The 56,964-nt window shown below is 65.0% G+C and carries 51 protein-coding genes, 1 pseudogene and 1 riboswitch (2 of these 53 cut by a window edge); of the genes and pseudogenes, 25 read left to right on the forward strand and 27 right to left on the reverse strand.

The window, feature by feature from the left end; translation table 11 throughout:
- The 4 genes from BRA1417_RS0112420 to BRA1417_RS0112435 all read left to right on the forward strand — a co-directional run.
- A protein-coding gene (locus tag BRA1417_RS0112420) for a chemotaxis protein CheW (protein WP_007606277.1) crosses the window boundary here: on the forward strand, positions 1–310 show its 3' portion. Its footprint begins 161 nt before the window's first position; 310 of the gene's 471 nt are visible here — the last part of the coding sequence; its start codon lies off the left edge, out of view; its stop codon occupies positions 308–310.
- Positions 311–383: 73 nt separating this feature from the next.
- The gene (locus BRA1417_RS0112425; protein ID WP_007600538.1) at positions 384–749 is read left to right on the forward strand and encodes a PleD family two-component system response regulator; all 366 of its coding nucleotides are present in this window, start codon (positions 384–386) and stop codon (positions 747–749) included.
- A gap of 75 nt (positions 750–824) precedes the next feature.
- Positions 825–2,027, forward strand: a complete 1,203-nt coding sequence (locus BRA1417_RS0112430; protein ID WP_027516042.1) for a chemotaxis response regulator protein-glutamate methylesterase — start codon at positions 825–827, stop codon at positions 2,025–2,027.
- Complete coding sequence (locus BRA1417_RS0112435; protein ID WP_027516043.1) at positions 2,024–2,896, forward strand: protein-glutamate O-methyltransferase CheR; 873 nt, start codon at positions 2,024–2,026, stop codon at positions 2,894–2,896. The genes BRA1417_RS0112430 and BRA1417_RS0112435 overlap by 4 nt, the downstream gene beginning before the upstream one ends.
- 418 nt (positions 2,897–3,314) lie before the next feature.
- Here the strand turns inward: BRA1417_RS0112435 and BRA1417_RS0112440 are convergent, their stop codons facing one another.
- The 6 genes and pseudogenes from BRA1417_RS0112440 to ctrA all read right to left on the reverse strand — a co-directional run bounded on the left by BRA1417_RS0112440 (position 3,315) and on the right by ctrA (position 7,877).
- Positions 3,315–4,025, reverse strand: coding sequence for a potassium channel family protein (locus BRA1417_RS0112440; protein WP_027516044.1), 711 nt, complete (start codon positions 4,023–4,025; stop codon positions 3,315–3,317).
- Positions 4,026–4,152: 127 nt separating this feature from the next.
- Complete coding sequence (locus BRA1417_RS0112445) at positions 4,153–4,791, reverse strand: response regulator transcription factor (protein WP_027516045.1); 639 nt, start codon at positions 4,789–4,791, stop codon at positions 4,153–4,155.
- A 247-nt stretch (positions 4,792–5,038) separates the two neighbouring features.
- Positions 5,039–6,200: pseudogene (locus tag BRA1417_RS40255) on the reverse strand (glutathionylspermidine synthase family protein).
- Between the two features lie 3 nt (positions 6,201–6,203).
- On the reverse strand, positions 6,204–6,587 hold the full coding sequence (locus BRA1417_RS0112455; protein ID WP_027516046.1) for a hypothetical protein: 384 nt from the start codon (positions 6,585–6,587) through the stop codon (positions 6,204–6,206).
- Between the two features lie 14 nt (positions 6,588–6,601).
- On the reverse strand, positions 6,602–7,006 hold the full coding sequence (locus BRA1417_RS0112460) for a DUF350 domain-containing protein (protein WP_027516047.1): 405 nt from the start codon (positions 7,004–7,006) through the stop codon (positions 6,602–6,604).
- Positions 7,007–7,175: 169 nt separating this feature from the next.
- Entirely contained in the window at positions 7,176–7,877 is a 702-nt protein-coding gene (ctrA, locus tag BRA1417_RS0112465) for a response regulator transcription factor CtrA (protein ID WP_007600544.1), read from the reverse strand.
- A gap of 415 nt (positions 7,878–8,292) precedes the next feature.
- Here ctrA and fliI point away from each other — a divergent pair, with 415 nt between their 5' ends.
- From fliI to BRA1417_RS0112495, 6 genes are all read left to right on the forward strand, one after another.
- A complete protein-coding gene (gene fliI, locus BRA1417_RS0112470; RefSeq protein ID WP_027516048.1) occupies positions 8,293–9,618 on the forward strand; it encodes a flagellar protein export ATPase FliI in 1,326 nt (441 codons plus the stop codon).
- A gap of 121 nt (positions 9,619–9,739) precedes the next feature.
- A complete protein-coding gene (gene fliJ / locus BRA1417_RS0112475) occupies positions 9,740–10,159 on the forward strand; it encodes a flagellar export protein FliJ (RefSeq protein ID WP_007600546.1) in 420 nt (139 codons plus the stop codon).
- 179 nt (positions 10,160–10,338) lie between these two features.
- Positions 10,339–10,884 (forward strand): sigma-70 family RNA polymerase sigma factor, encoded by a 546-nt coding sequence (locus tag BRA1417_RS0112480; protein ID WP_027516049.1) that lies wholly within the window; start codon positions 10,339–10,341, stop codon positions 10,882–10,884.
- A gap of 51 nt (positions 10,885–10,935) precedes the next feature.
- Entirely contained in the window at positions 10,936–11,994 is a 1,059-nt protein-coding gene (locus BRA1417_RS0112485) for an anti-sigma factor domain-containing protein (protein WP_027516050.1), read from the forward strand.
- A gap of 238 nt (positions 11,995–12,232) precedes the next feature.
- On the forward strand, positions 12,233–13,192 hold the full coding sequence (locus BRA1417_RS0112490) for an AraC family transcriptional regulator (protein ID WP_027516051.1): 960 nt from the start codon (positions 12,233–12,235) through the stop codon (positions 13,190–13,192).
- A 142-nt stretch (positions 13,193–13,334) separates the two neighbouring features.
- Positions 13,335–14,552: an NAD(P)/FAD-dependent oxidoreductase gene (locus BRA1417_RS0112495; protein ID WP_027516052.1), complete on the forward strand. Its 1,218-nt coding sequence runs from the start codon at positions 13,335–13,337 to the stop codon at positions 14,550–14,552.
- 13 nt (positions 14,553–14,565) lie between these two features.
- Positions 14,566–14,675: riboswitch (S-adenosyl-L-homocysteine riboswitch) on the reverse strand.
- A gap of 173 nt (positions 14,676–14,848) precedes the next feature.
- Here the strand turns inward: BRA1417_RS0112495 and BRA1417_RS0112500 are convergent.
- The 8 genes from BRA1417_RS0112500 to BRA1417_RS0112535 form a co-directional block, all read right to left on the reverse strand.
- Complete coding sequence (locus BRA1417_RS0112500) at positions 14,849–15,049, reverse strand: hypothetical protein (protein WP_027516053.1); 201 nt, start codon at positions 15,047–15,049, stop codon at positions 14,849–14,851.
- A gap of 294 nt (positions 15,050–15,343) precedes the next feature.
- Positions 15,344–17,485: a flagellar biosynthesis protein FlhA gene (flhA, locus tag BRA1417_RS0112505; RefSeq protein WP_027516054.1), complete on the reverse strand. Its 2,142-nt coding sequence runs from the start codon at positions 17,483–17,485 to the stop codon at positions 15,344–15,346.
- Between the two features lie 280 nt (positions 17,486–17,765).
- Complete coding sequence (locus BRA1417_RS0112510; RefSeq protein WP_027516055.1) at positions 17,766–18,068, reverse strand: copper-binding protein; 303 nt, start codon at positions 18,066–18,068, stop codon at positions 17,766–17,768.
- A 15-nt stretch (positions 18,069–18,083) separates the two neighbouring features.
- Positions 18,084–18,539 (reverse strand): plastocyanin/azurin family copper-binding protein, encoded by a 456-nt coding sequence (locus BRA1417_RS0112515; RefSeq protein WP_035968480.1) that lies wholly within the window; start codon positions 18,537–18,539, stop codon positions 18,084–18,086.
- A 35-nt stretch (positions 18,540–18,574) separates the two neighbouring features.
- Positions 18,575–19,912, reverse strand: a complete 1,338-nt coding sequence (locus BRA1417_RS0112520) for a copper oxidase (protein WP_027516057.1) — start codon at positions 19,910–19,912, stop codon at positions 18,575–18,577.
- 13 nt (positions 19,913–19,925) lie between these two features.
- Positions 19,926–21,362 (reverse strand): TolC family protein, encoded by a 1,437-nt coding sequence (locus BRA1417_RS0112525; RefSeq protein ID WP_027516058.1) that lies wholly within the window; start codon positions 21,360–21,362, stop codon positions 19,926–19,928.
- A gap of 9 nt (positions 21,363–21,371) precedes the next feature.
- Positions 21,372–21,656 (reverse strand): hypothetical protein, encoded by a 285-nt coding sequence (locus BRA1417_RS0112530; protein ID WP_027516059.1) that lies wholly within the window; start codon positions 21,654–21,656, stop codon positions 21,372–21,374.
- A gap of 79 nt (positions 21,657–21,735) precedes the next feature.
- The gene (locus tag BRA1417_RS0112535) at positions 21,736–22,182 is read right to left on the reverse strand and encodes a hypothetical protein (protein WP_027516060.1); all 447 of its coding nucleotides are present in this window, start codon (positions 22,180–22,182) and stop codon (positions 21,736–21,738) included.
- A gap of 152 nt (positions 22,183–22,334) precedes the next feature.
- Here BRA1417_RS0112535 and BRA1417_RS0112540 point away from each other — a divergent pair, with 152 nt between their 5' ends.
- Entirely contained in the window at positions 22,335–23,600 is a 1,266-nt protein-coding gene (locus tag BRA1417_RS0112540; protein WP_027516061.1) for an MFS transporter, read from the forward strand.
- Here the strand turns inward: BRA1417_RS0112540 and BRA1417_RS0112545 are convergent.
- Together BRA1417_RS0112545 and BRA1417_RS41740 are read right to left on the reverse strand one after the other, a co-directional pair.
- On the reverse strand, positions 23,597–23,998 hold the full coding sequence (locus BRA1417_RS0112545) for a DUF4864 domain-containing protein (RefSeq protein ID WP_027516062.1): 402 nt from the start codon (positions 23,996–23,998) through the stop codon (positions 23,597–23,599). The two genes, BRA1417_RS0112540 and BRA1417_RS0112545, sit on opposite strands and share 4 nt — an antisense overlap.
- Positions 23,999–24,064: 66 nt before the next feature.
- A complete protein-coding gene (locus BRA1417_RS41740; RefSeq protein ID WP_051448324.1) occupies positions 24,065–24,481 on the reverse strand; it encodes a cupin domain-containing protein in 417 nt (138 codons plus the stop codon).
- Between the two features lie 93 nt (positions 24,482–24,574).
- On the opposite strand from BRA1417_RS41740, the gene BRA1417_RS40265 reads away from it, so the two are divergent.
- Positions 24,575–25,480, forward strand: a complete 906-nt coding sequence (locus BRA1417_RS40265) for a LysR family transcriptional regulator (protein WP_156948702.1) — start codon at positions 24,575–24,577, stop codon at positions 25,478–25,480.
- A 2-nt stretch (positions 25,481–25,482) separates the two neighbouring features.
- On the opposite strand, the gene BRA1417_RS0112560 is transcribed toward BRA1417_RS40265, so the two are convergent.
- On the reverse strand, positions 25,483–26,121 hold the full coding sequence (locus tag BRA1417_RS0112560; protein ID WP_027516063.1) for a TetR/AcrR family transcriptional regulator: 639 nt from the start codon (positions 26,119–26,121) through the stop codon (positions 25,483–25,485).
- A gap of 238 nt (positions 26,122–26,359) precedes the next feature.
- Here BRA1417_RS0112560 and BRA1417_RS0112565 point away from each other — a divergent pair, with 238 nt between their 5' ends.
- Genes BRA1417_RS0112565 through BRA1417_RS0112575 form a run of 3 tightly spaced genes read left to right on the forward strand, consistent with a single transcriptional unit; the run spans position 26,360 to position 30,157 of the window.
- Positions 26,360–26,857 carry a (2Fe-2S)-binding protein gene (locus BRA1417_RS0112565; protein ID WP_027516064.1) on the forward strand — a complete coding sequence of 166 codons (498 nt, stop codon included), beginning with the start codon at positions 26,360–26,362 and terminating at the stop codon, positions 26,855–26,857.
- Positions 26,854–27,915 (forward strand): xanthine dehydrogenase family protein subunit M, encoded by a 1,062-nt coding sequence (locus BRA1417_RS0112570; RefSeq protein WP_027516065.1) that lies wholly within the window; start codon positions 26,854–26,856, stop codon positions 27,913–27,915. Before BRA1417_RS0112565 ends, BRA1417_RS0112570 begins: the two co-directional genes overlap by 4 nt.
- Entirely contained in the window at positions 27,902–30,157 is a 2,256-nt protein-coding gene (locus BRA1417_RS0112575) for a xanthine dehydrogenase family protein molybdopterin-binding subunit (protein WP_027516066.1), read from the forward strand. Before BRA1417_RS0112570 ends, BRA1417_RS0112575 begins: the two co-directional genes overlap by 14 nt.
- Positions 30,158–30,200: 43 nt before the next feature.
- On the opposite strand, the gene BRA1417_RS44750 is transcribed toward BRA1417_RS0112575, so the two are convergent.
- The gene (locus BRA1417_RS44750) at positions 30,201–30,353 is read right to left on the reverse strand and encodes a hypothetical protein (RefSeq protein WP_198034821.1); all 153 of its coding nucleotides are present in this window, start codon (positions 30,351–30,353) and stop codon (positions 30,201–30,203) included.
- Between the two features lie 140 nt (positions 30,354–30,493).
- Positions 30,494–31,042, reverse strand: a complete 549-nt coding sequence (locus BRA1417_RS0112585) for a cupin domain-containing protein (protein ID WP_027516067.1) — start codon at positions 31,040–31,042, stop codon at positions 30,494–30,496.
- A 149-nt stretch (positions 31,043–31,191) separates the two neighbouring features.
- Between BRA1417_RS0112585 and BRA1417_RS0112590 the strand changes: the two genes are divergently transcribed.
- Together BRA1417_RS0112590 and BRA1417_RS0112595 are read left to right on the forward strand one after the other, a co-directional pair.
- Positions 31,192–32,520: an aspartate aminotransferase family protein gene (locus BRA1417_RS0112590; protein ID WP_035968482.1), complete on the forward strand. Its 1,329-nt coding sequence runs from the start codon at positions 31,192–31,194 to the stop codon at positions 32,518–32,520.
- 68 nt (positions 32,521–32,588) lie between these two features.
- Positions 32,589–33,854 carry a D-amino acid dehydrogenase gene (locus BRA1417_RS0112595; protein WP_027516069.1) on the forward strand — a complete coding sequence of 422 codons (1,266 nt, stop codon included), beginning with the start codon at positions 32,589–32,591 and terminating at the stop codon, positions 33,852–33,854.
- Positions 33,855–33,970: 116 nt separating this feature from the next.
- On the opposite strand, the gene BRA1417_RS0112600 is transcribed toward BRA1417_RS0112595, so the two are convergent.
- A complete protein-coding gene (locus BRA1417_RS0112600; protein WP_027516070.1) occupies positions 33,971–34,645 on the reverse strand; it encodes a helix-turn-helix domain-containing protein in 675 nt (224 codons plus the stop codon).
- A 180-nt stretch (positions 34,646–34,825) separates the two neighbouring features.
- Here BRA1417_RS0112600 and BRA1417_RS0112610 point away from each other — a divergent pair, with 180 nt between their 5' ends.
- From BRA1417_RS0112610 to BRA1417_RS0112625, 4 genes are read left to right on the forward strand one after another with little or no spacing between them, the layout of a single operon-like run.
- Positions 34,826–35,584, forward strand: coding sequence for an ABC transporter substrate-binding protein (locus BRA1417_RS0112610; RefSeq protein ID WP_027516071.1), 759 nt, complete (start codon positions 34,826–34,828; stop codon positions 35,582–35,584).
- Positions 35,585–35,616: 32 nt separating this feature from the next.
- Positions 35,617–36,270: an amino acid ABC transporter permease gene (locus BRA1417_RS0112615; protein ID WP_007600584.1), complete on the forward strand. Its 654-nt coding sequence runs from the start codon at positions 35,617–35,619 to the stop codon at positions 36,268–36,270.
- On the forward strand, positions 36,267–36,998 hold the full coding sequence (locus tag BRA1417_RS0112620; RefSeq protein WP_027516072.1) for an amino acid ABC transporter ATP-binding protein: 732 nt from the start codon (positions 36,267–36,269) through the stop codon (positions 36,996–36,998). Before BRA1417_RS0112615 ends, BRA1417_RS0112620 begins: the two co-directional genes overlap by 4 nt.
- Positions 36,999–37,010: 12 nt before the next feature.
- On the forward strand, positions 37,011–38,297 hold the full coding sequence (locus BRA1417_RS0112625) for an FAD-binding oxidoreductase (RefSeq protein ID WP_027516073.1): 1,287 nt from the start codon (positions 37,011–37,013) through the stop codon (positions 38,295–38,297).
- Between the two features lie 2 nt (positions 38,298–38,299).
- On the opposite strand, the gene BRA1417_RS0112630 is transcribed toward BRA1417_RS0112625, so the two are convergent.
- The 3 genes from BRA1417_RS0112630 to BRA1417_RS0112640 all read right to left on the reverse strand — a co-directional run bounded on the left by BRA1417_RS0112630 (position 38,300) and on the right by BRA1417_RS0112640 (position 40,533).
- Positions 38,300–39,889: a gamma-glutamyltransferase family protein gene (locus BRA1417_RS0112630; protein ID WP_027516074.1), complete on the reverse strand. Its 1,590-nt coding sequence runs from the start codon at positions 39,887–39,889 to the stop codon at positions 38,300–38,302.
- A gap of 224 nt (positions 39,890–40,113) precedes the next feature.
- Complete coding sequence (locus BRA1417_RS44755; RefSeq protein WP_198034822.1) at positions 40,114–40,290, reverse strand: hypothetical protein; 177 nt, start codon at positions 40,288–40,290, stop codon at positions 40,114–40,116.
- Between the two features lie 9 nt (positions 40,291–40,299).
- Positions 40,300–40,533 (reverse strand): hypothetical protein, encoded by a 234-nt coding sequence (locus BRA1417_RS0112640; RefSeq protein ID WP_007606355.1) that lies wholly within the window; start codon positions 40,531–40,533, stop codon positions 40,300–40,302.
- Between the two features lie 206 nt (positions 40,534–40,739).
- On the opposite strand from BRA1417_RS0112640, the gene BRA1417_RS0112645 reads away from it, so the two are divergent.
- The 3 genes from BRA1417_RS0112645 (at position 40,740) to BRA1417_RS0112655 (ending at position 44,922) form a co-directional block, all read left to right on the forward strand.
- The gene (locus BRA1417_RS0112645; protein WP_027516075.1) at positions 40,740–42,812 is read left to right on the forward strand and encodes a sorbosone dehydrogenase family protein; all 2,073 of its coding nucleotides are present in this window, start codon (positions 40,740–40,742) and stop codon (positions 42,810–42,812) included.
- Positions 42,769–43,710: an SMP-30/gluconolactonase/LRE family protein gene (locus tag BRA1417_RS0112650; RefSeq protein WP_027516076.1), complete on the forward strand. Its 942-nt coding sequence runs from the start codon at positions 42,769–42,771 to the stop codon at positions 43,708–43,710. Before BRA1417_RS0112645 ends, BRA1417_RS0112650 begins: the two co-directional genes overlap by 44 nt.
- Before the next feature lie 186 nt (positions 43,711–43,896).
- Positions 43,897–44,922 carry a histone deacetylase family protein gene (locus BRA1417_RS0112655; protein ID WP_027516077.1) on the forward strand — a complete coding sequence of 342 codons (1,026 nt, stop codon included), beginning with the start codon at positions 43,897–43,899 and terminating at the stop codon, positions 44,920–44,922.
- A 170-nt stretch (positions 44,923–45,092) separates the two neighbouring features.
- On the opposite strand, the gene BRA1417_RS0112660 is transcribed toward BRA1417_RS0112655, so the two are convergent.
- From BRA1417_RS0112660 to BRA1417_RS0112675, 4 genes are all read right to left on the reverse strand, one after another.
- Positions 45,093–46,073, reverse strand: a complete 981-nt coding sequence (locus BRA1417_RS0112660; protein ID WP_027516078.1) for an LLM class flavin-dependent oxidoreductase — start codon at positions 46,071–46,073, stop codon at positions 45,093–45,095.
- On the reverse strand, positions 46,070–46,801 hold the full coding sequence (locus BRA1417_RS0112665) for a 4'-phosphopantetheinyl transferase superfamily protein (protein WP_027516079.1): 732 nt from the start codon (positions 46,799–46,801) through the stop codon (positions 46,070–46,072). Before BRA1417_RS0112665 ends, BRA1417_RS0112660 begins: the two co-directional genes overlap by 4 nt.
- A 252-nt stretch (positions 46,802–47,053) precedes the next feature.
- Entirely contained in the window at positions 47,054–47,224 is a 171-nt protein-coding gene (locus BRA1417_RS44760) for a hypothetical protein (protein ID WP_162847227.1), read from the reverse strand.
- A gap of 141 nt (positions 47,225–47,365) precedes the next feature.
- The gene (locus BRA1417_RS0112675; RefSeq protein WP_027516080.1) at positions 47,366–53,818 is read right to left on the reverse strand and encodes a non-ribosomal peptide synthetase; all 6,453 of its coding nucleotides are present in this window, start codon (positions 53,816–53,818) and stop codon (positions 47,366–47,368) included.
- Between the two features lie 142 nt (positions 53,819–53,960).
- Here BRA1417_RS0112675 and BRA1417_RS0112680 point away from each other — a divergent pair, with 142 nt between their 5' ends.
- A protein-coding gene (locus tag BRA1417_RS0112680; protein WP_027516081.1) for an AAA family ATPase crosses the window boundary here: on the forward strand, positions 53,961–56,964 show its 5' portion. Its footprint extends 467 nt past the window's final position; 3,004 of the gene's 3,471 nt are visible here — the first part of the coding sequence; the start codon lies at positions 53,961–53,963; its stop codon lies off the right edge, out of view.

Below are 56,964 nucleotides of genomic sequence, written 5' to 3' on the forward strand. Positions count from 1 at the left end.
GCTGAACCTGCGCGGCCGCATCGTCACCGTGGTCGACATGCGCGCCCGGCTCGGCCTGCCCAAGCCCGAGGACGGCAAGATCCCGATGGCGGTCGGCGTCGACCTGCGCGGTGAATCCTATGGCCTCCTGATCGACCAGATCGGCGAAGTGCTGCGGCTTGCCGAGGACGGCATGGAAGAAAACCCCGTCAATCTCGACCCCCGCATGGCCAAGCTCGCCGGCGGTGTCCACCGTCTCGACGGCCAGCTCATGGTCGTCCTCGACGTCGACCGCGTCCTCGAGCTCGCGCCCGAGATGATGGCGGCCTGATACGCCGGCACATCCGCCGACGTACCTGCAATTGGAAGTGCCCCCGCAAAAGGGGGTGGAAGCAGAGGTTCACATGCGAACTTGTCTCGTCGTTGATGATTCCAGCGTCATCCGCAAGGTTGCGCGCCGGATCCTGGAGGGCCTCGACTTCCAAATCCTCGAAGCCGAGGACGGTGAGAAGGCGCTGGAGGCCTGCAAGCGCGGCCTGCCCGATGCGGTCCTGCTCGACTGGAACATGCCGGTGATGGATGGCTACGAGTTCCTCGGCCATCTCCGGCGCATGCCTGGCGGCGACCAGCCCAAGGTGGTGTTCTGCACCACCGAGAACGACGTCGCGCATATCGCGCGCGCGCTGCACGCGGGCGCCAACGAGTACATCATGAAGCCTTTCGACAAGGACATCGTGACGGCGAAATTCCAGGAAGTCGGCCTTATCTGAGCGACCGCTCCGGAGGCTGAACGGCTCCTTCGGCGTTTGTTTTCAACTGACCGTTTCAGTCTGAGTTGGTGAGTAATGAGTGTTGCGTTCGCAGGTAACTCGACCCCGGGCTCGTCGCGGGAAGCCGGACCGTTGCGGGTGATGATCGTCGACGACTCCGTCGTCATTCGCGGTCTGATCTCGCGCTGGGTCGGTGCCGAGCATGACATGGAGGTCGCGGCCTCGCTGCGCACCGGGCTCGAGGCGGTCAACCAGATCGAACGTATCAACCCCGACGTTGCCGTGCTCGATATCGAAATGCCCGAGCTCGACGGTATCTCGGCGCTGCCGCAACTCCTGGCGAAGAAGCGCGATCTCGTCATCATCATGGCTTCGACGCTGACCCGCCGCAACGCGGAGATCAGTTTCAAGGCGCTGTCGCTCGGCGCGGCCGACTATATCCCGAAGCCGGAATCGACGCGTGAGGCGTCGGCTGCGGACATCTTCCATCACGACCTGATCCAGAAAATCCGCCACCTCGGCGCACGGCTGCGCCGCAAGCCCGCGGTTGCGAGCCCGCCGCTCGCGCCCGCAAGCCCGGCTCCGGCTGCACGTGGACCGCTTGTCGCGCGGCCTGCCGCGTCCGCGGCGGCTCCGGCCCTGCATGCGCCGTCGTCGTCCTCGCTGCTGTCCACGCGTCCGTTCTCGACCCAGGCCCCGAAGGTGCTGCTGATCGGCTCATCGACCGGCGGTCCTCAGGCGCTGATGGCGCTCGTCGCCGAGCTCGGCCCCGTGATCGACCGCGTGCCGGTGCTGATCACCCAGCACATGCCACCGACCTTCACCACCATTCTCGCGGAGCATCTGGCACGCACGAGCCGCAAGCCGGCAGCCGAAGCCGTCGACGGCGAGCCGGTGAAGCCGGGTCGCATCTATCTTGCGCCGGGCGGCAAGCACATGCGCGTCGTGCGTAGCGGCGCCGACGTGGCGATCGCGCTCGACGACGGCCCCGCGGTCAATTTCTGCAAGCCCGCGGTCGATCCGCTGTTCACCTCCGCCATCGACATCTGGCATGGCGCCATCCTCTCGGTGATCCTGACGGGCATGGGCTCGGACGGCATGCGCGGCGGCAAGGACATCGTCGCCGCCGGCGGCAGCGTGATCGCGCAGGACGAAGCCTCCAGCGTGGTCTGGGGCATGCCGGGCGCGGCGGCCAATGCCGGCATCTGCGCGGCGATCCTGCCACTCAACCAGATCGGCAGCCGGGTCAATCGCCTGTTCGCGGGAGACCGCTCGTGACACCGGGTGACTACGACTATCTGCGCAAATTCCTGAAAGAGCGCTCCGGCCTCGATCTCTCGCCGGACAAGCAGTATCTGGTCGAGAGTCGGCTGCTGCCGCTCGCCCGCAGGGGGAGCCTTAGCGGAATTCCCGATCTCGTGCTGAAGATCAGGAACGGCGACGGGCGGCTTGCAAGCGACGTGGTCGAAGCGATGACCACCAACGAGACCTTCTTCTACCGCGACAAGATCCCGTTCGATCATCTGCGCGAAACGATCCTGCCGGGGCTGCTTCGGGCGCGTGCGGCGCGCAAGTCGCTGCGCATCTGGTCGGCGGCGTCGTCGACCGGACAGGAGCCCTATTCGATCGCGATGTGCGTGAAGGAGATGGGCGCGGCCTTCGCCGGCTGGCGCATCGAGATCGTGGCCACCGATCTGTCGCAGGAGGTGCTGGAGAAATCCAAGGCCGGCGTCTACAGCCAGTTCGAGGTGCAGCGCGGCCTGCCGATCCAGCACCTGATGAAATACTTCACGCAAGCGGGCGAGGTCTGGCAGCTCAATGCCGACATCCGCGCCATGGTGCAGTTCCGGCAGCTCAATCTGTTGCAGGACTTCTCCCATCTCGGCACGTTCGACGTGATCTTCTGCCGCAATGTGCTGATCTATTTCGACCAGGACACCAAGGCTGTGATCTTCGAGCGCATGGCGAAGATTTTGGAAGCCGACGGCACGCTGCTGCTCGGCGCCGCCGAATCCGTCGTCGGCATCACTGACGCGTTCCGCCCGATCGTCGAACGTCGTGGTCTCTATCAGCTCAACCCGACGCGCTCCGGCCGCCCGATGGGCGGATTGATGCCGCCGTCGTTGAAGGTGGCAGCGGCGCGGTGAGACGCGTGGCCCGCGCCTATCGGCGCCGTGATGTTGCCGCGCGTTCGAAGCTGCTTTGCTTTAACGGAACGATGCTAGGCCGATAGACGTCGGCCTGCGCGGTGCCTGTCGCCGCCTGGTGGACGACGCGACGTCGTCTGCTGTCGGAGTGGGAACGAAAAAGGCCGCCACGGGGAGGAAGCCGTGACGGCCTTTTGCGTCGTGAGACAGGCCCTTACCGCCCCGCCCAACGCGGTTGACACCGCCATTTGCATTGCCCCCTGCATTATGGCGGACGACCTAACAAGGCGCTCGCAGCAATCCCGGCAACAGTCGCTGACTTGATCGAAAGACGCTTTGTCGGATGCGTCGCAGACCTCCCTTTTTCGTGCCTGCGAAACAGATACACGGACGCCGTGTCGGTGCAGCTCCAGCGGGCTCAGATCGCAGATGTCGGCTTGCGCGCGGAGTCAGTGCTGCTTAGTTCGAGGGTCACAAGCCTCGCTAAGAGGGTCGCCGGATAAAGCTGGCCGATGACGCTTTCAATATTGCAGAGACTTCGTGCTAACGGATGCACCGGAACGATGTCGCCGTAGCCGGTCGATGTCAGCGTGACAAAGCTCATGTAAAAGAGCGACGCTGCGACTGATTGGTCGTCCTCAAAGGTTATTCCCTTGATCGCGTCTGGGGCCGCCAGCCCTATAAAGAGGAACAGCGTGGCAAAGGCCACGGCAATCAACAGGTACAGAAGGATCGCTCCAATAATCCGGTGATACGTAATGAGGCCTCGCCTGAACACGGCCTGAAGCACGACAACGCCTAACGTGCAGGCGATGACCAACCATGCACCGGCCAAAATGTGAAGGTGGTACGGTACAGGATAATAGATGCGAAGGAAGAATACGGCGACGTTCGAGACAAGCGCGAGCGACATCAGAACGAGGGCGGTTGGGCTGTTCGAAATGATCACCATGCTGACGATGATCGTCAGCAATAGACCATCAGCAAATAGATGAAAGGCGGTTATGCCCATTGCCTGTAGTGGCGCGAAGACAAAAATCAATAATGCGAGCACTCCGGTCAGCACCGAGAGCAGCCAGTCGATGCGTTCTCCGCGCAACCGGCGTAGCTCGCTTATGGGCGTTCCCATCGATGGTCCTAACACTCCTGGCACTGATCGCGCCGATCACACCCTCGCCTTTACAGTTCGAGACGAAAGCTCAACGTTGTTGACGTAGATCAACGGAGCGGCAGGTATCTGGAAACTGCTGGAGTTGTCAGGCCGTCCCTTCCTCGCCGGATGCGCCGTCCAAGACGCCGATCCGCTCGGCAAGAGAGACCAGTTCGGCTAATGATCGAACCTGCATTTTCTCCATCAAGCCGTGGCGGTGAGCTTTGATCGTGCGCTCGGTCGTTCCGAGCGTGTGTGCGATCTGCTTGTTGATTTTGCCCCGAACGACAAGGTCGAAAACCTGTCGCTCGCGCGGCGTCAATTTAGCGAGACGAGCACGAGCCATGTTCAGCCTGGTCTGTAGGTCTCGTGATGACCGATGGTGTGCCAAGGCTCCGGCGATTGCGCGAAGAAGCTCTTCTGAGCTTACCGGCTTGCTAAGAAAATCCTGCGCACCCGCTTTTATGGTCCGCACCGTGATTGGAATGTCGCGATAGCCGGAGAGAAATATGATCGGCAAGGTCGATCCGAGTTCGCCCAATTGTTTTTGGAGGGCAGGGCCGTCCAAGTCGGGGATTTGCACATCGAGAAGGATGCAACTCGGAATGTTGTCGCTCGGCAGTCGGTCCAGCAACGCCTGCGCGGACGCATAGACGGCGACCTCGTAACCGGCGTGCCTTAAATGACGCTCCATGGCCGTCAGGAAAGACAGGTCGTCGTCAACAATATGCACGAGCCCCGGCACCGGTCCCCTCTTCATCGCAGAGAGGCTACCGCGCTATTCAGGGTGCCCAAGTGTCTTTGTGCACCCTTTTAAGACATAGCTGATCTGTCGGCGCGAAAAGTCTCTATGCACTTTGTGCCATGCCGCCGCCGTGCGGCCTTTGTCGATGCGCGAGCCGCGAAACCAACTGACGCTTTGAACTCGCGAATAGAACCCGTCATCCGGCGCTACGCGGCGACCTTCTCCCAGAAGGAAAGAAGGGTATCCCTCACAAAATCGCATGCGGCAGAAACCGCGAACCGTTGCCGGTGATCGGGCTCTCGTCCTCGCGGATCGAGAGACCGCAGGGTTCGTGATCCACCAGCCAGCTTCCCACCACCGGATAGAAGTCTGAGAAGTTCGGCAGCGGCGCGAGCGCCTGCCGCACGAATCCTTCGGCGCCATAGGGTCCTGGCTGCTCGTCGAGCGGCATTCCGCCGGATACCAGCGTCACATTGGCGCCTTCGCGCGACAGCAGCGGCTTGCGCACATAGGAGCTGCCGAGCTCGGCTGCTCGCGGATCGTCCTCGAAGAAAGCCGGCAACAGATTGGGATGGTTCGGAAACATCTCCCAGAGCAGCGGCAGGATGCCCTTGTTGGAGAGCACCGCCTTCCACGGCGGTTCGATCCAGCGTGTCGGTGCGTCCTTGAGCTTTGCGCCGAAGCTGTCGTGGAACATCCATTCCCAGGGATAGAGCTTGAAGGCGAGCGCGATGTCGCGGTCGTCGAGATCGACGAAGCCACCGGCATCATCGCGCCAGCCGATTGTCTCGATGTCGAGCAGCGTGGTCGCCAGTCCCGCCTGGCGCGCGGTGTCTTCGAGATAGGCGAGCGTGCCGGCGTCCTCCTCATTGCCCGTGGTGCCGGTGAGATGGACGTGGCGCCCCGCGGCAATCTGCTTCCACGCTTCGATCAGTCGTTCGTGGATGGAGTTGAACTGGTCGGCGCGCGACGGGATGATGCGCCGTTCGATCGCCTGTTCGAGCCAGGTCCACTGAAACACCGCGGCTTCGAAAATCGAGGTCGGCGTGTCCGCGTTGTATTCGAGCAGCTTTGCCGGTCCCTTGCCGTCGAATTTCAGATCGAGCCGGCCATAAAGGCTGCGGTGGTCTCGTGCCCAGCTTTCGGCGATCAAGCTCCAGAACGCGTCCGGTATCTTCAAGCGCCGCAGATGGCGCTCGTCGCCGATCACGCGGCCGACAAGCTCCAGGCACATCGCGTTGATCTCGCCGGTCGGCGTCTCGATGCCGCGCTCGATCTCGTCGAGCGTGAAGGCGTAGTAGGCGCGCTCGTCCCAAATAGCGCTCGCCGTCGATGGTGTGGAAGGCGAAGCCGCATTGTTCGGCGGTCTGCCGCCAGTCGTCGCGCTCGGGGCAGACGATGCGTCGCATGGGTCAGCCGCCGCCGGAGAAGCCATGGCCAAACGAGCCGAAGCCGCCGCGGCTCACGCCGCCGGAGCCTGAATCGGACGACGTTCCGGACGAGGAATGGCTCGAGGAGTCGCTGCTGAAGAAGCTCGATCGCGATGAGCCGCCGCCGCCCCCGGAGGAGCTGCGGCTGCTGCTGCACGAGGTGCTCGCTTGCACCGCTGGGTCCGTGCCGACAGGAGAGGGCTCGCAATTCTGCCGCGGCATCAGCGTGTAGGCGGTGGTGCCGACCGCGATCGTGCCCATCACCAGCAGCGCGACATGGCGGGAGCGCTTCACCGGCGGCCGCGGAGGCGGCTCGGCCGGCGGCCGGCGCTTGCCGAACTGCTGTTTGGAGGGTTTGTCGGCCATTTCAGTGGATCATGTCAGTAGATCATGCAGGCGGCATTGAGCAGTCCCGCGGCGAGCGAGGACAGCCCGAGCCAGATCGCGGGCGCAAGCTCGCCGGCCGCGATCCGCGCCGGCAGACTCGGCACCGGCACCCTCACCAGAAAGAGCACGATGATCTGCACGATCAGCGCGATGAGCGCCCAGATCAGGCAATCAAGCACATTGGCCGAATGCGCGATGGCGCTGACCAGCGGCGCCACGAAGCCGAGCAGGCTGAGGCCGAGTGCGACCGCCGCGGCCGGCTCGTTGTCGCGGATGAGCTGGAATTCGTTGTAGGGAGTGATGCGGGTGTAGACGAACAGATACGCCACGATCGCGATCAGCCCGGTGCAGAAATAGACCAGGAAGGCGGGCAGGCCGGCGAGTGATTGCAGGATCATCGTTCCCCCATCGTGCAGCGACCATTCGTCGGCGGGGGAAGGATAGCGGTTCAACGGCGGCAGGACGATGAGGCCGCGTTCGTGTCCCCAAAAAACAAAACCCCGCCATTCGCGGCGGGGTCCAGGCTGGGAGGAGCAAGCCCCGAAGGGCTCGCGGGTAAACCCAGGATCAGGCGGGAATGCGCTCTTCGACCTCGTGCGGCTCGCGCAGCACGTAGCCGCGGCCCCACACGGTCTCGATGAAGTTGCGGCCTTCCGAGGCATTCGCGAGCTTCTTGCGGAGCTTGCAGATGAAGACGTCGATGATCTTCAGCTCGGGCTCGTCCATGCCGCCATAGAGGTGGTTGAGGAACATTTCCTTGGTGAGGGTCGTGCCCTTGCGGAGCGAGAGCAGCTCCAGCATCTGGTATTCCTTGCCGGTCAGATGCACGCGCTGGCCGCCGACTTCCACCGTCTTGGTGTCGAGGTTGACGACGAGGTCACCGGTCTGGATCACCGACTGGGCATGGCCCTTGGAGCGGCGCACGATCGCGTGGATCCGGGCAACCAGCTCGTCCTTGTGGAAGGGCTTGGTCATGTAGTCGTCGGCGCCGACGCCGAGACCCTTGACCTTGTCCTCGATGCCGGCGAGGCCGGAGAGGATCAGAATGGGTGTCTTGATCTTGGAGACCCGGAGCTGCTTGAGCACGTCGTAGCCGGACATGTCGGGCAGGTTGAGGTCGAGAAGGATAATGTCGTAATCGTATAATTTACCGAGATCGACGCCTTCTTCCCCCAAATCGGTCGTGTAGACGTTGAAGCTCTCAGACTTCAACATCAGCTCGATCGACTGCGCGACGGCGCTGTCATCTTCAATCAGCAAAACGCGCATGCCAGTTCCCCATAGTCGCCGCTCCTGGGCGTCAGGTCGGCCGCATTCGCGGCACACAACAAAACGCCTTTGAACAACTGATTCGGATCCTGACAACAGATGGTTAACAAATTCTGATTCTGGAACGCAAGCCCTGTAGATGCAATTTTCGTCGAATCGCCCTAAGGTCTTGTGTACGAAGCAGCTTTCGTTATCCGGTTGCGTTCAAGTTCCACTTTAAGAGACGGGCCTAACCGACTCCCGCGACTCAGCCTTCTTCTGAAGGGGAGCCACGCTCAGTCACAAAGACAGTGACGCAATGATTAACGATGCGGGTAAACACGAAGTTAAGCGCCGTTCAGAAATATGGCGAAACTTAAGGTTCTCGCCACGAAACCCCGGATTATGAAGGCGATCACCTCATGAAGGCCCTCTTGTGAAGGCTCTTGCCGAACAGATCGGCGACATCGACGGCATCAATATTTACGGCCGTGTGGTCGGCGTGCGCGGCCTGATGGTCGAGGTGGCCGGCCCGATCCATGCGATGTCGGTGGGCGCGCGGCTCGTGATCGAGACCGGCGGTAACCGTTCCATCCCCTGCGAGGTGATCGGCTTCTCCGGCAACAACGCCGTCGTGATGCCGTTCGCCGGCCTCGACGGCGTGCGGCGCGGCTGCAAGGCCGTCATCGCCAATGCCGCAAATCAGGTGCGGCCTTGCGCGGCCTGGCTCGGCCGTGTCGTCAATGCGCTGGGTGAGCCGATCGACGGCAAGGGGCCGCTGCCGCAGGGCCCGGCGCCGATGCCGTACCGCAATTCGCCGCCGCCGGCGCACTCGCGCAAGCGCGTCGGCGCGCCGCTCGATCTCGGCGTGCGCGCGATGAACACCTTCCTGACCTGCTGCCGCGGCCAGCGCATGGGCATCTTCGCAGGCTCCGGCGTCGGCAAGTCGGTGCTGCTGTCGATGCTGGCGCGCAACGTCGATGCCGCCGTCAGCGTCATCGGGCTGATCGGCGAACGCGGCCGTGAGGTGCAGGAGTTCTTGCAGGACGACCTCGGCGAGGAGGGCCTGGCGCGTTCCGTCGTCGTGGTCGCGACCTCCGACGAGCCGGCGCTGATGCGCCGTCAGGCCGCGTATCTGACTCTCGCGATCGCCGAATATTTTCGCGACGAGGAGCAGGACGTCCTTTGCCTGATGGATTCGGTGACGCGCTTTGCCATGGCCCAGCGCGAGATCGGCCTGTCCGCTGGCGAGCCGCCGACCGCCAAGGGCTACACGCCGACCGTGTTCACCGAGCTGCCGAAGCTTCTGGAGCGCGCCGGCCCGGGCCTGGGCGAGGGCGCCATCACCGCGATCTTCACGGTGCTGGTCGATGGCGACGACCACAACGAGCCGATCGCAGATGCCGTCCGCGGCATCCTCGACGGCCACATCGTGATGCAGCGCTCGATCGCCGAGCGCGGCCGCTACCCCGCCATCAACATCCTCAAATCCGTCTCCCGCACCATGCCGAAATCGGCCGACCCGGAGTTTTGGCCGATCATCCAGAAGGCGCGGGCGGTGATGGCGACCTATGCCGACATGGAGGAATTGATCCGTCTGGGCGCCTACCGCGCCGGCTCCAGCCCCGAAGTCGACGAGGCGATCCGCCTGCACGAGCCGCTGGAGGCCTTCCTGCGCCAGCGCAAGGATGAAAATGCATCGCTGGCGGACGGCTACCGCCAGTTGGCGCAAATCCTCGGCAATTTGGAAACGGAACGCTAACTTTGTCCCGTCATCATCCCATCCCACAGAGTAGCAGAGCCGGTCTTGGCCCCCGTCGGGCCCGTGGGGAGACCGGTGTTGTCCCACGTGCAGCCAAGGGACTTCTGGGGAGTACGAGTCGATGAAGTCACGTGATACCCTCATCCGCCTGAAGAAATTTCAGGTCGACGAGAAGCGCCGCCGGGTCAGCCAGATCGAGACCATGATCGCCGACTTCCAGCGGATGTCGACCGATCTTGAACGCGAGATCTCGACCGAGCAGGAGCGCGCCGGGATCAACGATCCCTCGCACTTCGCCTATCCGACCTATGCCAAGGCTGCCATCCAGCGTCGCGAGAACCTGACCCGTTCGGCCGACGAGCTGAAGGGCCAGCTCGACGAAGCCAAGGCTGCGCTGGCCGAAGCCTTCGAGGAGCTGAAGAAGGTCGAGCTCCTCGACGAGCGCGATCAGGCCCGCGAACGCGCCGAGGAAAACGCCCGCGAGCAGGCCGATCTCGACAGCATCGGCCTGATGCGTGCCCGCATGGGCGCCGTCGCCTGAGACGCTAGCCGCCAGACCTGCGAGAATTTGCAGAACCCGGACCCCATGGGTCCGGGTTTTTGCATGTGCTGTCCACAGTGTGCCGCCGCGCCCCCTTGGTGGTCGGCTTTGTCGCGCGCTATGGTGGCGAAGTGCCAGGGCCTGCGCGGAACGCGACGGGCTGCGCATTGGGGGGCTGAATGCTGACGCCAGCAGAGCTGGTCGGGCTGATTGGGGCGGTGGCGCAGGGCGATCAGTCCGCGTTCGAGCGCCTCTACGTCGCCACGCGCGCGAAACTCTATGGCGTCGTGCTCCGTATCTTGCGCCGACAGGATCTCGCAGAGGAGGTCATTCAGGAGACCTACGTCAAGATCTGGAACAGCGCCGGCCAGTTCAATCCCGCTCTCGCGTCGCCGATCACTTGGATGGCGTCGATCGCGCGCAACCGCGCCATCGACATCGTGCGCAAGAAGACGGAAGTCTCCATCGAGGAAGAGCCGCAGGCGATGGAAGTCGCAAGCGACAGCCCCGATCCGCTGGCGCGGCGGGAGATGACCGAGGAATTGAGGCGGCTGCTCGAATGTATCGGCCGGCTCGAGCCGGACCGTCAGAGGCTCGTGCTTCTCGCCTATTACAACGGCTGGAGCCGCGAGCAACTGGCGGAGAAATTCGCGGCGCCCATCAACACGGTGAAGACGTGGCTTCGGCGCAGCATGTTGGATATTCGCGAATGTCTCGGGCTATGAGATTCGAGCCATGAGAGCTCCTACTGTGAGGGTGGGTCTGGACCGCAAGTGATGGCCTATACGGAGGACCATATCGCGCTCGCCGCGGAATATGCGCTCGGTACGCTCGACGCCGGCGAGCGCGCGCAGGTCGAGACCATGATGGCGGTGGACCAGGCGTTCGCCGATGTCGTGCAGGCGTGGGCATTCCGGCTCGGCGTCCTCAACCAGATGGTCGGCTCGATCGAGCCGCGTCCGATCGTGTGGGAGAACATCAGATCCGAGCTCGCGCGGACGGGCTTTGCGCAGGATCCGCCAGCACTGCCGGACGCAGCACCGCCGCCACCTGTGCCGGAGTTTTCCTCGCCCGACACCGTGCCTCCGCAGTTGCCGTCGGAGACTATGCAGCAACCGGGGCCGCAGCCTCCCGAAGCGGAGCAGCCTGACCCGGCGCGTCCTGCGTCCGATGCGATCCCCGACGTCGTGCCGATCTTCATGCCGCAGGTCCACGCGCCGAACCCGGATGTCGTGCGTGCGGCACCGCCGCCGGTTGCCGACAACAGCAACGTGATCCGGCTCGAGGGCCGCGTGAAGCGCTGGCGCATCATCGCATCCGCCGTCGGCGCGCTCGCGGCCGCGCTGCTCGTGACGCTGTCGCTTCAGATCTTCCTGCCCGACGCGCTGCCGGGCGGCTTGCGACCGCCAGTGCGCATCCAGACGGTCGAGGTGAAGACGCCGGCGCCGCTCCCGGTGTCGTCGCAATATGTCGCGCTGTTGCAGGGCCAGGGCGGAGGTCCCGCCTTCATCCTCACCATCGACGGTGCGACCAAGAACTTTACGGTGCGTAAAGTCGGCGCGACACCGGAGCCCGGCAAGAGTTTCGAGCTCTGGCTGATCTCCGACAAGCTGCCGCGTCCGCGCTCGCTCGGCGTGATCGGCGCCGGCGATTTCACCGCACGACCGGTGCTCGGTTCGTACGATGCCGACGTCGTCAACGGCGCGACCTACGCCGTCACGCTCGAGCAGGCGGGCGGTTCGCCCAACGGCCAGCCGACCTCGGCGCCGGTGTTTTCCGGCAAGCTGATCGAAACCGTGCCCCCGTCCCCGCCGCAGGCGCCCGCGAAGAAGTAGGCGTCGTAGCCCGGAAGGAGCGCAGCGCAATCCGGGGCCGCCGTCCCGCATTCCGCTTTGTTCCATGCGGGCTGCAAGCGCAGAAACCCGTCGCCACGGTCCGCCCCGCCGTCGCATCCCGACAAGTCTCGCCGAATCCGCCTCCGATTTGAACCTCTCCGCGTTTCGCGGCGTCAAATGCCCGGAATTTGCAGTCGGCGCCCCCCAATCATGGTGCCGGAGAGGGGCGAGAAATCAGATGGATGCAGCGAAAACGTCGGGCATCTTCATTCACCAATATGCGGGGCTGCCACACGGCCTGGCCTTCGAACATTGGCGCGAGCGGACTTTCGGGGCCTGCGGCCTGGATATCGGGCCGAGCCGGGGCGACAGCATCGATTGCCGGCTCCAAGTCAGCGTGGTCGACAATATCGCGCTCGCCATTCCCGAAGGGGCCTCCGCGCAATATTCACGCACCCAGAGCCACCTTGCCGACGGCAGCGACGATCTCGTCCTGATCGCGGCGCATGCGGGTCTCGTCCGCGTCGGGCAGAACGGCCATGCCGTGGAGCTTGCGCCCGCGCAGATGGTGCTCGTCGACATGGGCATCACCGGCACGGTCGGCCACACCGAGGAAGATCGCTTCACCACCATCCGCATGCCGCGCCGCGCGCTGCTCGAGATCAATCCGCGTGCCGAGGACAAGCTGTCGCAAGTGCTCTCGGACGGCGCGGTCGCCGAGACGATCTTGCGCTACCACTCCCTTGCCGCCCATCACGCACCGCATCTCGACGCCGTCGGCCAGCGCCTCACCGCGCAGCACATGGTCGATCTCGTCGGCCTCCTGCTCGGCACCGACGCCGAACATGCAAGTCTCGCGCGCGGGCGAGGTCATGCGGCGGCCCGTCTCGACCTCATGCGCGCCGACGTGATGGCGGCGCTTGGCCGCAACGATCTCTGCCTGTCGGAAATTGCCACGCGCTCCGGTCTGAGCCCGCGCCAGGCACAGCGCCTGTTCGAGCAGGCCGGAACGACCTTCACCGAATTCGTGCTGGAGCAGCGCCTGCTGCAGGCGCGCAAGTTGCTCAGCGATCCCCGCGCCAGGACCCGCAAGATCAGCGACATCGCGCATTCGTCAGGCTTCTCCGATCTGTCCTATTTCAATCGCGCCTTCCGCAAGCGCTTTGCCGCGACGCCGTCGGAACTGCGCGAGGCCTGAGCCGCACTGACAATTTGTGCGGCGCGCTGGTGCCACCGCAGTTGGTCAGTCCGGCCGGATAAGCTATATCTGTCTGCGCGGTCAGACGGCTTGATCGTTCGTCGCTTCGTCGTCGCTCTCTTGGGAAATGCAGTCAACGGACATGGCGCGTATCGTCGTGCTCGGCGCCGGGTTTGCAGGCCTGTGGGCGGCCATCGGTGCCGCGCGCAAGCGCGACGAGATCGGCGCTGGCGGCGACATCGAGATCCGCGTCGTCGACCGCAATCCCTATCACAACATCCGCGTCCGCAATTACGAGGCCGATCTCAGCGAGGTCGCGCTTCCGCTGGCGCAACTGCTCGATCCGATCGGCGTCAGTCACGGGATCGGCGAGGTCGAAGCCATCGATCCGGCACGACGTGAGATTTCGCTGGTGACGGGTGGCGGCAACGAGACGCTGACTTATGACCGGCTGGTGCTGGCGCTCGGCAGCGAAGTGATGCGTCCCGACATTCCCGGCCTTGCCGAGCATGCTTTCGACGTCGACACCTATGCAGCGGCGCTCCATCTCGAGCATCATCTCACCTCGCTCGGACGCAGCGTGCCCGCGCCGGGGCGCTCGACGATCGTCGTGGTCGGCGCCGGCTTCACCGGCATCGAGGTCGCGGCCGAGATGCCCGACAGGCTGGCGCGCGCCGGCATCACCGGCAGCCGCCGCATCATCCTGGTCGATCCCAATCCTGCCGTGGGCGCCACGATCGGCGCACATGCACGTCCCGTCATCGATACGGCGTTGGCCTCGCTCGACGTCGAGACGCGGCTTGGTGTCCGTGTCGTCTCCGTCGAGGCGGCCGGTCTGCGCCTGAGTTCGGGCGAGTTCATTCCGACGCGGACGGTGATCTGGTGTGCCGGGATGCGCGCGAGCCCCTTGGCGGCGAGCTTCCCGGACGCACGCGATCGCCTCGGGCGCCTTCTGGTCGATCCCATGATGCGGGTTGCGGATGTCGGCGGCGTGTTCGCGGCCGGGGACGTCGCCTCGAGCGTGGTCGACGGCTTGCATCCGACCGTGATGTCCTGCCAGTTCGCGCGTCCCATGGGCCGCTTCGCCGGCCACAACGTGGTCGCCGATCTCGCGGGCCTACCGATGCTGCCGCTCCGGATCGACTGGTACGTGACCGTGCTCGATCTCGGCGGCTGGGGCGCGCTCTATACGGAAGGGTGGGACCGCGAAGTCCGCGCCACCGGCGCGGCCGCGAAGGCAACCAAGCAGACCATCAACCGCAAGCGGATCTATCCGCCGCTCTCGGGGCGCAAGGACGAGCTGTTCGCGGCTGCTGCGCCGACGGTGCAGGCGCCGCCGCCGACTTACGGCGCGCGGTAGCGTTGGTGCCCGTTGCGGATGAGGGCGGTACATTTTGCTCCGTCATTGCGAGCCTAGCGAAGCAATCCAGAATGTCTCTGCGGAGGGGTTCTGGATTGCTTCGTCGCAGAGCTCCTCGCAATGACGGAGCTGGACGCGCGTGCGCTCAAAATGGCGACATACCCCAGACATGAGAAAGCGCCCGTGGGGGGCGGGCGCTTTCTGTAGTCGACTTGGGGTTGGGTCGTCTACATATCCACGTGGCGACTTTGGGGGGCTGATAAAGAGCCGCGTGAATTCCTGAAACTCAAATCTCCTTAGCGAACGAGGGAAACGTTCGAGCTGGTGATAGCGATCGGCTTGCCCGCCTTTATGACGCGAGCGGTCTGGGTCAGGCCTTCGTCTGAACTCGTACGCGCGGTGATCCCGAGACCCGCCACCGCGATGCCGGCAACGAGCGCGACAACCACGATCTTGAGGTGGGTCGAGCGATCTGCGCTGTAAATCGAGTGGTTCATGGAAGGCTCCTGCCGCCATCTACCCGAAGTAGTCGCCTGCGTGTTTGGGCAGGTTCATGCTTCCGGTGCCCAACAACCTAGTATTGGGGGGATTCGTTCCCAAGAGGCGATCACAAGAGCGTGACAGGACGTGAGAAGCCGCGATCGAAAGCGACCCTGGATCGTGCAATTTGGCAATTATTTCAAAGCTGTAATCTGTTTGTCAGGCGCCTTGCCCGCCGTTGATCGGCAAGGCGCCAAAACCTGAAAAACCATTTGCCTGTGGCCAAAAAACACACGGCTTCTTAAGGCAAATCAGATGCTTCCGACGGTTTTCAATCTCGCCCTGGGGTGGATTTCAGCCTGCGACAGCACGGTCGTCTGGGCCCGGAACCGCTCGACCAGCGAACGCACGAAGGGACGAATTGCCGCAGAGGTGACCAGCACGGGCGCCTCGCCTTCGCGCGCAGCGCGCTCAAAGGCCTCGCGCACGCCGGTCATGAACTCCGACAGCTTCGAGGGCTGCATCGCGAGGCTGCGCTCCTCGCCCTGACCGATAATGGATTCGGCGAAGGCTTGTTCCCACCGCGCTGACAGCGCGATCAGCGGCAGGTAGCCGCTGTAAGAGGTGTTCTGCGCACAGATCTGCCGCGCCAGGCGGGCGCGGACGTGCTCGACCATAGTGGCGGGATTGCGCGAGAAGGCGAGCGAGTCGGCGATGCCTTCGAGGATGGTCGAGAGGTCGCGGATCGAGATGCGCTCGGCGAGCAGCAGCTGCAGCACGCGCTGGATGCCGGAGACCGTGACCTGTCCGGGAACGATGTCCTTGACCAGCTCGCCCTGCTCCTTCGGCAGCTCCTTGAGCAGCTTCTGCACCTCGCCATAGGAGAGCAGGTCCGACATGTTGGCCTTGAGCAGCTCGGTGAGGTGTGTCGAGAGCACGGTCGCGGCGTCGACGACGGTATAGCCTTTGAGCGAGGCCTCCTCCTTGAGGCTGGCATCGACCCAGGTTGCGGGCAGGCCGAAGGTCGGCTCGGTGGTGTGGATGCCGGGCACCTGCACTTGGCTGCCGCCGGGGTCCATGACCATGAACTGGCTCGGCCAGATCTTGCCGGTGCCGGCGTCGACCTCCTTGATCTTGATGATGTAGGTGTTGGCTTCGAGCTGGACGTTGTCGAGGATGCGCACGGCCGGCATCACGAAACCCATCTCGATCGCGAGCGAACGGCGCAGCGCCTTGATCTGCTCGGTGAGGCGGTCGGTGCCGTCGGGGCCGTTGACCAGCGGCAGCAGGGCATAGCCGAGCTCGATCTTGAGGTCGTCGATCTTCAGCGCCGCGGAGATCGGCTCCTCCGCCGTTGCGGAGCCGGCTGCACCCGGCGTTCCCGGCGCAGGTGCGGTCTTCGCAACTTCCTCAGCCCTGGCAGTTGCCCGGTTGCGGTTGCGGGCGTGCCAGGCGAGCGCGCCGGCGCCGGAGCCGAGCGCCAGGAAGGGAAGGGTCGGGATGCCCGGCAGGGCCGCCAGCACCAGCATGACCGCCGCGGACATCGCGAGCGCCTGCGGATATCCGGAGAACTGCTTCATCAGCGCCTTGTCGGCGGCGCCGGACACGCCGGCCTTGGAGACGAGCAGGCCGGCCGCGGTCGAAACGATCAGCGCCGGCACCTGGGTGACGAGGCCGTCACCGACGGTCAGCAGCGTATAGCTGCGGCCGGCGTCGGCAAAGGACAGGCCCTGCTGCGCCACGCCGATGATCATGCCGCCGACGACGTTGATGAAGACGATCAGAAGGCCGGCAATGGCGTCGCCGCGGACGAATTTGGAGGCACCGTCCATGGCGCCGAAGAAGCCGCTCTCGTCCTCCAAATCCTTGCGCCGCTGCTTGGCCACGGCCTCGTCGATCAGGCCGGCGGAGAGGTCGGCGTCGATCGCCATCTGCTTGCCGGGCATGGCGTCGAGGTGGAAGCGCGCCGCGACTTCGGCGATACGGCCCGAACCCTTGGTGATGACGACGAAGTTGACGATGATCAGGATGGCGAAGACGATGATGCCGATGACGAAATTGCCGCCCATCACGAAGCTGCCGAAGGCTTCGATGACGTGACCGGCGGCATCCGTGCCCTCGTGCCCGTGCGACAGGATCAGGCGGGTCGAGGCCATGTTGAGCGACAGCCGCAGCATGGTCGAGATCAGCAGGACCGTCGGGAAAGCGGAGAATTCCAGCGGCGCCTGGATGAACAGCGACGTCATCAGGATCAGGATCGAGAGCGTGATCGAAATCGCCAGGAATAGGTCCAGCACGATCGCGGGCAGGGGAAGGATCAGCACCACCAGGATGGTGAGGACGCCGAGCGCCAGCGCGATATCGCCGCGCTTGAGGATGTTGCCGATCTCGGCAAGGGTGGGGAAGCCAGCGTTTGTGCTGCCTACGCCCTGTCCCGCGGTGACGTCGACCATGGTAGCTGCCCCTCCGCGCGACTGCCGTCCGCGCGCCCCAAATGTCTGCGCGGCGGCCGAGGGGCCGCCGTTCCGAAGGTGAGGCACCGCACTGGCGTCCACAGGGGATTCCCCGTTCTACGCGGCTGACGACACTCGACTCCACTGGGCAATTATTGCCGGGTGTATGGTTAGCAAACGGTTAATAAAGAGTGCGGCATGGGGGCTGACCGGGGTGTTTCGGGGCCCGGACGTCATTCCGGGTTCACGCTGTGCGCGCCCCGGAAGGACCAAGACGACCCTACTTCGTCTTCTCCATCCGGGTCACCGTATAGCCCGACGCCGCCTCCTCGGCTTCGAAGGTCACCTTGTCGCCGACCTTCACCTGCTTGAGCACGGCCGGGTCCTTGACGCGGTAGACCATGGTCATGGGTTCATCCATGCCGAGGTTCTTCGCGGGTCCGTGCTTGAGCGTGATCTTGCCGGCGCCCTCGTCGATCTTCTTGACCTCGCCGCTGATCGCGGCGCCCTGGGCCGCCAAGGCACCTGTGGCAAGGCCGACGGCCAGGGACAGTGCAGCGGCGATGCGGATGATGCGGTTCATGGGAGCCTCCCTTCGTTACTTCACGGTGACGTGGCCGACCATGCCGTAGTCGCGGTGGTCGGGAATCAGGCAGGAAAATTCGAACGTGCCGGCCTTGCTGAACTTCCAAAGGATCTCGGCTGTCTTGCTCGGCGCGAGCCTGACACCGTTAGGATCGTCGTGCTCCATGTGCGGATGCTTCTTCATCTCCACCGCATGCGCGAGATTCTCTTTGGTGGTGGCGAGCAGGAATTCATGGTCCTCCTTGCCGACGTTGCGCAGCACGAAGCGGATCTGCTCGCCGCGTTTGACCTCGATCCTGGCGGGTGCGTAGTCCATCTCGTTCAACAGGATCTCGATCTTGCGCGCGGGCTTCTTGGGATCGCCGGGCTCGCCGGCCGAAAAGGTGCCGTGCCCGTGCTGGTCGTGGGCAAAGGCCGGCGCGGTGGAAAGCGCGGCCAGCGCGAGACCGAGCTTGATCGTCTTCTTCATTGGTAGCTCCAGTTGGTGGTGGTTCATCGAAACGCTCACATCTTCATGTTCTTCATCGACGGTCCGCCAGGCTGTTGCCGCACCGGCTCCGGGGCCGGCGGCGTGACCTCGTAGGCGACGGTGCCTTGCGGGAATTGGTAGGGGCCGGGATCGCGATAATCGTCGCGCGCGAGGCCTTCGCGGATCTTCATCACCGTGAACATGCCGCCCATCTCGATCGGGCCGAACTGACCGGTGCCGGTCATCATCGGCAGCGTGTTGTCGGGCGCGGGCATCTCCATGTTGCCCATCGCCATGCCGGTCGAGCCCATCGCCATGCCGTCAGGCGCGAGCTTGCCAACGGCCCTGGCGAGATCCTTGCGCGACACCCCGATCATGTTGCGCATGTCGTGTCCCATCGCATTCATGGTGTGATGCGACTTGTGGCAGTGGAACGCCCAGTCGCCGGGGTTGTCGGCGAGCACGTCGAACACCCTGACAGCACCGACCGGCACGTCCGTCGTCGTCTCAGGATACTGCGCGCTCTCCGGAATCCAGCCGCCATCGGTGCAGGTCACCGCAAAGCTGTGGCCGTGCAAATGGATCGGATGGTTGGTCATGCTGAGATTGCCGATGCGCACGCGCACCTTGTCGCCGAGCCTGACCGGCAGCGGATCGATGCCGGGAAACACCCGCGCATTCCAGGTCCACATGTTGAAGTCGGTCATCTCGTTGACGCGCGGCAGATAAGTGCCGGGATCGACGCGATAGGTGCTCATGACGAAGACGAAGTCGCGGTCCACGGCGCGAAAGCTCGGGTCACGCGGATGCACGACGACCATGCCCATCATGCCCATCGCCATCTGCACCATCTCGTCGGAATGGGGGTGGTACATGAAGGTCCCGCTCTTCCTCATCTCGAACTCGTAGACGAAGGTTTTTCCCGGCTGGATGTGCGGCTGCGTCAATCCGCCGACACCGTCCATGCCGCTGGGAATGATCATGCCGTGCCAGTGCACGGTGGTGTATTCGGGCAGTCTGTTGGTCACGAAGACGCGGACCTTGTCCCCCTCGACGGCCTCGATGGTCGGGCCCGGCGACTGGCCGTTATAGCCCCACAAATTCACCTTCATGCCTTCGGCGAATTCGCGCACCACGGGCTCGGCGACGAGATGGAATTCCTTCCAGTCGCCGTTCATCCTGAACGGCAGCGACCAGCCGTTCAGCGTGACGACGGGGCGATAGTCCGGCCCACTGACGGGGTGCAGCGGCGGCTGCATCACCACCTTGTCCATGTGCGGGGCTTCCGGAATGGAGGCGGCCTGCGCGCGGCCGCTGACGACGGATGCGCCGGCGAGCGCGGCGCTACCCAAAAATCCTCGGCGGGAAAACATGATGGCCTCCATGTCAGTGACCGCCATCGGCAGGCGCTGCCGCGGCGAGAGTGGTTGAATTGTCGCCGTCAGCAGGCGCGCCGCCGCCATTGACGGCGGTCTGCAAGTCGGATTGGGCAAGGAAAAATCTTTGCCTGGCATCGATTGCACCGCGCAGCGACGCGAGCCGCTGCCGCGCCTCGGTGAGCAGCGCAAAAATATCGACCTGCATGCTGGAGAAGCGGAGCTGCATCTCCTCGGTGATGATTTTTCGCAAGGGGATGATCTCGCGCTGATAGTGGCTGGCAATGTCGTAGCCGGAGCGATAGATCCGGTAAGCATCGCGCGCCTCGGAGCGTACATTCACGGCGCGCTCGGTCAGCCGATTGAAGGCGAAATTGTAGGTCTCAGCCGCCTGCCGCACCCGAACCTCGCCGCCGTCGAAGATCGGGATCTGGAACTGCACATCGAAGCCGCGCTCGCGGAATGGCGCGCCTTCCGGATCCCGGGTGCGGCGAGAGATGCCGGCGAGATCGAGCAGTGTCACGAAGCGCGTCGCCTCGGTGAGGTTCAGCGACTTTGCCAGCGCCGTCAGTTCGAGCCGCGCGATCTGAAGGTCGATGCGATGGGCGACCGCGTCGGCTTCGATCGACGGCAAAGCCTGCGGCCGGCGCGGCAGCGGCGGCAGTTGACTGGGCAGGCGGAAGTCGAGGCCGCCGTCCCACAGTCCCATCAGGCGCGCCAGCTTTTCGCGCGCGCTCGTTGCCGTCTGCCGCGCGGTGGCAAGGTCGGCGGTGGTTTCGGCGTAAAACACCTGTTCACGGGCCTGATCGAGCTTGTTGATCGAGCCGGTCTCGCCGAGCTTGACCGCGAGTTGTGCGGTCGATTCCGCCGTCGCCTTTGCATCCGTCAGCAACGCCACCATCTCGTTGCCGCCAACGGCGCGCCAATAAGCTCGGCGGACATCGGCGGCAAGCCGCAACGTCGCCAGGCTAGCTCGCAATTGCGCCTGGCGAAAACGGTCGCGGGCGATCTCCGAGCGGAACGGCAGCGTGGCGAGCGCGAGGATGTCGCCGACAATTTGACGCTCGATTTCGCTGGCGCCGTTGCCCGAGATCCGCGAGACCGAGAACACGGGATTGGGCGGCAGGCTCTGCTTGACGAGATCGGTCTCGGCCAGCGCCAGCTCGTTATAGGCGGCCTGAAGCCCCTTGTTGTTGAGCAGTGCGATCTGCACGGCGGTCTCGGGGTTGAGTGTTCGCGAGAGCAGTTGGCGAATGCAGGCGTCGACCGCACCGGCTCCCTCGGCCGTTCGCACAAAGGCGACATCCTTTTTGATGGCCTGGCTCGTCAACTCCGAGACGGCATTCATGCCGCTGTCGGGCGAGAAGGCGGCACAGCCCGACAAGCCGAGCGAGGCAAGAACGAGCAGGCTTGGCACGAGACGGCTTGGCGCGAGACGGTGTGTCATGGCGCGCTCCTACCGGTCTGGTTTGGGTTGTGGCGCGACGCTCTCGTTGCGCTCGCGCCATGGTGCCGGCGTCGCGGGCCGCAGGCTGGTGTAGGGCGCAATCGTCGAACGATAGCCGGCGCGCGCGACCTTGGCCGCGGGATCGGCAGGATCGGCGCCGGCGACTTGTGTCGTTGCCGGCATGCACCCGGACAACGCCAATGCCGTCGCGGCCAGCAGCGGCCAATTGAATCGAAAATGTCGTCCCCGCGCCGCGGATGCAGCGGCGGACTTCGCCCCGGAAAGCGTAAGCATGAGTCATTCCTGATCTGTCTGGAGACCACAGGCTCGCGCGCGCGGATGCGCGCTCGGCCTGACGTCGTCGCGCGTCAGATCAGGCGATGGGAGGGCGGTAGTGCAGGGGCGGCGCCGCGCTGTGCAGGCTGGCCACGATCTCGGGCGAGCAGGCGGAAACCGGCTGAAGCGGCTTTGCGACGCTGGGCAGGTCCGCTGGCAGCGCGCTCACGCACATCATCGCGCAGCATGGTCCCGCCGTACCCTTGCCGTCGTGATGATGAGGAGCGGGGGGCGCGTCCTGCGCGGCGGCCTGGTGATGCGCATGCGGCCCGGCGTGGTGATGCGAGGCGCCGTCATGCGTGTGGCCGGCCTGCATCTGGTGATGCACCGGCACGCGGTCGGCGAGAAGCGCGTCGTCGAGGCACGGTGCTGGAGCGCTACCCCAGGCAAGGCTTGCGGCCGGCGCGAGCACGCAGAACAGATAGGCGAGGGCAATGAAGCGCCCCACCCTGATCCGCATCGATCGTGTCAATCGCAGCAACATTCCGTCGACATGCTCTCCGCGCGGCAATGTTGCACGCGCTGATTTGCAAAATAATGACAAAACGCGCGTTCGCCAAGCTCCTTCTTACCGCAGTGCACCGTGCATGCCCAATATCGCGCCACAATGCTTGACCCTGTAGCGATCCGCGGGCCATGGTCCCGCCCGTGCACGCACCAAATCAATCGGGACAAACACCTGAAGCATTCACCCCTGATTCGCGTCAGGCCTGGATGCGCCTCGTCATCGCGCTTCTGATCGGCTCGATCGGCGGCGTCGGCATGTGGGCGATCGTCGTCATGATTCCCGCGGTGCAGGCCGAATTCTCCGCCACGCGCGGCGCGGTGTCGCTGGCTTTCACCCTGATGATGTTCGGTTTCGGGCTTGGCGGCGTCATCGCCGGCAGGATCACCGACCGGTTCGGCATCGTGGCGGCGATGGCGATCAGCATCGCCTTCCTCGGCGTCGCCAACGTGCTGGCGGGTCTGTCGACCCAGCTCTGGCAGTTCGTGGCAGCGTATTTCCTGATCGGGCTCGGCACCTCGGCGACCTTTGCGCCGCTGATGGCGGAGGCCTCGCACTGGTTCGAGCGTTATCGCGGCCTTGCCGTGACCATCGTCGCGAGCGGCAATTATGTCGCCGGCACGATGTGGCCCCCGCTCGTGAGCACGGGCATGCAGACGATCGGCTGGCGCTTCACTCACATCGGCATCGGCCTCGTCTGCGTCAGCCTGATGACCATCCTGGTGCTGGTCCTGCGTGCGCAGATGGGCAACGACAAGGTTCACGATCATGCCAATGCAGCGCCGCCGCGGGTCGACCTCAAGCTCTCCACCAACACGCTGACGGTGCTGCTTTCGATCGCGAGCATCTCCTGCTGCGTCGCCATGGCAATGCCGCAGGTGCATATCGTCGCTTATTGCGGCGATCTCGGATATGGCGTGGCGCGTGGCGCCGAGATGCTATCGCTGATGATGGCCTGCGGCATCGTCAGCCGGATCGGCTCGGGCTATCTCGCCGACAAGATCGGCGGCATCCCCACGCTGCTGATCGGTGCGCTGGCGCAAGGCTTTGCGCTGGTGTTTTACCTGTTCTTCGACAGCCTGACGTCGCTGTATTTGATCTCCGCGATGTTCGGCCTGTTCCAGGGCGGCATCGTGCCGAGCTACGCCATCATCGTGCGCGAGGCGATGCCTGCGAGCGAGGCCGCAACCCGCGTCGGCATCGTGATCTTCGCGTCCGTGTTCGGCATGTCGTTCGGCGGCTGGGTCTCGGGCGTCATCTTCGACGCGACAGGTTCCTACGCAGCTGCGTTCGCCAACGGTGTGGCGTGGAACGCACTCAATATCGGCATCGTCTTGACGCTCCTGATACGCTCGCGGATGAATGCCGTCAGGACCGGCCCGGGTTTTGCGACCTAGACGGCCTGTCCCGCCTTCAGCAGCGAACACCCCGTGATCTTGTAGCTGCCGTCCGCTTGCTGCTCGAGCGTGTAGAGCGCTTCCCAAGCCTCGCCATTGGCATCGATGATATGGACGTGCTGGGCAATGCGGCTGCCCTCGCTCTTGCTGTCGCCAAATTCAAAGCTCTTGTGCCGGTAGACCGGCGGGTAGCCGTTTTGCACCATGGACATGAAGATGTCGGGCGCGGGGAAGATCTCCCGGATCGCCGGTGCGGCGTAGGAATAGGCCGCGCGCGCGTCGTCGCGGCCGAATGCCTGCTCCTGGGCGCGGATGATATCCTGTGCCGTCCCGACATCGTCGGCGCGTGCGGAAGCGACAGCCAGCAGCGCAAAAATCAGGACGAGGAGCACACGCATGGCAAAACCTCGCTTGGTCAACCCGGCCAGCAAGAATATCGCCATGCGGATGTTCGGGCAAACAGCCTAATGTGACAGCGGGTCGAAGAAGGGCGTGTCGACCGCGCTGACATAGAAGATCACGACCCTGGTCTCGCCGGTCGTCCGATTGTAGCCGGTCATCGCCACGTTCGGCGGTTCCACCATTGCCTCGCCGGCCTTGACCGTCAGCGGCGGCTTGCCCTCGAGTTCGAGTGTGAAGGCGCCTTCCAGCACGTAGACGGTCACCGGGAAGCGGTGGGTATGATGGACCGTCTTGTCCCCCGGCTTGAACGATGCGGTCATCACCCGCACGGACTGCTTCTCCTCCTTCGGCAAGCCTTCAACCACTTGTTGAAGCACCAGATTCGGCTTGGCGATACCCTGTGCCCCATGGTCCTGCGCGGTGGCTGCAGCCGAGCATCCCAGAACGATTGCGGCGGCGAGAGTGAAATGGGGGCGCATCCAAAGTCTCCATTGAAAAGTCGCTGAAGACATCAGCCTAGGTGCCGTCGTTCAGGCCCGGCAGCCGCAACATTGCGGCCGGCGGCCGCAGAAGTGCATAATCGCTCGATGTTCGACTGGAACGACCTCAAATATTTCCTGGCGGTGGCGCGGCATGGCAGCACCATTGCCGCCGGCAAGGCGCTCGGCCTCAGCCAGTCGACTGTGCACCGGCGGCTCGAGGAGCTGGAGCGGCGGCTCGGCCGCGCGCTGGTGACGCGTCAGTCGAGCGGCTACCGCCTCACCGAATTCGGTCACATCATGCTGCCTTATGCCGAGCGGGTCGAAGCCACCATCGACGACTTCCAGCGTCGGACGGCTGACGCCGAGCAAGACATGAAGGGCGTGGTCCGCGTCACCTGTCCCGAGCCGGTCGTCGCCCGGCTCATCCAGTCCGGCCTCGTCGGCGACTTTCACGCGCTGCATCCTTCGCTGCGGGTCGAATTCGTGATGAGCGACGGCTATCTCGATCTGTCAAAGGGCGAGGTCGATATCGCTTTTCGCTCGGGCGATACCGACGACGAGCTGGTCGGGCGCAAGATCGCCGAGTCGATCTGGACAGTTTACGCCAGCCGCGACTATCTTCACAGGCACGGCAGCCCGGATCGTGTCGAGGACCTCACGTCTCATTTGCTGGTCGGGCTGGACGAATCCCTTGCCAAGCATCGCGCCGTCATATGGCTGAAGGAGGTCGCGCCCAATGCCAAGATGGCTGCGCGCGTCAACAGCGTGCTTGGCCTCGTTTCCGCAATCAAGGCCGGCGTCGGCATCGGCCCGCTTCCCGTCGCGCTCGGCGATGCCGAAGCCGATCTCGTGCGCGTCCTTGGCCCGATTCCGGAGTTGACGCGAAGCTGGCGCATCCTGACGCATCCCGATCTCCGGCGTGTGCCGCGGATCGCCGCCTTCTTCGACTTCATCGTGCATCATCGCGAGGCACTGAGGCCGATCCTGACAGGGTGACGCTATCGCTTCCGTTTTGCCGCCGGCTTCGCGGGTTTTGCGGCCGCACGGACCTTAGCCTTCACGACAGGTCGCACCCGCAAACCGTCGACGAATACGTCGAGCATCCGCAGCACTGAGGATTGCCAGCCGGGCTGGTCGTGCATGTAGCACATGCCGAAGAACGCGCGCAGCAAGTCCTCGGGACTTATGTCTGCGCGCATCGCGCCGGCCGCGGCTGCGCGATCGAGCAGCGAGCCGATCGCCTTGGTCAGGCGCTCAAAGGAAAAGGCATGCAACTCCGACCCGCTCTGCACCGCGAGTGCCAAGGCTGCGACCATGCCCTTCTTGGTGGCAACGAACTCGACGCCTGAGTGCAGCCAGCGCCTGAGCGCATCGACCGGGTCCCCGTTCTTCAACTGCTCGGCAAGCTCGCTGAGCTGCTCGACCTCGCGCCGGTACACCGCCTCGAACAAATCCTCGCGGGTCGGGAAATGCCGATAGAGCGTGCCGATGCCGACGCCGGCACGTTTTGCCACCGCCTCCAGGCTCGCCTCGGGACCACCCGCGTTGAACACCGCCTTGGCCGCCTCCAGCACGCGTTCACGGTTGCGCACGGCGTCGGCGCGGGGCTTGCGGGTCTGATCAGTGTGGTCGTCCATGCCGGCACTGTAGATCACGAATTGGTTAGATTGAACCCTTGGCGGCTGCATCCCGTTGGTGACGCGTGGGGTTTTGACGAATTCCAAAAATTTTCCGGCGGCCCTTGTTAAGCGGAGGGTGCCTCCGTATCTTCGGTGAGATGTTGGCCGGGTTCCGCCTGGCCAGCGCATGTCGACGGCGGCCACGGCGGTGGCGCGCTGCGCGACGACTCATGTCCATATCTGATCGGAGCCTTGTATGAACCACTCCATCAGCCTCACCGTGAACGGTGCGCGGCGCGACTTCGTCCTCGACGATCCGCGCGTCACGCTGCTCGATCTCCTGCGTGAGCGCCTCCATCTGACCGGAACCAAGAAGGGATGCGACCGCGGCCAATGCGGCGCCTGCACCATTCTCGTCGACGGCAAGCGCATCAACTCCTGCCTCGCGCTCGCGATCAGTCATGACGGCGCCGACATCCTCACAATCGAAGGTATCGCGCGCGGCGACCAGCTTCACCCCGTGCAGGCCGCCTTCATCGCCCACGACGGCTTTCAGTGCGGCTTCTGCACGCCCGGCCAGATCATGAGCGCGATCGGCATGATGAGCGAGGCGCAGGCCGGCAACGATGCCGAGCGCATTCGCGAATGCATGAGCGGCAATCTGTGCCGCTGCGGCGCTTATGCCGGCATCGTCGATGCCGTGCTCGACGCGCAGGCCGGCATGGACGAATCCAACCAGAGGCGCTCCGCATGAAGCAATTCGATTATGTCAGGCCCGCCACGGTGGCCGAGGCCGTCGCGGCCGCGGCGCAGCCGGGCGCCGTTTATCTCGCCGCCGGCACCAACCTGCTCGATCTGATGAAGGGGGGCGTCAGCCGTCCGGATCGTCTGGTCGACGTCACCCATCTCAACGGCCTCGATCGGATCGAGCGCCTTGCCGACGGTGGTATGCGTATCGGCGCACTGGTGAGCAACGCAGATCTCGCGCATGACGCCGACTTCGCAAAGTCCTATCCGGCCGTCGCCGAAGCGCTGCTCTCCGGCGCATCGGCGCAATTGCGCAATGCCGCGACCGTCGGCGGCAATCTGCTGCAACGGACCCGCTGCGCGTATTTCTATGACACCGCCAGCCGCTGCAACAAGCGCGACGCCGGCAGCGGTTGCGACGCGCGCGAGGGCGAGAACCGCACCCACGCCGTGCTCGGCTGGAGCGAAAACTGCATCGCAACGCATCCATCCGACTTCTGCGTACCCTTGGTCGCGCTTGACGCCATCGTCGAGATCGAAGGCAGGAGCGGGCGGCGCGAGATCGCGCTCGACGAACTTCATCGCCTGCCCGGAGATACGCCCGAGCGTGAATCGGCGCTTGAACCGGGTGATCTCATCGTCGCGGTGCGCCTGCCGCCCGCTGCGCGGGGCTTTGCCGCGCATGCGCGCTATCTCAAGGTCCGCGATCGAACGTCCTACGCGTTTGCCGTCGTCTCGGCTGCGGCTGCGCTGCGGATCGAGAACGGCAAGATCGCGGAGGCGCGGCTTGCGCTCGGCGGTGTCGCTGCAAAGCCCTGGCGCGCCCGCGCTGGGGAGGACGTGCTCAGGAACGTCGCGCCCACGGTGGACGCTTTCCAGGACGCCGCCTCGCGCGCGCTCACCGACGCAAAACCGTCCGGCGACAACGTCTTCAAGATCGAACTCGCGCGCCGCATCGTCGTGCGCGCGCTAAGCCTCGCCGCCGCCGGTACGCCCGCGCGCATCCCCGCGCTGCCGGCCTCTCCCTTTGCCTCGACGTCCGGAGCCATTCATGCCCGAGCTTAATCTCACCAGCGCGCCCGCTCATCTGCGCCACGGCTCGAACATCGGCCAGCCGCTGACCCGCCGCGACGGCGTGCTTAAGGTCAAAGGCCAGGCGACCTACGCCGCCGACAATCATCCGCCCGGCCTGCTGTTTGCGGTGATGGCCGTCGCCAGCATTTCGCGCGGTCGCGTGACCTCGCTCGATGTCAGCGCTGCCAAGCGCCACCCCGGCGTCGTCGATGTCATGACGTCAGACCACAAGCCTGAGCTCGCGATCGACCCCGAGATCAAGACCAATCCATTCGTGTTCCGGATGGAGGTCTTGCAGAGCAACGAGGTCCGCTACGCCAACCAGCCGATCGCCGTCGTGATTGCCGAAACGCTCGAGGCGGCCACGGAAGGCGCCGCGCTGCTGGCGCCGCGCTACGAGACGCTGCCCGCGCTCATCGGCCTCGATGCGGGTGAAAGCTTCGTGCCGCCTGCCGTCGGCGTCGGCAACCCCACGGAAAATCATCGCGGCGATGTGGAGGCGGGACTTGCGTCGGCCGAGAAGCGGATCGACGCAGTGTACGAAACGCCGCCACAATATCACAACGCGATGGAGCCGCATGCGATCGTGGCTGCATGGGATGGCGACAACCTGCAGATCGACATGCCGACCCAAGGCCTCATGCTGTCGTTGGCGCGCGTCGCCGAATTGTTCGGCATCGCGCACGACAAGATCCACATCCGCAGCCCGTTCCTCGGCGGCGGGTTCGGCTCGAAGGGACTCATGGCTGGTCCTCCGGTCCTCGGCATCATGGCGGCAAAGCTCGTCGGCAAACCGGTCAAGCTGGTGTTGCGCCGCGAGCAGATGTACGGCCCGGTCGGCCATCGCGCGCCGACGCGGCAGCGGCTGCGCATCGGCACCGATGGCGAGGGGCGCCTGACCGCGCTCGATCACCACGCGCGCACCGTGTCGAGCACGTTCGACGACTTCTACGAGCCCGCGGCCGATGCCTCGCACACGCTCTATGCGGCGCCTGCGATCCGCACTTCGCATGACGCCGTGCGCGTCAACACCGGCACGCCGTTGTTCATGCGCGCGCCGGGCGAGGCGACCGGCTCGATCGCACTGGAGAGCGCGATCGACGAGATGGCATGGGCCTGCGGCATGGATCCGCTCGCCTTTCGTCTGAAGAATTATGCCGAGGTCGAGCCGATCACCGGCAAGCCGTTCTCGTCCAAGGCGCTGCGCGCCTGCTACGAGCAAGGTGCGGCGCGCTTCGGCTGGGCGAAGCGATCGCTTCAGCCGCGGCAGATGCGCGACGATGCCGGCCTTCTGGTCGGCTGGGGCATGGGCACCGCGACCTTCCCCGCGTTGATGTTCCAGGCCGAGGCGCGTGCCGTGCTTCGCCGCGACGGCTCCGGTGCCATGGAGATCGGCGCGCATGACATGGGGCAGGGCGCCTGGACCGCGCTGGCCCAAATCGCGGCCGACGAACTGGGGCTCGATATCGACCACGTCGAGTTCAAGGCCGGCACGTCCGACCTGCCCGATGCCGGCATCGCCGGCGGCTCGGCCCACACGGCAACCGCGGGTGCCGCGATCCACAGCGCAGGCGCGGCCGTGATAGCAAAACTCGCCGATCTCGCCACCAGCGATGAGCGCTCGCCGCTGTTCGGTGCCGGCAATGCCGGCGTGATCGCGCGCGATGGCAGGTTGATCCGGCGCGACGATGACAGCCGCGGCGAAAGCTATTCCGAGATTATCGCGCGCGCCGCCGTCGCCGAGGTCGAGGCGCGCGGCACCGGCGCGCCGAATCCGGCGGCGATGGAGGAGTATGCGATGCACGCCCATGGCGCGGTATTCGCGGAGGTGAAGGTCGATCCCGAACTCGGCCAGGTCCGCGTCACCCGCATGGTCGGCGCCTTCGCCGCGGGACGCATCGTCAACCCGCGCATGGTGCAGAGTCAGCTGTTCGGTGGCATGATCTGGGGCCTGTCCTTCGCGTTGCACGAGGAAGCCATCACCGACCGTCGCACTGGAAGGATCATGAACGCCAATCTCGGCGAGTACCATATCCCGGTGAATGCCGACGTGCCGCCGCTCGACGTGATCACGGTCGAGGAGCACGATCCGCACGTGAACGCGCTCGGCATCAAGGGTGTCGGCGAAATCGGCATCACCGGCAGCGCGGGCGCGGTCGCCAACGCGGTGTGGCACGCGACGGGCGTGCGTGTCCGCCGCTTCCCGATCCGGATCGAGGAGCTGTTGACGTAGGCTTTAAGCAGCGGCGGGCGAGGCCGTCTTGCTCCGCCGCGTGCTAATGCAGCTTCTTGCGTAGAGCCTTGAGCGCTTCTCGCTGCGACTCGATGTAGTTCGCGATGGCCTTGCGCAGCTCCTCCGAATGGAGCTTGTCGCTGTCGCGCTGCACTTCATCGAGTGCAGCCTCTGCATGTGCGAGCGTGATCTTCATAGCGAGCCCTGTTACAAAGCGGCTCCGGAAGCGGAGGCTGCTTGGCTATGGCCCGAAACATATAGAGGGATCAGGCTGCGGAAATTGAGATGGCTCAAACTCCGTATGATACCGGTGGCTCCGTAGGATTGCGGACAACTTCAAAATGTCGGCGGTGTGCAGGCCGAGATCACCTCGCACGGCTTGCCGCCGATACAGCGGAAGCGATGCGGGCGACGGCTCTCGAAGTAGTAGGCATCGCCCGGATTGAGGATGCGGCGCTCGTCCTCGACGGTGACCTCGAGCTTTCCCGAGATCACGATGCCGCCTTCCTCGCCGTCATGGACGAGGTGAACGCGCCCGGTGTCGCTGCCGGGCTCGTAGCGCTCCTTCAGGATCTGCAGGCTGCGCCCGAACAGATTGTCGCCGACTTGCCGATACGAGATCGGCTTCTTGCCGACCTCGGTCAGCTCTTCGCCGCGGTAGAAGATCTTGCGCCGGCTCTCCGGCTCCAGCGCGAAGAACTCGGCGAGCCCCATCGGAATGCCGTCGAGGATGCGCTTGAGCGCGCCGACCGAGGGGTTCATCTGGTTGGACTCGATCAGCGAAATCGTCGAATTGGTGACGCCGGCGCGTTTGGCGAGTTCGCGCTGCGACAGCTTCTGGCGCGCCCGAATGAATCGCAGCCGTCCACCGATATCGACGCTCATGTCCCTGTCCCGTGTTGCAGGTGTTGCGGATCGCGCAAATATGGACCGGCAGCCCCAGTAAAATCAATGGCTTGCAGGCCATCAGAAAAGGACTTGTTGCGCTTTTCAAGCCGTGCCTCTGGTAGCAAGTCAGCAAAGGAGCGTGGCCCGTGACCCTTCATCAGATTCCGAACACCATCAAGACCGACTCGTTCTGGATGCCGTTCACGGCCAACCGGCAGTTCAAGAAGGCGCCGCGCCTGTTCTCCTCGGCCGAGGGCATGCACTACACCACCGTCGACGGCCGCAAGGTGATCGACGCCTCCGCCGGCCTTTGGTGCGTCAATGCCGGCCACGGCCGTAAGCAGATCGCCGCCGCCGTCGAGCGCCAGCTGATGACGCTGGACTTCGCACCGTCGTTCCAGATGGGCCATCCGTTGGCATTCGACTTCGCCGAGCGGCTGGCTGAAATCGCGCCGAAGGGCCTCGATCGCATCTTCTTCACCAATTCCGGCTCTGAGTCGGTCGACACCGCGCTCAAGATCGCGCTCGCCTATCACCGCGCCAACGGCCAGGCGAGCCGCACCCGCCTGATCGGCCGCGAGCGCGGCTATCACGGCGTCGGCTTCGGCGGCACCTCGGTCGGTGGCATGGTCGCCAACCGCCGCGCCTTCGCCACCCTGCTGCCGGGCGTCGACCACATCCGCCATACCCACGATCTCACCCGCAACGCCTTCGCCAAGGATCAGCCCGAGCATGGCGCCGAGCTCGCCGATGATCTCGAGCGGTTGGTGGCCTTGCACGGCGCCGAGACCATCGCTGCCGTCATCGTCGAGCCGGTGCCGGGCTCGACCGCGGTGTTGCCGCCGCCGAAGGGTTATCTCCAGCGCCTGCGCGAGATCTGCGACAAGCACGGCATCCTCCTGATCTTCGACGAGGTCATCACCGGCTTCGGCCGGCTCGGCACGCCGTTCGCCGCCAACTTCTTCGGCGTCACGCCTGATATGATGACGACGGCCAAGGGCATCACCAACGGCACCATTCCCTGCGGCGCCGTGTTCGCGAGCCGCAAGGTGCACGACGGCCTGATGGTCGGCCCGGAGAACGCGATGGAGCTGTTCCACGGCTATACCTATTCGGCGCATCCGGTCGCCTGCGCCGCGGGTATCGCCACGCTCGACATCTACAAGGACGAAGGCCTGCTGACGCGCGGTACGTCGATCTCCGAATACTGGCGCGATGCGCTGCATTCGCTGAAGGGTCTGCCCAACGTCGTCGACATCCGCAATTGCGGCCTGATGGGCGCGGTCGAGTTGTCGCCGCGTGACGGCACGGTCGGCGGGCGTGGCTACGACGTCATGGTCGATTGCTTCAATCGCGGGCTGTACTTCCGCATGAGCGGCGATAGCTTTGCGCTGTCGCCTCCGCTCATCGTCGAGAAGAGCCACATCGACGATATTGTGTCGATCCTCGGCGATGCCATCAAGCGGGTGGCCTGATAATTGCTCTCGCCGTTGCGGAGTTCCTCTTGCAGCGGCGAGCGGATGCCGCGGGAGTCTGACCAAGCGTGAAAGTTCTGATCCTCGGCAGCGGTGTCATCGGTGTCACCTCTGCCTACTACCTCGCGCGTGCCGGGCATGAGGTGACGGTCGTCGACCGTCAGCCCGAACCGGCGCTCGAGACCTCCTTTGCCAATGCCGGCGAAGTGTCGCCCGGCTATTCCTCGCCCTGGGCTGGTCCCGGCGTACCGGTGAAGGCGGTCAAATGGCTGCTGATGAAGCACGGCCCGCTGGTGATCCGGCCGAAGCTCGATCCCGTGATGTGGGTCTGGCTGCTCAAGATGCTGCGCAATTGCACCAGCGAACGCTACGCGATCAACAAGAGCCGGATGATTCCGATCGCGGAATACAGCCGCGATTGCCTGCGCGACCTGCGCCGCGACATCGGTATTCAGTATGACGAGCGCTCGCAGGGTACGCTGCAGCTGTTCCGCTACCAGGCCCAGCTCGACGGTACCGGTGAGGACATCGCCGTGCTCAAGCAATACGGCGTGCCGTTCGAGGTGCTGAGCCGCGAGGGCTGCATCGCGGCCGAGCCGGCGCTGGCGGGCGTGAAGGAGAAGTTCGCGGGCGGACTGCGCTTGCCGCAGGACGAGACCGGCGACTGTCACATGTTCACGCAGGCGCTGGCCAAGCATGCCGAAGCGCTCGGCGTGCGCTTCATGTTCAACACCGGCATCGACCGCATCGTCAGCGACGGCGGGCGCGTCAGCGGCGTCGTGACCAGCGCCGGAATGTTGCAGGCAGACGCTTACGTGCTCGCGCTTGGAAGCTGGTCGTCGCGGCTGGTCGCGCCGCTCGATATTTCGCTGCCGGTCTATCCCGTGAAGGGCTATTCGATCACGGTGCCGATCAAGGACGCTTCCGGCGCGCCCGAATCGACCGTGATGGACGAGAGCTATAAGGTCGCCATCACGCGCCTCGGCAATCGCATCCGCGTCGGCGGCACCGCCGAGATCTCCGGCTTCTCGAGCCAGCTCTATGATGCGCGCCGCGCCACGCTCGATCACTCCCTGACCGATCTGTTCCCGCGCGGCGGCGATCTCTCCAAGGCGACGTTCTGGAGCGGTCTGCGCCCGATGACGCCGGACGGCCCGCCCGTGATCGGCCCGACGCAGTACGCCAACCTTCACCTCAACACCGGCCACGGCACGCTAGGCTGGACCATGTCCTGCGGCTCCGGCCGCGTGCTCGCCGACATGCTGTCGGGCAAGAAGCCGGACATTGATGTGAGTGCGCTGACGGTGGACCGATATAAGTACCGGTTTGGCTAAGTGAGGCCGTCATTCCGGGGCGCCTCGAAGAGGCGAACCCGGAATCTCGAGATTCTCACGTGCGCAATTGCGCACCATAGTTCGATGCTGCGCATCGCCCCGGAATGACGGCTGCGCTACGCCGTCCCCGTCACGCAATTCACCCACAGCACCACGGCCTTCGCGTCATTGGCCGGATTTGAAAACCGGTGCGGCCTCCGGCTGGCAAACCGAAAACTGTCGCCGGTCTTCAGCGACCATGTCTCGTTGTCCACTGTCAGCATCATCTCGCCTTCGAGCACGAGGCCGGCTTCCTCGCCGTCATGGGTATAGAGCTCGTCGCCGGTGGAGCCGCCGGGCTCCAGATGTACCAGGAACAGATTGAGCCGGTTGTCGGCGCTCGCCGGGCTCAGCAATTGCTTCGACACGCCGGTGCGCCAGAGCTTCAATTCGGGCCGCTGAAGCCCGCGCGTGACGATTTGGCCGGATGCGCCGTCGGCGCTCGGGCTCGCGCCGAACAGCGCGGCGATGCCGACGCCGAGCACGTCGGCGAGCGTGGCCAGCACGCGCAGCGACGGCGACGACAGGCCGCGCTCGATCTGGCTGAGAAAGCCGATCGAGAGATCCGTGCGCGAAGCGACCGTCTCGAGCGAGAATTGCCTGATCCGCCTGAGATCGCGAATGCGGCGGCCGACCGCGACATCCATCGCCGGCTCGGCCGCTTTCCCAATAGTCCTGGTGCTGGCGTTGGCTTTGACCTTCACCTTTATCTGCACCTTCTTCACCCGCTTTGCGGCGGCCGGTCTGCGCATTCTTTTGCCACCGCTCACGTCAAACCGTTTCCTTCATGTGCATGAAAACCGCTTGCATCGGCCGCGAAAGTGTGACCAAATTTTCATACTGGTGAAAATAGGCCGAAACGGCTTGGCCCGCAACGTCTGCGATGACGAGATCTGCGAGCGCCGCCATCGGCCGGGCCCAAGGGGGATGCGATGAAGCGTTTTGGTCTGGCCGCGGTCGCGGCATTCGCGATTGCCGCAGCAGCGCCGGCTTCGGCGCAGCAAGTGCTGAAGGTCGGCTCGACGCCGACAGGCATTCCCTTCACCTTCCTCGACACCAAGACCAATTCCATCCAGGGCATCATGGTCGATCTCGTCACTGAAGTGGGCAAGGATGCCGGCTTCAACGTGCAGATCGAGCCGATGCAGTTCTCGGCGCTGATCCCGTCGCTGACCTCAAGCAAGATCGACATCATCGCGGCCGCGATGTTCATCACGGCGCCGCGCAAGGAGGTCGTCGACTTCTCCGACCCGATCTACACCTATGGCGAAGGCCTCGTGGTCCCCAAGAGCGACGCCAAGGCCTACGCCACCCAGGACGATCTGAAGGGCGAGACGGTCGGTGCCCAGGTCGGCACCGCCTTCGTCGACGCGCTGAAGAAGTCCGGCCTGTTCGCCGAGGTCAAGGCCTACGACACCATCCCCGACATCCTGCGCGACGTGAACACCGGCCGCCTCAAAGCCGGTTACGCCGACTATCCGATCCTCGCCTATAATCTGAAGCAGGGCGGCTTCCCCGAGGTGCGCCTGGTCGACGGCTACAAGCCCGTCACCGTCGGTTCGGTCGGCATCGGCGTGCGCAAGGGCGAGACCGCGCTGCTCGGCAAGATCAACGCCTCGCTCGCCAAGCTGAAGGCCAACGGCACCATCGACAAGATCCTCGATAAATGGGGCCTGAAGGCGCAGGGTTGATCGCCAGCCCGCCGATCGATGAAGGCTGATCGATGAAAGGCTTCTGGCACGACGCCGCCGAGTTCTTCCCGATCCTGATGAGCGGCGTCGTGCTGACGATCGTCGTCACCATCGGTTCGCTGCTGCTCTCGACGGTGCTTGGCCTGGTCTGGGCGATGATGCGGGTCTCCGGCATCCGCGTCCTATCGCTGCTCAGCGCCAGCCTGATCAACGTCATCCGCGGCATTCCGATCATCGTGCTGTTGTTCTACCTCTACTTCGTGATGCCCGATCTCGGCGTCACGCTGTCCGCGTTGCAGGCCGCGATCCTCGGGCTCGGCATCGCCTACTCGGCTTATCAGGCGGAAAATTTCCGCGCCGGCATCGAGGCGATCGACAAGGGGCAGATCGAGGCGGCGCAATCGATCGGCATGGGCTGGTGGCTGACCATGCGTCGCGTCGTGCTGCCGCAGGCGGTGCGCATCGTGCTGCCGCCCTATGGCAACGTCATGATCATGATGCTGAAGGATTCCTCGCAGGCCTCGACCATCACGGTCGCCGAGCTCGCCCTTCAGGGCAAGCTGATCGCGTCCTCGACCTTCAAGAACACCAACGTGTTCACGATGGTTGCGCTGATGTATCTCACCATGAGCATTCCGCTGATCCTGCTGGTCCGTCACTTCGAGAAGCGGGCCGGCAAGAAATGATCGAGCTGACCGACGTCCACAAGAGCTTTGGCGAGAACGAGGTGCTCAAGGGCATCACGGCGTCCGTCCAGAAAGGCGAGGTGGTCTGCATCGTCGGCCCCTCCGGCTCCGGCAAGTCCACCATCTTGCGCTGTATCAACGGGCTCGAAAGCTACGACCGCGGCGAGATCAGCGTCGAGGGATTGAAGGTCGACCGCGACGCGCCGTCGATCGTGCAAGTCCGCACCCAGGTCTCGATGGTGTTCCAGCGCTTCAATTTGTTTCCGCACCGGACCGTGCTGGAGAACGTGGTTGAAGGTCCGCTCTATGTGAAGAAGGAGCCGCGTGCGCAGGCATTCGAGCGTGGCCGCGCGCTGCTCGCCCAGGTGGGCCTTGCCGAGAAAGCCAACGAACATCCGCCGCAGCTCTCTGGCGGCCAGCAGCAACGCGTCGCGATCGCGCGGGCGCTGGCGATGCAGCCCAAGGCCATCCTGTTCGACGAACCGACCTCGGCGCTCGATCCTGAATTGGTCGGCGACGTTCTCGGTGTGATGCGCAAGCTCGCCGACGACGGCATGACCATGGTCGTCGTCACCCATGAGATGGGTTTTGCCCGCGACGTCGCAGACCGCGTGCTGTTCATCGACGGCGGCGTCATCGTCGAGCAGGGGCCGGCGAAATCGGTGCTCAACCAACCGCAGCATGCGCGGACGCAGGATTTTCTGCGCCGCGTGCTGCATCCGCTCTGATCGGTCTTCGCCATGACCACGCGCCTGCCCCTGCCGCCATCGCTCTATGCCGACACCGCCGTTGCGCCGGTGACCACGCCGCCGCTCGACATCGACAAGACGGTCTCGGTCGGCATTATCGGCGGCGGCTATACCGGCCTGTCCACCGCATTGCATCTGGCGGAGCAGGGCGTCGAGGCACTGGTGCTGGAGGCGCAGGAGCCGGGCTGGGGCGCATCCGGCAATAATGGCGGTCACACCAATCCCGGCTTGAAGCACGACCCCGATCAGATCGAGGCCGATTTCGGCACTGAGCTCGGCCGCCGTATGATCGCCTTCTCCTACGGCACGACGAACTTCACCCACGATTTGATCCGCCGCTACCAGATCCCGTGCGAGGCGCGGCAGAACGGCACGCTGCGCGCGGCCTATAACGAGGCCAGCGCCGCCGCGATCGAGACAACCGCGCGGCAATGCATCGCCCGTGGCATGCCGGTGACGTACCTCAATCGCGAGCAGCTACGCGAGATGACCGGTACGGATCGTTATATCGGCGCCATGCTGGATACGCGCGGCGGCGATCTGCATCCGCTCAGTTACGCTCGCGGCCTCGCGCGCGCCGCGATTTCCGCAGGCGCGAAAATCCATGGCGAGACGCCGGCGCTGTCGCTCCGCCGCGAGGGCAGTCGCTGGCGCATCGAGACGCCGCGCGCGGTGGTGCATGCCGACAAGGTGCTGCTCGCGACCAACGGTTTTACCGACGATCTCTGGCCGGCGCTTCGCCGCACCATCGTGCCGGTGTTTTCCTCGATCGCGGCCACGGCCCCGCTCTCTGACGACGTGGCCTGTTCGATCATGCCGACGCGTCCCGTCCTTTACGAGAGCGGCCACATCACCGTCTATTACCGCATCGATCAGCAGAACCGCCTTTTGATGGGTGGCCGCGGCCCGATGCGCTGGATCAGTTCGCCGCGCGACGTCGCCTATCTCATGCGCTACGCCGAGCGGCTATGGCCGCAGCTCAAGGCCGTTGCCTGGACCCATGGCTGGAACAGCCGGCTCGCCATCACCGCAGATCATTACCCGCATGTGCACGAGCCCGCGGACAACATCCTGATCTCGCTCGGCTGCAACGGCCGCGGCGTCGCGCTCTCGACCGCGATGGGCGCGCAGCTCGCGCGGCGTCTGATCGGCGGTGCCAAGGCCGAGATCGACATGCCCGTCACCGGCATCAAGCCGATCCCGATGCATGCCTTCTGGCCGGTCGGCGTGACGACGGCAGTGATCGCAGGCCGGGTGCGGGACCGGCTGGGGATCTAAGCTCAGCCCTCCGCCACCGCGTCGGCCCAGGGCTGGAAGATCTCGACCGCGCCGGAATTGGTGTCGCCGTCGCGCATCACGACGCTCGGGCAGGCGAACTTCTGCGGCAACGATTGCACCCGCGCTTCCTCATAGTCGAATCGCGCCGCGAGCGCCTCGCGTGTGTCCGCCGGCAACCTGGTATCGCCAATCACGATCGCGCCTTCGCTGGCGTCGATGCGCGGTTGGTGGATCGCGGCATCGAGATCCATGCCGAAATCCATCGCAAACGACACGATCTGCATCACCGACGGCAGGATGCGGCGACCGCCGGAGGCGCCGACCGCGAGCCGTCTGCCGTCCTTGGCCTCGGCGATGACAGGCGTGTAGTTGGTGAGGCAGCGCTTGCCTGGGGCGAGCGAGTTTGTGGTGCCCGGCGTCGGGTCGAACCACATGATGCCGTTGTTCATGGCAATGCCGGTGTGCGGCGTGACGTATTTCGAGCCGAAGGATGACAGCAGCGTCTGCGTCACCGCCGCGATGTTGCCGTGGCGGTCGACCACGGAGAAATGGGTGGTGCATGCGGGCGCCAGATAGTCCGCGCCGAGCGAGCGCTTGCCGTCGGCATCGCCCATGTCCTTGAGCCGCTCGCGATAGGCCGATTGCAACGCAGCGGCATATTCGGCATAGGCGGCCGCATCGGGCGCGCTTCCCGGCTTCAGGTTCTGCTGCAACAGGCGCAGCGCATGCGCCATGGTCGGTCCGGCCGTCAGCTCCGGCGTCGCAAACACCTTGCCGCCGCGATAGGGGATCGCCAGCGGATCGCGCAGATGGGCTCGGAACGCGGCGAGGTCCTCCACCGACAGCGCGCCGCCATCAGCCTTGATGTCGGAGGCGATGCTCCTGGCGAGGTCGCCCTGGTAGAAATCGCGCGGACCGGCGTCGGCGAGGTGCGCCAGTGTCGCCTTCAGCGCGTCCAGCGGCAGCCGCGTCTCGGACTTGATGCTCCATGGCGCGCTCGGAGGGAGGCCATCCTTCAGGAACGTGGCCGCGCTTCCCGGATAGCGCCGAAGATCGGCCGCCGATGCCGCGATCGTCAGCGTGGTCCACCAATCGACCAGCAGGCCTTCGCCGGCGAGGGCGACGGCCGGCGCGACGAGATCTTTCCACGGCAGCCTGGCGTGGCGGCGATGCGCCTCCTCCATGCCGGCGACGACGCCGGGCACGGCGATCGAGCCGGGGCCGTGGATGTTGCGGTCGTCCTTGACCCGCTGCCAGGGAAACAGATCGGAAGCCGCGCCTTCGCCGCTGAGCGGATAGTCGGCGGTGCGCAGGCTTTGCGGCGCGCACATGCCGTAGTCGATCACTTCGTAGCGATTTTCCGCGGCACGGTAGAGCACCATCGCGCCGCCGCCGCCCATGCCGCTGTTCCAGGGCTCCAGCACGTTGAGCGCGAAGGTCGTGGCGACGATCGCATCGACGCAGTCGCCGCCTGCCGCCAGCACTTGCGCCCCCACTTCGGCCGCCCGCCGCGATTGCGCAGCGACGATGCCGCCTTTGGATGTAACGGCGGGCTTGCGGACGGTTTGGGCGTGGCTGAACTGGTGCGGCATGATGATGTCTGTGTGCTGTCTTCGGTTTGGCTTCGTTGCGCTGAGCTCCGCAATCGGCGGAGCGCACAAAGAATGGCACATCGCCCCCACCGAGAACATCGAAAGGGCGGCGCGGCATGGCTGGTGTGAAACAGGCGGGGGAGGCGCCAACGCGTGAATGCCCGGGGCAGGCCCGGGCATTATGAGTTGAGAGACAGATTAGTCGGAAGCGGAAGCCGCAGGGCTCAGCGCGCGCGATCCAGCCGGCTGGCCTGATACTTGGCGTGCCATTTCGGGCCAGGCCCGCGCATGTAGTGAAGCTCGGGGCGGTAGGGATTGCCCGCGATCCGGATCAGCGTCAGCCATTTGCTGGCAATGAAATTCAGGGGCTGGCGGAGCAGGGTCAGTGACGCGAGCAACATGGCATCACCTCAGTGCGGCTTGCCGAGCATGGCAGTGAAGGGGAGGTCGAAGATCTCCTCGCCATCGGAGCCGCTGACATGGATCACCCAGTCGCGCCAATCCTCAGCGCCGGGCGTCAGAATCATCGCGTTCATGATCTGGGCGGCACGGTCGCGCGCCTCGGTCAGGTTGGTCACGGCTGTACCGCTGCGATCGATCAGCGTGCCGTCCAAGTTGGAGCAGTGAAAATAGACCTGGACCATATGCGTCTCCTATTGGGAGCGATTGGGACGGCAAACCGATACCATTCCAAGCCTTCGCGAAACATTCGGGTCGAGCCCGGTAAGGGAATCTACGGAGATTGGTCGGCGCCAAGCCCCCTGCCGGTTTGATCACAAGGGGGTGTTGATCAACTGGACGGCATTCCCACGGCATGGAACAACCCTGGACGGAAAGTCCGGGAGGCGCCGTGAACCACCTCACATTCTGGCGTGAAAGCCGAAGCCTGCGCGCATGCGCGGGCGCCTTGGTGGTCCTCCTGAGCCTCGCCTCGGCAGGCTCATCAGAACCGGTCCGCAAGAGTGGCTATGCGGTCGGCACGGAGACCTGCGGCAACGCCGATCTGGCTTTTCCAAAAATCCAGCTCGACATGAAAGCGGGATTTTGCGCCGGCCTCGTCGCCAGCGAGGAGGATCGGCTGAAATTCCCGCGCGCGATCGTCCAGGTGCCGGGTCGTGACCTGTTCGTGGTCGCCGACATGGCGGGCTGGGGCCATACCGATGGCCGGCTGCTGTTGCTCGACCCGCGCGCGCCCCAGGGACAGCGGTTCAAGGAGCTGCTGACAGCAATCGAATATCCGTTCGGTCTCGTGATCGGCCCGGACAAGAAGCTCTATGCCTCGAGCGCGGAGACGATCTTCCGGTTCGATCCGCTCGCCGACAATCCGCGCGACACGGTCGAGATCATCGTCCGTCACATGCCGGGCCGCCGGATCACATTGCCCGACGGCACCAGGGTCGACGAGAGCGCGCATCCACTCAAGCAGTTTGTCTTTGATAAGAACGGCCGGCTGTTCGTCAACATCGGCTCGCACAGCGACGACTGCATCACGCCGGCGCCGGTCACGAAACCTTGCGCGGCGGCCGAGGGCGCTTCGGCGATGGCATCGATCTGGCTGTTCACGCCGCCCGCGGGCGGTATCTTTCCGGCGTTGAAGCCTGGCGAACCCGACCCGCCGCACGGTGTCTATGCGCGCGGCCTGCGCAACTCGATGGCGCTGGCGCTGCATCCGAGCTTTCCCGATGCGGGCTATGCCTTCCTGCAAGCCGAGAACGGCCGTGACCTGCCCGACATTTTCAAGCCGAACGAGGAGATCAATGCGATCGAGCAGGGCAGGCACTACGGCTGGCCCTATTGCTACGATTTGTCGACGCCGAGCCCCGAATTCAGGATCGTATTGCAGTCGGGGGTCTACAAATCGCTGTGCACCGCCAACGCTCTCTACAAGGCGCCGTTCTCGCTGCTGCCGCCGCACGGCGCGCCGCTCGCGATGCTCTATTATCACGGCGCGAAATTTCCGGAGCTCGAGGGCAAGCTGCTGGTCGGCCTGCACGGCTATCGCCCGACAGGCAGTCGTGTCATCGTCTATGACGTCGACGACCACGGCTTCCCGAAGCCCGCCCCGGCGCCGGTACGCTATCATGTCAGCTGCGCGGCCGATCCGACCCACAGCTTCCAGACCGAGGGTGGCGATGTCGACGCCGCGCCGTTCGAGGAGCTGATCGCAGGCTGGCACCGCGTCAACGGCGCACGGCCGCAAGGTGCGCCGGTCGGGATGACGGTCGCCGAGGACGGCGCCATCTGGCTGGTCGAGGACAAGAACCAGACCGTGATCCGGATCGACCGCGCCGCGGGCGAGGCGCCGCCGCCCTTGCTCTGCGACATGCGGAGCCAGGCGCTGATCGATCAACTGGCGGCCTTCGTTGCCAGGGACGCGCAGAACAGCGTCCGGCTCACCAATTTGCGCAAGGGCCTCGTCGAAAAGCACTGCGTCGGCTGTCACTCGGATTTCGGCCTGAAGCCGGGCCAATCTGACGCACAGAAGGACGCGGCGATGCTTCGCTTCATGCTGTCGCAGGATGGCTGGATCTATCCTGGTGATCTCGACTCCGGCAAATTGCGCACGCGGCTTCGCGGGTTCGGCGCGGAGAAGCTGATGCCGCCGGGTGGCGAGGGCCTGCCGAAGGCCGAGCCTGGTTACACGCGCCTGCTCGACACGGCGGATCTGCTGGTATCAAAAATGGTTCCAGGCATCCGGATGCGGATCAAGCCCGGCCCGCCGCAGCGCAAGTTTTTTGGGAAAACCAACAAGGAATGCGGCGAAATACCGGCCGCCAAGGTCGTCGTCGTGACACAAAGGAACGCTGTAGACAAACCCAGCTTCAGCCGCTTCTTCCGGCCGGCCGATCCCTATCTGAATGGCGAGTGCAGCGACGGCGATGGCTATTACATCCGGCAGGAATTTCTGGTGCCTGTGCAGTAGCGTTGTTCTCGTCCTTGCGACGGCACCGGTCCGAGCGGAAACGAAACTGTTCGAGAGCGTGCAGGTGACGCCATCAGGCGAATACACGTTCGGCATCGAAGGCCCGGCCGCCGATCTCGACGGCAATCTCGTCGTCGTCAATTTCGGCAAGCCCGGCACCATCGGCAAGCTGCCTGTCGGCGGCGCGGCGTCCGAGCCGTTCACGGCGCTGCCCGAGGGCAGCGTCGGCAATGCCATCCGCTTCGCGCGCGACGGCACCATGTTCATCGCCGACTACAAGAAGCACAACATCTTCGCGATCCCGAAGGGATCGACCGAGCCCGCCATCTGGTTTCACTCCGACGAGATGAACCAGCCCAACGACATCACCATCGCCCGCGACGGCACGATCTACGCGAGCGATCCGAACTGGAAAGGTCGCGAAGGCCACATCTGGCGCATCGCGAGGGGAGCGGACGGAACGGTGCAGGGACAGCTCATGTCGGCGCCGCGCGCGATGGGCACGACAAACGGCATCGATCTCAGCCCTGATGACAAGACGCTCTATGTCGGGGAATCCAGCAGCGGCCAGATCTGGTCCTACACGGTCGGCCGCAACGAGCTCACCAATCCAAAACTCGTCAAGGCGTTTCAGCCCGACACCGTCGACGGCCTGCGCACCGACATGGCCGGCCGCCTCTATGTCGCGCGCATCCTCAAGGGCACGATCACGTTGATGAAGGCCAATGGCGCGGTCGAGCGGGAGATCGCGCTGAGGGCGAAGGAGCCGACCAATCTTGCCTTCGGCGGCCGCGACGGCAAGACGATCTTCGTCACCCAGCGTCAGGGCGGCTTCATCGAGTCGTTCCGCACCGACCAGCCGGGCCGCGAGCACTGCCTTCAGCGCGGGCGCTGCTGAGCTTCACGAGCGATCTGCTTGCGGCGCAGGGCGGTGCGACAGGGGCGGCATTCTTCTTGCTTGCATCTCGCCGCCGCGGAGATTTAGACATCTGTGGCACTAGAGCGTTTTCGAGCGAAGTGGATACCGGTTCGCGTCAAGAAAACGCGTCAAAATAAGAACCCTGAGCGACCACGGAGTGTTTGAGTGAAAGCCGTCCATACCGAACTGCATCGCAGCCACGATCCGCAATTCTTCCTGGTTCGCGGTGTGGTCAAGCGTACCACCGAGCAGCCCGAACGTGCCGACCGCCTGCTCAAAGGGCTCAAGGACGGTAAGCATCAACTGGTCGAGCCAACCACATTCGGGCAGGGGCCGCGTGCACGCATCCACAGTCCGGAATATCTGTCGTTCCTGAGCGAAGCCTGGGAGGCCTGGACCGCGCTCGGCGATTCCGGTCCGGAGATGATCGGCAATATCCATCCGGTGCGCCATGCCGCGACCTATCCCACCCATATCGTCGGCAAGCTCGGCTGGCACACCGCCGACACCGCGGCGCCGATCGGCCCCGGCACCTGGGCCGCGGCCTGCGCCGCGACCGACGTCGCGGTCACCGCGGCACAGATGGTGATGGACGGCGAGGACGCGACCTATGCGCTCTGCCGCCCGCCCGGGCATCACGCCTATCGCGACATGGCCGGCGGCTTCTGCTTCCTCAACAACAGCGCGATCGCGGCTGCGCATCTGCGGCAGAAGCACGAGCGTGTCGTGATCCTCGACGTCGACGTCCATCACGGCAATGGCACGCAAGGCATCTTTTACGCGCGGCCGGATGTCTACACGGTCTCGATCCATGCCGATCCCGTCGCGTATTATCCTTACGTGTGGGGCTACGCGCATGAGCGCGGCGAAGGTCCCGGCCTCGGCGCCAACCTCAACATCCCTCTGGCGATCGGCACCGGCGATGACGGCTACATTCAGGCGATGGACGTCGCACGCAAGGCGATCGAATCCTTTGCGCCCGGCGCCCTCGTCATCGCGCTCGGCCTCGACGCCTCCGAGCACGACCCGCTCAAGGGGCTCGCCGTCACCACGCCCGGCTTCCGCCGCATCGGACAGGCCATCGCGAAGATGGGCTTGCCGACCGTGTTCGTGCAGGAGGGCGGCTATCTCTCGGACATCCTCGGCGCGAACCTGACCTCGGTGCTAGCCGGATTCGAACAGGCGCGGTGAAGTTTACCTCTCCCCGCTTGCGGGGAGAGGTCGGAATTTGCGTGAGCAAATTCCGGGTGAGGGGGTACAGGTCTCAGGCATATCTCGCCCGTGGAGAGAGCCCCTCACCCCGACCCTCTCCCCGCAAGAACGGGGAGAGGGAGAAGAGGCGCTTCCTTGATAATTTGCCCTCAAAACATCCCGCTTGCCGCGAGCGCCTTGCAGACGTGCTGCATCTCGGTCTCGTCCGCGACCATGTCGAGCATGATCGTGGTCAGCCCCTTCGCGGCAAATTCCTTCAGCTTGGCGCCGATCTCCGCGTAGCTGCCGACGAGGTAGGGGCAGTCGGCCTGGAAGGTCAGGAACGGCAGCAGCCAATAGCCATTGTCCGCGAGTTCGCCGCTCTGGCCCTCGTAGAGGCGCCGTTTCCACACGGAATCGCTGTTCTCCACCGTGAGCACGAGCAGCTCGCGATCGTCGGCATTATCGCGGAAACGCGCCTTTGCCGCTTGCCGTGCCTCCTCGCGTCCCTCGCGGGCGAAAATTCCAAAATTCACGCCTGATACATCGAGGCCGAGGTCGAGATCGGGCGGCAACATCTGCATCTTGATGCAGCCGGTCTCCTTGGCAACGCGCTGTGCCGGCTCGGACTGGCCTGCGACCAGAAATTCCGGCATCAGCTCCGGCGGCAGGCGCGGCCGCAGTTGCAGGTTGCTGGCGCGGTAGAACCGGCCCTCGAAAGTCGCCGGCCGGGGGCTTGCCAGCAGCTGGCGCATCAGCGCAACGAATTCGCCGAGCCGGACATAGCGATCGGCATGCGACTGCTCGTCGCCGAGCCCCTGCAAATCGCTGACCGCCGTCCCCGTGATCATGTTGAGATAGACCTTGCGGCCGTGGAGCTGCGCAAAGGACGAGACGAATTTTGCCGCCGTGAACGGGTGCATGTAGACCGGATTGACCGCGATCAGCGGCGAGGATCGGGTCGTCTCGCCGATGATGTGCTGGGCCATCGCCCAGGGCTCGACGAACACGTCGTTGCCTTCGAACAGCAGGACGCCTTCGAAGCCGTTGCGGTCGGCGAACTGCGCCACCCGCATCAGCTCGCCGACATATTTCTTTGGGTCGCGGTTGCGCGAAATCGCGGGAAAGACGCGCAGCCGCCGCGGCGTCATTCAGCCGCCTCCTGCAGCGGCCATGCATTGCGGGTGATGGGAAGGCCGCCGGTGGCGCGGGAGCCGTCGGCGATCGCGAGGCGATGCGAGGGCGAGGGCGAGATCAGCTGGAATCGCCACCCTTGCGGATCGTCGGCGATATCGGGCTTGAAGCTGATCTCGATGGCCTCGCGCGACACCTGCATCGCGAAGGCGTCGAGCGGCAAATTGAGGCCGAAACCCCTGGCCTTCAGATAAGCTTCCTTCAGCGTCCAGTAGTCGAAGAAGCGCTCGGTCGCGGCGGGCTCCGGCAGCCCGCGCAGTGTTTCGACCTCTTCCGGCGCGAAGAACCGAATCGCGGTCGACAGCGGCGCCACCCGACTCGACACGGTCTCGACGTCGACGCCGACGGTCTCATGCCCCGATACGACGCAGGCGACGCAGCCGTCGGCGTGCGACAGGCTGAAATGCAGCGTGCTCGAGGTCTTGGGCGATGCGACAAACGGCCGCCCGTAACGCCCGGCCGCAAATGACCAGTCGGTGGGGGCGACATCAGGTGCGACGTGCGAGAGCGCGAGGCGCAACATCGCGTGCGCGAAAATATATTGCCGCTGGTGTCGCTCGAACATGAAGCGGTCGGCTCGTGCCCGTTCGTCGACCGAGAGCAGGCGCCGGCACGCGTCAACCGTATCCGGCGCGTCAAAAGTCTCGATCAGTCCGACAAACAGTTCAATTCTGTCGTCTGCCATCAATTGGGCCCATGGCGTCAGGCCGGGGCCAAATCCCCTGCCATGACGGAAGAATCAACTGAGCAAGAATTAACTGAGCGGACCGCTTCTAGCGGTCCACTCGGGCGAATCCTTGTCGATTGCTGGCCGGTTTACGGGCGCAAGCTTGTGCGAGACCCCAACTCGACACGCGAGCGGCCAAATCTGAAAACAGAAGCCCGAAAACTGAAGCCTGAAGCCTGAAGATTCGTGCGGCGTCCCGGCCGACGAGTCTTACGTCTTCTTCTTCTTGGACTTCTTGGAGCCGCCCAGCATCGAAATACTGGCGTCGACGTCCTTCAGCGCGGACTGCAGCTTCTTCTTTTCGGCGCCGAGCAACTTCTGCAGGGCCTTGCGGTCCTTGTCGCTCAACGAGGTGCCCTTGGTAAATTTGATGAAACCCATAACGAACTCCCCGGTTGAAAATAATCGTCCAAATCAAAACGCGAGAATAATCTTGCGCGATGGCGCCAAATAATCAAGATGCAACTTGGTCATTCACAGCTTTGACGAGTGACCCCGTATTCGCCCGTGCTCTGCGGCCGGTCATGCCGCCCTGCGATTGAGCAATCGGTCGAGCGGCGCGTTGGGTTGGGCGAGGGCGGCCCCGAGCAGCGCGACGAGATCCTCCATCCACTGGCCGACCGTAGCGCCGTCGAGCAGCTCGCTCTTGTAATTGCATGAACCAGTGATTCCCGTCGGCCGCTCCTTGAGCATCAGCGACAGCCAGGTCTGGTCGATCGGCAGCACCGGCTGGCCTTCGCGGGCAATGTTGCCGATCGATCCTGTCGTGAGATCAGGCAGATCGAGCGGTTGGCGCAGCGGATTTTGCAGGGTGAAATAGACCTGGAGCAGCGCGGCTGGATTGACCCTCTCCTGCTCCAGATGGTCGGCCAGGATGTTGAACGGCAGCTCCTGGCGCGCATGCGCGTCAAGCACGCTCTGGCGGACCCGGGCCACGGCCTGCGCGAACGACAGCTCCGGCGTGATTTTGGTGCGAACGATCACCGTGTTCTCGAACGGACCGACGATCCGGTCGGTGTCAGGCTGGGCGCGATTGGCCATGGCGGTGGCGATCGAGATGTCGTGGCGGCCGGTCCGCGCCAGCAGCAGGGCTTTCAGGCCGGTCAGCAGACACATGAACAGCGTACAATTGTGCTGGCCGGCGAAGGCCGCGAGCCGGCCGATCAGCTCACGCTCGAAACTGACCGGATGGTGCCCCCTGGACGGGCCCGGGCTTGATTCGCCCTCGAAGAGGGGAGCCGCCCCGCGCAAATTCTGCGTCCATTCAGCCGCCTGACGGCGGGCGGCATCGGTGCCGCACCACCAGCGCTGCCAGCGCGCGACGTCCGAAAAGGCCGGCGGCGGTTTCGGCAGCGGCACCGACGGATAGCCAGCCAGCGTCGCATAGCGATTGGACAATTCCTCGAACAGCACGCCGATCGACCAGCCGTCGACGACGGCGTGGTGCAAAGTCAGCAGCAACACGTGATCGTCATCGTGGAGCCGCAACAGCCGGGTGCGCAGCAGCGGCGCGCGCGTGGTGTCGATCGGGACATAGGCCTCCTGTTCGATCAGGAGACCGATCTTGCGGAGCGCCAGCGCCTTGCGCCGCTTGTTGTTGTGGGGCTGACCGTCGCCGATCGTCTCGACGGTCAGGACACGGCCGAGGGCGCCGGGCGCGGCGACGTGGCTGACGGGCTCCCCGCCGCTCCAGCCGAAATGGGTCCGCAGCGATTCGTGCCGGCGCACGATGTCGTCGATCGCCTGCGCCAGGGCGGCCAGATTGAGCGGCCCCTGGAGACGGAAGGCGAAAGGCAGGTTGAACAGCGGCAAACCGGAAAGATTTTGCTCGATCCGCAGCATCTGGTCCTGCGCGATCGAGAGCGTGGGAGGGCTGCCTTCGGCCAGGCTCGCTCCAACCAGCCTTGCCAAACTTGCGGCCGGCTTGCGCGGCTTTGCCGCCACGGCCTCGTCGACCCGCCGGGCAAGCTCGTCGATCGTCGGTGCCTCGAAGATGGTCTTGATCGGCAGCGACACGCCGAGCGCCCGGGCGACGCGCGCCATGACTTGGCCCGCCAGCAGCGAATGACCGCCGAGGTCGAAGAAATTGTCGGTGACGCCGAGGCTCTCGACCTTCAGCAGGTCGATCCAGATGTCGGACAGCACCTTTTCGGTGAAGCGCCGCGCCGGCACCGCCGCATCCGGTCCGGAGGTTTCCTGCTGCGCCGGCGCCAGCAGCGCGGTCCGGTCGATTTTGCCATGGGCATTGAGCGGCACCTGGTCCAGGAACAGGAACGCGGACGGGATGGCATGGCCCGGCAGCCGGCTCTTCAGGAAGTCGCGCAGCTCGCTGGCGCTGCTCCGGCTGCCGGATCTCGCGACGATATGGGCAATCAGCCTGATATCGCCGCTTGCTTCGCGACGCGGCTCGACGATGCCGGCGCGCACATCCGGATGGTCGGCAAGCGCGTTCTCGATCTCCTTGAGCTCGATACGGTAGCCGCGGACCTTGACCTGATGGTCGGCGCGACCGAGGCATTCGATCGTGCCGTCGGCGCGGCGACGGGCGAGGTCGCCGGTCCGGTACAGCCGGCTGCTTGCTTTGCGCGAGAACGGATCGGGCAGGAAGCGCTGCCGGTTCTCCGCGGGATCATTGACATAGCCGCGGCCGACACCGGCGCCGCCGATGCAGAGCTCGCCGGTCACGCCGACCGGCTGCGGCTGCAGGCTTGCGTCGAGCACGTAGAGCTGCATGTTCGGCAGCGGCGCGCCGACCGGGACGTTGTTTGTCATGGTCGCCGGCGCCCTGGTCAGGCGATGCAGCGAGACGTCGTCGGAACATTCCGACGCACCGTAAGCGTTGATCAGCGGCACTTTCGGGCAGCGGGCGAACCAGGCCTTGCAGAGATCGACGGGCAGCGGCTCGCCCGTCGAGATCAGAAGGCGCAGCCTCGCAAAGGCGCGTCGGACCTGTGCCTCGTCCATGCGATCGAGGATCACGCGCAGCAGCGATGGGACGATCTCCAGCACCGTGATGCCCTCGCGCTCGATCTCGCGCGCGAGCAAAATCGGGTCTCCCACGATCACGGTACCGCAGACATGCACGCGCGCGCCGACCATGGGCCCCGCGAGGAACTGCCATACCGAGATGACAAAACTCTGCGGCGCGGTCTGCGCGATCACGTCCCGACGCGAGAGGTTCAGCTCGGAGACGAGCGAGGCGAGATGGTTCGAAAGCCCGCGCTGCTCGATCATGACGCCCTTGGGCGCGCCGGAGGACCCGGAAGTGTAGATGAGATAGGCAAGGCTCGAAGCCGCGCGCCGCGCCGCGCGGGCCGGCTTGGTCGACGCTGGCGCGATCGCATCCTCGAGCCCGGCCATTGGGATGCGCTCGACCAGCGGTTCGAGCAGCGCCTCCGCCATGGACGACTGCGCCCGTCCGGTGAGCAGCATGCGGGCGCCGCTCGATCCGAGGATGGTTGCGAGCCGGGCCGGCGGCTGGTCGGGATCGAGATTGAGGAAGGCGGCGCCCATGCGTTGCACGGCGATCATCGCGGCAAGCAGGTCGGGCCCGCGATCCGCAAGCAAGGCGACCACGGCCTCGTCGCCGACGCCTTCGCGGGTGAGCCAGCGCGCGGCCGCCTGGCTGCGGCGCGCCAGCTCGCGATAGCTCAGGGATGTGCGGCCGTCGGACACGGCGATCGCGTTCGGCGTCTTCTTGACCTGGCGGTCGAAACGTTCGCTCGGATTGCCGCGCGTGGCGAAATTGGCCGGCACGCCCCGGCCCTGCGCCAGCAGCTGCCGGCGTTCGGTCTCGGTCAGAAGTGGCAGGTGCGAGATGCGCTGCTCCGGATCGGCGATGACGGCTTTGAGCAGGGTTTTGAACTGAGCGGCCATGCCCTCGATCGTCGCCGCGTCGAACAGATCGGTGGCGTATTCAAAGAAGCCGGTGAAACGGCCGTCGGCCTCGAGCAGCTCGAGCGTGATGTCGAATCGCGCCACTTTTGGATCGATCTCGATCCGCCGCGTCGACAGACCGGAGAAAGATGCCGCCTCGATCGAGGCATTCTGGAGGATGAACATGATTCGGAACAGCGGATTGCCGTCCGTCCTTCGCGCGATCTGAAGCGCGCGCAGGACCTCTTCGATCGGGAGGTCCTGGTTGCGGTAGGCATCGAGCGTGACCTGCCGGACCCGGCGCAACATGTCGCCGAAGCTCGGATCGCCGCCGAAATCATTGCGCAGGATCAGGGTGTTGGCGAACAGTCCGATCAGGCGCTCGCTCTCGATCTGGTTGCGGTTGGCGATCAGCGAGCCGGTCGCGACATCCTCGTGTCCGGTGTGACGGAACAGCAGGCACTGGAACACTGCGAGCAGGGTCATGAAGGGCGTGACGCCCTGGTTCTGGCTCAGCGCGCGCAGGTCGGCCGACAGGGTTTTGGAGAATTCGAGATAGTGACGGGCACCGTGGCCGCTCCAGACCTCCGGCCTTGGCCGGTCAGTTCGCAGCGGCAGCGTGGTGACGCCGTCCAGCTGCACCCGCCAGTAATCGAGCTGCTCCTTTGCGGCCGGCGTCTTGGCCCAGCTCTGCTGCCAGAGCGCAAAGTCGCGGTACTGGAAGGCGGGCGAAGGCAGTGCCGCCACGTCGTTCTTGCGTGCTGCCGAATAATGGGCGGCGAGTTCTTCCCAGAACAGCCGCTGCGACCAGCCGTCGGTGACGAGGTGGTGGACGTTGACCACGAGCGCGTGGCTGCTCTTGTCGAACGAGAGCAGCGTGACCTTCAGCGGCGCCTCGTGCGCAAGGTCGAACGGATGCTGCGCGAGCCGGAGCGCTTCGCGTCTGACAACAGCGGCTCGCTTGTCCGCGGGACTTGGTCTGAGCTTGATCCGCTCGAACCGCGGCCGCGATTGCAGCACAAGCTGCACCGGCTCGCCCTCGCGTTCGACGATGACCGACCGCAACGCCTCATGGCGCGCCGACACCGCGGCGAGGCCAGCAGAAAGTGCGGCGACATCGAGCCTACCCTTGAGGAGCGCGACTTCGACGACGTTATAATTGTAGCGAGTGGGGTCGAGCCGCGAGAGCACGTACATCCGCTGCTGCTGGAACGACAACGGCGCGTCTGCTTCCGTGGCCTGGCGCCAGGCCGGCAGCATCGTTTCGCGATGGGTTGCGGTTTCGATCCGGGCCGCAAGCGCGGCGGCGGTGGCGCAATCAAAAACGTCCTCGAACGAGAAATCGACATTGAAGCGTTCGCGCAGGCGCGAGCGCATCTGCGTCACCGCGAGCGAGTCCGCGCCGAGGGCAAAGACGTCCTGATCGACGCCGACCTGCGGCAGCTCCAGCAAATTGGCCCAGATCCCGGCGAGCTCGGTCTCCAGCGCGTTGCGCGGCAGACGGGCCGCCTCCTCGCCGCCACCCATCGTTGCGATCAGCTCGGCCAGCGCATTGCGCTTGACCTTGCCGCTGGCGCCTTTCGGCAGCGTCGCCACGCTGCGGATCAGGCTCGGGACCTTGTAGGCGGCGAGCCGTTTCCGGGCGAACTGGCGCAACTGGTCCGAGGTCACCGCGGAATTCGGCCGCAGCACCACGATTGCGGCGACGTTCTCGCCGAGCTTCTCGTGCGGGACGGCAAACACGCCGGCCTCCAGCACGGCGGGATGGCTGAGCAGAACCTCTTCCACCTCCAAAGGCGAGATCTTCTGCCCGCCGCGGTTGACGACGTCCTTGATGCGGCCGACGATGAAGAGATAGCCGTCGGCATCGAGATAGCCGAGATCGCCGGTCCGGAACCAGCCGTTGCGGAAGGCAGCCTGCGTCGCCGCCTCGTCATTATAGTAGCCGCGGCTCATGTTGGGTCCGCGCAGCATGATCTCGCCGTGCTCGCCGCTGGCGAGCACGCGGCCCGTCTCGTCCATGATTGCGATCTCGGGACCCGCGGCACGGCCGACCGATCCGACCTTGCGCAGCTCGAACGGATTGGCCGCGATCTGCGAGGCCGCCTCCGTCATGCCGTAGGTTTCGAGCACGGGAACGCCGAACGTCGCCTCCAGCCCGTCGAGGATCGCAGGCGCAAGCGAGGCCGAGGCGGAGCGGATCACGCGAAACGACGACGAGCGGGCAAGATCCGGGTTGGCTTCCGCCGCCGTCAGCAGCGCGCGATGGATGGTCGGCACTGCCGTGTACCAGGTCGGTTGCAACTGCCGCATCCAGCCGAAGAAGGAGGACGCGTCGAAACCCTCGGTACAGATCACGCTGGAGCCCGCGGCCAGCGCCGTCAGCAGGCCGGAGATCAAACCATGGGCGTGAAACAGCGGCAGGACGTTGAGCAGACGATCGTGGGGCGCAAGCGACAGCACACGGCCGGCATTATAGGCGGAGAGGCACACATTGCGATGCGTCAGCGGCACCATCTTCGGTCGCGCCGCGGTGCCCGAGGTCAGCAGGATGAACGCGTCATCGTCGCCGCGCGAGGCGCCGCCGGTGCTTGCCGGTCCAACCGCCGGCCCGACGAACGTGCCGCCGCCGAGATCGTCTTGCGACCCCGGCACGAAATCGATCACAGCAATATCGAGCGCCTTGGCGACATCGCGGCCCGCCGAGTTCGTGTCGGCCCGGGTGACGAGCGCGGTCAGCTTCAATTCGCTGAAATAGCGTTGCAACTCGTCCACCGTCAGATCGGGATTGACGGGGACGCAAGCGCAGCTCGAGGCGACCGCGATCAGGGCCAGTGCGCTGTTGGCACCGCGCGGCAACGAAACCGCAATACGATCGGCAGGGGTAATGCCAAGCCCGCGCAGCGTGCGGACGAGATCCTGCATCCGCGCGCCAATCCCGCCGTAGTTGAGGGCCGGCCGGCCGGGGGCAAGGAGGGCGGGGGCCGCCGGCGTCTTGCGGGCATGGAAATCGAGAAGGCCGCCGATATCCGCGAATATCTTCGTTTCGGTCGTCGTGCCGGCCAATTCCTGCGGCGCTGGGCGTGTGGCGTCCGACAATTCCGTTCCCTTTTGATCCGATTGGGCTATTCTTCCAAGAAGTTAGGGAACGCGTCCAGTCTGAGGTGAAGTTTTGGCCCCAAAATCTGTGGTTGCGGGGCCCTGAGCCCTTCGACGGAGTGATTGGTCGGGCGGAATCACCATGCTGGAGAATGAGCCGGGCACGGGAACGGAAGGCGGGCTGAAGCGCTGGCTCGATGGTATCGGTCTTAGCCACTATACCGATCTCTTCGCGCAGCACCGTCTCGATCTCGACGTCATGGGGGACCTGACCGAATCCGATCTGGTCGAGCTCGGATTGCCACTCGGCGATCGGAAGCGGCTCCAGCGAGCCATGATCGCGTTGTTCCGGGCCGAAACCGCGGAGAAGCCCGACGCGGCGGCGCGCCCGCAAGTCCGGACGGAGATCGGCGCCGAGCGGCGTCAGCTCACCACCATGTTCTGCGACATGGTGGATTCCACCTCGCTCTCGGTGCAGTTCGATCCGGAAGACGTGCGCGACATGATCGCGAGCTTCCGCGAAACCTGTGTCCGCGTGGTGAAACATTACGAAGGTTTTGCCGCCCGCTTCGTCGGGGACGGTATTTTGGTCTATTTCGGCTATCCGACCGCACATGAGGACGACGCCGAGCGCGCCGTGCGCGCGGGGCTGGAAATCGTCCGGGTGCTGTCGACCGCCCGCGCGATCGAGCCGCGTGGTGCGCTCAGCCACTCACCCGCCGTCCGCATCGGCATCGCGACCGGTCTCGTCGTGGTTGGCGACCTCGTCGGGCAGGGCACCGAAGAGCGCGACTCCGCGGTTGGAGAAACCGTCAATCTCGCCGCGCGCCTGCAAGGCCTGGCGCCGCCCAACGGTGTGGTGATTTCCACGTCGACCCAGTCGCTGCTGAAGGGGAAGTTCGACTACCGCGATCTCGGCGTCCACGCGCTCAAGGGCATCTCGGAGAAAGCCCAGGCCTGGCACGTGATGCGCGCCTCGCGGGTGGAGACCCGCTTCGCCGCCGCGATGGGCACGCGGCTGACCCCGCTCGTCAACCGCGAGGAGGAGATTGCGCTGCTGATGGGGCGCTGGCAGCAGGCCAAGGCGGGCGAGGGCCAGGTCGTGGTCAAGTTCGGCGAGCCCGGCATCGGCAAGTCGCGCATCATCCAGGAGATCTTCGACCGGATCGCGGGCGACCGCCATGGACAGATCTCGTTCCAGTGCTCGCCCTATTACACCTCCACGGCGTTCTATCCGTTCGCCGAGCAGCTCAAATTCTCTCTCGGTCTCGATCGCGAGGATGCGTCCGTGCAGTCGCTGGCGAGCCTGGAGACCGCGGTCGCCGCCGCTCATGGCGACATCGAGCAGGTTGCTCCGCTGCTTGCCGCGCTGTTGTCCATTCCGACCGGTGACCGCTATCCGCCGCTCGAGCTGTCGCCGCAGCAGCAAAAGGATGCGACCGTCGCGGCGCTGGTCAATCATTTCCTCGGCCTTGCGCGCGAGCAGCCGCTGGTGATCGCATTCGAGGATCTGCACTGGATCGACCCCACGTCCCGTGAGGTGATCGATCTCCTGGTCGACCGGGCGCAGAACCGGGCAATCCTGGTCATCATCACCGCGCGGACCGAATTCCAGCCGAGTTGGAACGCCCATTCGCACATCACGACCCTGGTCCTGAGCCGGTTGAGCCGGCAGTTGCGCGCGACGCTGGTCGAGCGCGTGGCGGGACGCGAGCTTCCCAAGGAGGTCATCGAGGAGATCATCGTCAAGACCGACGGCGTGCCGCTGTTCCTGGAGGAGCTGACCAAGACGGTGCTCGAATCCAACCTCCTGACCGAACGGCACGGGCGCTACGTGCTGTCCGGCCCGTGGCGGCAGCTCGCGATCCCGGCGACGCTGACGGACTCGCTGATGGCGCGGCTGGACCGGATGGGGCCGTTCAAGCGGATCGCGCAGATCGGTGCCACCATCGGCCGCGAATTCTCCTACGAGACGCTGTACGCGGTCGCCAACACGCCCGCCGAACAGATCGAGGCCGCGCTCAATCATTTGGAGGAGGCCGGGCTGATCATGCGCCGCGGCCATCCGCCCGACGCGCTCTACTCCTTCAAGCACGTGATGATCCAGAACGCCGCGCACGCGAGCCTGCTGCACAGCGAGCGGCGCAAGCTGCATTCCCGGATCGCCCAGGTGCTCGCCGAGATGTATCCCGAGAAGACCGAGCGCGAACCGGAACTGCTCGCCCATCATATGACCGAATCCGGCCAGAGCGAGAGCGCCGCCAGCTTCTGGCTCAAGGCCGGCAAGCAGGCGGCCAAGAGCGGCGCCAATCTGGAGGCGATCGGGCATCTGGGCCGCGGCCTCAGCGTCGTGCAGGCCAATGCGCGCATGCAGGGCGCCGACGAGATGGAGCTCGAGCTGCGCATTGCGCTCGGCAACGCGCTGATCGCCGCCAAGGGCTATGCCGTGCAGGAGGTCGAGGAGAACTACGTCCGCGCCCTCGAGCTCGGCCAGCAGCTCGACGACGACGAAAATGCCTTCGCCGCCACGCGCGGGCTCTGGGTCTGTCATTTCATCCGCGCCGATTTGACCCGCGCGCACGATCTCAGCGTCGAGCTGTTGAAGTTCGCCAAGCGCGAGCGGCTGAGCGCGGGGACGCAGCCGGCGCAGCAGACCGGCTATCTGATCGAGGCGCATCGCTCGATCGCGATGACCATGCTCTATCGCGGGCGCTTTGCTGTGTCCCAGCACCATCTGCATCGCTGCATCAACCTCTACAGCCCCGACCTGCACTCCGATCTGATGGAACGGCACGGCACCGATCCCGGCGTCGTCTCGCTGTCCTATCTTGGCTACCTCTCGTGGTTCCTCGGCCGGCCCGACGCGGCGCGCCAGCACAGCGAGCAGGCGATCGCGAACGCCGAGAAGATTCGCCACCCCTTCACGCTCGCCTTCGCGCTCGTGTTCGGCGCCTATCTCTGCCAGCATCTGCGCGATGTCGAGGGCACGCGCGACCACGCCAACCGCGCCATGATCATCGCCACCGAACACAATTTCCTGCACTGGAAGCAGCAGGCCGCGATCCTGCGCGGCTGGGCGCTGGCGCAGCTCGGCGAGGCCGACGAAGGCCTCAGCCAGATGCGGTTCGGCCTCGACGAATACGAAG

This window comes from Bradyrhizobium sp. WSM1417 (genome assembly GCF_000515415.1).
GTDB lineage: Bacteria > Pseudomonadota > Alphaproteobacteria > Rhizobiales > Xanthobacteraceae > Bradyrhizobium.

Bases quoted from the DNA above. Each gene is read 5' to 3' on its own strand.
- BRA1417_RS0112460 (WP_027516047.1), bottom strand. From the start codon at position 7,006: ATGATCCTGCAATCACTCGCCGGCCTGCCCGCCTTCCTGGTCTATTTC.
- BRA1417_RS0112525 (WP_027516058.1), bottom strand. From the start codon at position 21,362: ATGACACACCGTCTCGCGCCAAGCCGTCTCGTGCCAAGCCTGCTCGTT.
- BRA1417_RS0112575 (WP_027516066.1), top strand. From the start codon at position 27,902: ATGCCCGAGCTTAATCTCACCAGCGCGCCCGCTCATCTGCGCCACGGC.
- BRA1417_RS0112625 (WP_027516073.1), top strand. From the start codon at position 37,011: ATGACCACGCGCCTGCCCCTGCCGCCATCGCTCTATGCCGACACCGCC.
- BRA1417_RS0112615 (WP_007600584.1), top strand. From the start codon at position 35,617: ATGAAAGGCTTCTGGCACGACGCCGCCGAGTTCTTCCCGATCCTGATG.
- BRA1417_RS0112490 (WP_027516051.1), top strand. From the start codon at position 12,233: ATGGATGCAGCGAAAACGTCGGGCATCTTCATTCACCAATATGCGGGG.
- BRA1417_RS44760 (WP_162847227.1), bottom strand. From the start codon at position 47,224: ATGGGTTTCATCAAATTTACCAAGGGCACCTCGTTGAGCGACAAGGAC.
- BRA1417_RS0112430 (WP_027516042.1), top strand. From the start codon at position 825: ATGAGTGTTGCGTTCGCAGGTAACTCGACCCCGGGCTCGTCGCGGGAA.
- BRA1417_RS41740 (WP_051448324.1), bottom strand. From the start codon at position 24,481: ATGCGCCCCCATTTCACTCTCGCCGCCGCAATCGTTCTGGGATGCTCG.
- BRA1417_RS0112620 (WP_027516072.1), top strand. From the start codon at position 36,267: ATGATCGAGCTGACCGACGTCCACAAGAGCTTTGGCGAGAACGAGGTG.
- BRA1417_RS0112535 (WP_027516060.1), bottom strand. From the start codon at position 22,182: ATGTTGCTGCGATTGACACGATCGATGCGGATCAGGGTGGGGCGCTTC.
- BRA1417_RS0112545 (WP_027516062.1), bottom strand. From the start codon at position 23,998: ATGCGTGTGCTCCTCGTCCTGATTTTTGCGCTGCTGGCTGTCGCTTCC.
- BRA1417_RS0112665 (WP_027516079.1), bottom strand. From the start codon at position 46,801: ATGGCAGACGACAGAATTGAACTGTTTGTCGGACTGATCGAGACTTTT.
- BRA1417_RS0112510 (WP_027516055.1), bottom strand. From the start codon at position 18,068: ATGAACCGCATCATCCGCATCGCCGCTGCACTGTCCCTGGCCGTCGGC.
- BRA1417_RS0112565 (WP_027516064.1), top strand. From the start codon at position 26,360: ATGAACCACTCCATCAGCCTCACCGTGAACGGTGCGCGGCGCGACTTC.
- BRA1417_RS0112530 (WP_027516059.1), bottom strand. From the start codon at position 21,656: ATGCTTACGCTTTCCGGGGCGAAGTCCGCCGCTGCATCCGCGGCGCGG.
- ctrA (WP_007600544.1), bottom strand. From the start codon at position 7,877: ATGCGCGTTTTGCTGATTGAAGATGACAGCGCCGTCGCGCAGTCGATC.
- BRA1417_RS0112440 (WP_027516044.1), bottom strand. From the start codon at position 4,025: ATGGGAACGCCCATAAGCGAGCTACGCCGGTTGCGCGGAGAACGCATC.
- BRA1417_RS0112660 (WP_027516078.1), bottom strand. From the start codon at position 46,073: ATGACGCCGCGGCGGCTGCGCGTCTTTCCCGCGATTTCGCGCAACCGC.
- fliJ (WP_007600546.1), top strand. From the start codon at position 9,740: ATGAAGTCACGTGATACCCTCATCCGCCTGAAGAAATTTCAGGTCGAC.
- BRA1417_RS44750 (WP_198034821.1), bottom strand. From the start codon at position 30,353: ATGAAGATCACGCTCGCACATGCAGAGGCTGCACTCGATGAAGTGCAG.
- BRA1417_RS0112540 (WP_027516061.1), top strand. From the start codon at position 22,335: ATGGTCCCGCCCGTGCACGCACCAAATCAATCGGGACAAACACCTGAA.
- BRA1417_RS0112585 (WP_027516067.1), bottom strand. From the start codon at position 31,042: ATGAGCGTCGATATCGGTGGACGGCTGCGATTCATTCGGGCGCGCCAG.
- BRA1417_RS0112650 (WP_027516076.1), top strand. From the start codon at position 42,769: ATGGCTATTACATCCGGCAGGAATTTCTGGTGCCTGTGCAGTAGCGTT.
- BRA1417_RS0112425 (WP_007600538.1), top strand. From the start codon at position 384: ATGCGAACTTGTCTCGTCGTTGATGATTCCAGCGTCATCCGCAAGGTT.
- BRA1417_RS0112480 (WP_027516049.1), top strand. From the start codon at position 10,339: ATGCTGACGCCAGCAGAGCTGGTCGGGCTGATTGGGGCGGTGGCGCAG.
- BRA1417_RS0112495 (WP_027516052.1), top strand. From the start codon at position 13,335: ATGGCGCGTATCGTCGTGCTCGGCGCCGGGTTTGCAGGCCTGTGGGCG.
- BRA1417_RS0112570 (WP_027516065.1), top strand. From the start codon at position 26,854: ATGAAGCAATTCGATTATGTCAGGCCCGCCACGGTGGCCGAGGCCGTC.
- BRA1417_RS0112515 (WP_035968480.1), bottom strand. From the start codon at position 18,539: ATGAAGAAGACGATCAAGCTCGGTCTCGCGCTGGCCGCGCTTTCCACC.
- BRA1417_RS0112630 (WP_027516074.1), bottom strand. From the start codon at position 39,889: ATGCCGCACCAGTTCAGCCACGCCCAAACCGTCCGCAAGCCCGCCGTT.
- BRA1417_RS0112640 (WP_007606355.1), bottom strand. From the start codon at position 40,533: ATGGTCCAGGTCTATTTTCACTGCTCCAACTTGGACGGCACGCTGATC.
- BRA1417_RS0112520 (WP_027516057.1), bottom strand. From the start codon at position 19,912: ATGTTTTCCCGCCGAGGATTTTTGGGTAGCGCCGCGCTCGCCGGCGCA.
- BRA1417_RS44755 (WP_198034822.1), bottom strand. From the start codon at position 40,290: ATGTTGCTCGCGTCACTGACCCTGCTCCGCCAGCCCCTGAATTTCATT.
- BRA1417_RS0112600 (WP_027516070.1), bottom strand. From the start codon at position 34,645: ATGCGCAGACCGGCCGCCGCAAAGCGGGTGAAGAAGGTGCAGATAAAG.
- flhA (WP_027516054.1), bottom strand. From the start codon at position 17,485: ATGGTCGACGTCACCGCGGGACAGGGCGTAGGCAGCACAAACGCTGGC.
- BRA1417_RS0112500 (WP_027516053.1), bottom strand. From the start codon at position 15,049: ATGAACCACTCGATTTACAGCGCAGATCGCTCGACCCACCTCAAGATC.
- BRA1417_RS0112455 (WP_027516046.1), bottom strand. From the start codon at position 6,587: ATGGCCGACAAACCCTCCAAACAGCAGTTCGGCAAGCGCCGGCCGCCG.
- BRA1417_RS0112485 (WP_027516050.1), top strand. From the start codon at position 10,936: ATGGCCTATACGGAGGACCATATCGCGCTCGCCGCGGAATATGCGCTC.
- BRA1417_RS0112610 (WP_027516071.1), top strand. From the start codon at position 34,826: ATGAAGCGTTTTGGTCTGGCCGCGGTCGCGGCATTCGCGATTGCCGCA.
- BRA1417_RS0112560 (WP_027516063.1), bottom strand. From the start codon at position 26,121: ATGGACGACCACACTGATCAGACCCGCAAGCCCCGCGCCGACGCCGTG.